The organism is Pseudoalteromonas sp. NC201, from assembly GCF_002850255.1.
Taxonomy (GTDB): domain Bacteria; phylum Pseudomonadota; class Gammaproteobacteria; order Enterobacterales; family Alteromonadaceae; genus Pseudoalteromonas.
Window position 1 is genome coordinate 3,995,514 of sequence record NZ_CP022522.1, and the last position, 57,671, is coordinate 4,053,184.

Consider the following 57,671-nt stretch of genomic DNA (forward strand, 5'->3'; position numbering starts at 1 on the left):
TGTGACTTTTCAATCCATGGGTTCCAAAGCACACAAGAAGTTGAGTTTTCACGTTTTACTTCAATAATGCCCGCAGGCGTGTTGATGGTTTGCACTGGGCTTGCTTGGGTGTACACCATATCGGTTTCGCGGGCAAAGCTAACCACTTCGGTTTGCTCAAATGGACCTTCACCAAATTCGATATATTTCGCGCCTTGTAACCCATCTACTGTGGTATTACTTACTTCTGGCGTTGGGAAATACGTGTGTAAGGCTTGCGTTAACGTAAATGGCGCATCACCAGTATTGATATTGGTCAGTCGCACTTCAAGCTTGTCTGATAACACAAACTCAACCTCTAATTGTGACGTGTGTGGCCAGTATTGCGCTTCAACTAAGGTCATCGGTAGTGTGAGTTTAACGGTAATTTCATCGCTTTTTTCTTCAACGCTGTGCGCACGCCAAAGTAGCTTGCGAGCAACCCCATGAATTGGCCAATCCGCTTTGCTATGTACGCCAAACCAAGGCCAACAGATTGGAATACCACCGCGTACTGGTTTACCTTCAAGGTAATCTTCCGCCTCAGAAACCCAAATTAAATTGCCTTTTCCTGCTGGTGTAAACTCGGTAAGTTGCGCGCCCTGTAAAAAGATCTTCGCTTGGCAAAATGCACTGTCGACCCAAATATACTCTAGTCCGGACTCAGTGCGCTCGATTGAAACTGAAGGTGATAATTCCATGGTGATTCCTACGTCAACTCAATGATATGCCTACCTTACCACTTAAATACTACGAGTAAACTGTTATCCATCCAATTTGAAAGTTATTCAATTATACCAATGCGGTAGCACCGTGAGAGCGTTGCTCTCACGATTTATGGAACTTGAGGATTGGGCTAAAGCTATACTTTAAATTTGCCCACCAGCTCTGTGAGTGTGCTCGACAATGAATGTAATCTCACGCCATTTTGATTGGTATTCACAGCGATATCACTCACGCTATCCGCAGCATTTTTAATTTCCACCACGTTGCGATTAATGTCTTCAGCAACATGTTGCTGCTCTTCAGCTGCGGTGGCGATTTGCGTGTTAAGGTCGCTAATATTGACAATCGCTTGGGTAATTTCACTAAATTGTTGTTGCGCTGAGTTTGTCAGTTCAACCGTTTGCTCCGTGCGCGTTAGGCTGCGCTTCATTTCTCCCGATACCATTTCTGTCATTTTTCTAAGCTTATCAAGCTGAGAAGCGATTTCTTCCGTCGATTCAGAGGTACGCTGCGACAACGCGCGTACTTCATCGGCCACAACGGCAAAGCCACGGCCATGTTCACCTGCGCGTGCCGCCTCTATTGCCGCATTTAACGCTAAAAGATTAGTTTGCTCCGCTATGCCTCGGATCACGCTGAGTATCGACATAATATTTTCGCTTTCGGTGTCAAGCTGCATGATGTCTGCGGTTGCCTTATTGATCACTTCAGATAATGTTGTGACGCTCTCGACAGACTCTGTTATCACCCTTTGGCCCAACTCAGATGCTTGCTGAGTTTGCCCTGCAAGCTCAGCCGCATTGGCACAGCTTGCCGCCACTTCGTTTGCGGTTGCCGCCATCTCATTAATAGCGGTAGCAGCCATTTCAAGCGCTTGCTGTTGTTGACTGGTAGCGCCGGTGAGCTGATCAGACTGCGAAGCGGTTTGTCGTGAGGTTTCATTAACTTGCTGTGCACACTCATTGATTTGCGTCACCAACTCAGCAATGAGATTTAAAAACAAATTAAAACTCGTCGCCAGTTTGCCCGTTTCATCCTGAGCTTTAATGTCTAAACGCTGCGTTAAATCACCACCGCCTTGCGAAATTTCAGTTAAACCGTCACTCACTTCTACAATGGGCGCTGAAATCAACTTAGAAATATAACTTGCTAGCAACAAAAATACGGTGATCAGGACAGCACTTAGAATCAATATCGTCAGCGTCATCGCATTGGCTGCAGCCATTACCTCACTTTTTTCAACTAAACCAATAAACTTCCAGCCTAATTTGGGTGCTGTATAGATGTTGGCAAAGTAGTCTTGCCCGTTAATTTCGAGCTCAAATAGCCCATCTTTATTTTGAGCCAATTCACGATAGCGGCCGTTCGCAATGTCTGCCAGCTTTTTAAATCTATGTTCGGAGAACTTGGCATCGACCAACACATTTCCAGTGTCTTCCACTAGCATTAAATAGCCGGTCTCGCCCAATTTGATATTGCGGATGATTTTGGTCAACCCTTGCAGTGACACATCCATACCTTGAACACCCACGGTTTGACCATTGGCAGTAACCGCTTTTACCGTCGACACAATCACCATATCATCCGGCGCCCAATAATAGGCGCTAGTGCGGATCGTCTCACCATTTCCCGATTGCCCTGTTTGATACCAAGGACGCTCCCTAGGGTCGTAGTTTGCATTTACTTCACCTAAAGGCCATTGAATATAACCACCTTGTTGATTTCCCATGTAGATATAGGCAATACCGGGGTGCGTGTTACCAAAGTGCTCAAACAGCGAATACGCTGCTTGCTCTGTTTTACTTCCTGCTTTCGAATTAAGTCGAGTGGTATTGGTTGAATCCATATAAGTTTTCACGTCTTGCTGCGCACTCAAGACCTGTGCATGGGTTGCTAAGTAGTCTACGTTTTTTGCAATTTCATCAAAAAACATCTGAATACCATTCTCAACTTGTAGTGCCTCTCGATCACTTAGCTCCGAGAAGGTCTCTATCCCCTGCTGCCGAGTTTGACTGATAATTAGCCCCGCGATGATTAACAAAGGAAGCGCGATTGCCGTTGCGAAAGACAGCTTTAATTTTTGCGATATATTCATGAATAAACACCATTTCACAGATAGTAAAAATATAGTGAGGGATAGGCTATTGGGCAAGAATTACATACAAATGTGATCACTTGTTCGTCTTACATTCATCTTAGGTATGGTTAAATGCTGGGTAACTTTGAGGTCAGATAGGCCGCAGTGTTACTATGGATAATTCAATCAAAGACCATAAATTTATTTGCTTTCTGCAAGGATAGCTTTGGTGGTCTACAATTTGTAAGAGGTTTTTGCGCTCAACCATTTAACAACGGGACAACTATGTTAAAACTTTCAACCATCTCACTCGGATTAGGTCTAGCACTTTGCTCTAATTCAGTGCTTGCCGAAAACTCAGAAATTGACGCGCTAAAGCGCCAATTGGCTGAACTTCAGAAGAAACTCACGCAGCTAGAACAAAAAGAGCAGGCGCGAGCACAACAGGAAAAAGTCGCTAAGGCTGAAAAAGCCGAAGCAAAAGCTGAAACTAAAACTCAAGTTGCAGCAGCTGAAACAAAACCGACCATCAAAGTCGGCGGCGCGATCAGAACAAACTACAGCCATACGTCTTATGACGATGACAACAAGAACCGTGGTGGCGATTTTGACTTCGATATTTTCAGATTGAACTTCTCTGGCAATGTCGGAGGCTTTGGCTTAAATGCTGAAATCCGCTTTTTCGACTATATGACTGCGGTAAAATACGCTTACCTAGACTATGACTTTGCCGACCATTGGCAAGCTCAGGTTGGTATGACTAAAGTACCTTTTGGTAACTCACCTTACAATTCACACAACTGGTTCTTTAACACTACCTATTATATTGGTCTTGAAGACGACCACGACATGGGGGTGGTATTTAAACGTAAAGTGGCGGACAACTGGCAGCTTGATCTTGGTTTTTTCAAAAACGATGAGCTAGGTGGTGTGGACGGTTACGTGGATGACCGCAGCGATCGCTACTCTTATGACGTGGTAGGTTTCCGTAAAGCGGGCGATGGCGTTTATGACGACCCAACGCAACCAATCGGCGAATATAACACCTTTGTTGGTCGTTACGCGTACCATATTGAACACAACGGTGGCACCACTGAAATCGGCGTCTCTGGCCTTGCCGGTGGCCTTCACGATGGTAATGACCGAGCAGGTGATTACAACGCGTGGGCACTACATTTAAATAGCAACATAGGCCCTTGGAACTTACAGTTACAACACGGTGAATACCATTACGATATTGATGATGTAAACCGTATGGCAGTAGGTGCTTATGCATTTTATGATTCCATCGCAGCAGAAGCCACCATGTCGAACTTTAATGTAGCGTACAACCTGCCAGTTGAGTTCGGTCCAATTACCGATCTGCAATTTTATAACGACTTCGGTATTATTTACGACAAATCCGATAACACTGAAGACACTTGGATGAATGTCACAGGTGTGTCACTCGCTGCGGGTGCATTCTTCACCTATGTTGATTTAGTTCACGCGAAAAACCAGCCGTTTATTGGTGGTTCAATCGCAGGCGATAGTGACGAAAGCGAGCGTCGCTTCAACATTAACTTCGGTTATTACTTTTAATCTTTGGGATTAATTTTAGATATTAAATGAAAAAGGCGATGCACTAGTTGGCGCATCGCCTTTTTATTTCCTTGTTTTCTGTCATACCAATAAGACCAACGTTAGTTTGCGGCTGCCCTCCAACCAAGGCGTTCCGCTTCAGCGGCGGCAAATTGAGGTAAGTCTGCGGCGATAAATTGTTTGTGCAGTATTTGTACACCAAGCAAGTGATTGATCACGGCATCTAGTTGCACTTTGAGTGAATCATCTGCGTCTGGCGATTCATGTAACTCAAATAGCGCATTTACCGCTTCAAAGTCTAATAAGCCAGCGGCTTCTACAGCTTGTCTAGATAAGTATTTATCGGCCAGCACGCGCATTGCCGCCCATTTTTTCTCATCCGAGTGCGCCGGTGGTGCCATAAAAGCAAACTTTTCTCGTTCATACAGTACTTCTGGCAGCAGCCCTTTCATCGCTTCACGTAACACATACTTTTCTTTACGATCTTTAATGCGATATTGCGGGGGAATGGTAAAGGCAAACTCAGCGAGGTGATGATCCAAAAAGGCAGGCCTTGCCTCCATCGAATTGGCCATATCGACCCTATCTCCACCCCAAGTTAATATTTGCCCCTCAAGCATGGTTTTAATCCACACATACTGGGCTTTGTCGAGTGGATGGCGGGACTCTAACATGGCATCATCTAAAGTCTCAGCGATTGCTTTGCCTGCGTCATAACCCGTGAGTATTTCTCTGTGTTCGGCGGCAACGAGTTGATGGGCAAAGTGACTGCATGACAGCCAAGGCTGCAAACAACTTGGTGTGAAACCAACCACCTCATCTAATGCTGCACTATCGTATTGCTCACGGGAAAGCATAGCCCCCTTAAACAACTTATTGCTGTCTTCCAGCATGGTTTGCCACTGGGCTTTTTCGGTGTCATCAAGTTCATCTAAGCCATATAAAAACAGGTCTTTTCTAAATGCTGGATAACCCGCAAAAAGCTCATCGGAGCCTTCTCCGGTCATCACAACTTTATAATTAGACTCGTTAACTTGCTGGCTCATCAAATACTTAGCAACACCAAGCGTGTTATAAATAGTTCGTTCGGTATGCCATAAGGTTCGCTCGAAATGGCCATATAGCTCGTCACCGCTTAACGACATAATATGATGATCGGCCTTGGTGGCTTGCGCCATTTGCTTTGCAATCGGCGTTTCGTCGTACTCAGCACTATCAAAGCCTATGGTAAAGGCCTTAATTGGTGCTTGTGCCGCAGCTGAAGACAAACCCAAAATAGCGCACGAGTCTATGCCACCACTTAAGTAACAACCTACCGGAACGTCCGCCGTGAGTCTCAACTGCACCGCCTCTAGCAGCTGTTTGCGCACGCCATCAATGTAATATTCTTCATCTTTGCTGTTCAAATACGATTGCGCCGTTGGAAAGTTAACATCCCAATAAGGTCTATCTTCAATGCTAAAACCTTGTTCGCTTCTGGTGATGCTAACAACATGTCCAGGTTTGATTTGATGTACATTCGCAAATGCCGTGCTGCCAGGCACCATGACTTGGATCAGTTGATGAAATAGACCTTCACTTGAGAATCGACGCTTAACTTTAGGATTGGCAAACAGCACTTTCAGTTCTGAGCCAAACACAATTTCGTCGTCTGCTTGAGTGTAGTACAAAGGTTTAATACCAAAGCGGTCTCTCACCAAGTGCAACGTATCGGTTTGCTGGTCATACAACGCAAACGCGAACTCACCGCGCAGATGCGTCAGCATCTCATCGAGACCAAGCTGCTGATATAAGTGCATAGCAATTTCTGAGTCGCTTTTACTTTGGAACCTTGCCCCTTTTGCTACCAGCTCAGCTCGGATCCGCGCGTAATCGTAAAACTCACCGTTGTGAGCCAACATTAGACGCTTATCAGAACTAATAAAGGGCTGCCGCCCTCGCTGCTCGTCGAGGTCGATTATCGACAGTCTGGCGTGACTAAATCCCACGCCAGCCATTTGTTTATAGCCAAAGCCGTCGGGGCCACGATGATGTTGAATGGCTGCCATGTTTACTAATAATTGATTATCTATTTGTGTTTGCGCTTGCGTTGAAAAAATACCAGCAATTCCGCACATAATATCTCCCTAAATCACATCCATCACAGTACTGGCGCGCTGCACCATACAGGTCAATAAGGCTTGGCGTAAAAAGACGGCACCACGTGCCTGACTAAAATACCAATTGTGTGGCGTGGCATCTAAACTGGTACACAGCTCTTCACCCCGAGCCAGAGGATGAAGCACTATCGCATCGGGCTTAAAGGGGGAATCTGCGCTCAATTTAAACGACTTTCCATAGGTTTCGAAGCTTTCACCAACCCATGCAATGGAATTGATATACACCACATCAAGCTCAGGTAAAACGGCGTTCAAGTCATGGCCGATAGACACTTTGACCCCCGCTTCCTCTAACTGGGCTAATTGGTCGCTCGACACCGCTTCCTCGACACTCTCGTCGTAGAGCAGGAATATTTCGTCCACAATGCGCGGAAAATGTGTAAACATTTTCAGCAGGCTACGCACCGTACGCATTTGACTCGGCACGCCAATCACACCAATTTTTATAGGACTAAAGGCTTCGCTGTCAGGGAGTAATAACGACGGCCGCCATTTGAAGATAGTGTATAGATCAGACATCGCTTGTGTTGGGTGCTCATCAATGCCATTACCTGCGTTGATAATTGGGATCCGTAGGCTGTGGATCATCTCTTCAATAGACTCCACAGAGGTGTCACGTAAAACGACACAATCGCCATAATTATTGAACATCTCGGCGACATCTTGCAGCGACTCCCCTTTCGCAATGCCTGTTGAGGAGCGATCAGTGATCGACATAATATCGCCCCCCAAGCGGTGCCATGCACTTTCAAACGACAGACGGGTGCGAGTGCTGGGTTCATAAAACGCACTGATCAAAATTTTGCCACTAAGCGGCGAGCTGAACCTTGCAGGGTTACTTTCATATTTCGCGGCGAGGCGGAATAACTGGATCAGCACGTCTCGGTCAAGGTGGTCGACACTGATAATGTGCTTATTCTCCAAACAATGCAGCCTGTCCCCGTCTTCTTGTATCGCTCTGAGTAATGCTTTGGGATGTGCATCCCCGTAAACATCCGGCTGCGCTCGATTAAACTCTACTTGCTGCGCACTTACCATAACTGCCTCTTTTTAAAATCAATAAGGAACATAACGACAAGGACAACAGGACATAAACAACTGAGCACTATGGCCAGCCAAATTAAACTAGAAAATGCGCCCAATGAGATCATACATCCTCCACTTTGCTTTGTGTGCCCAACGCTTGCCAATGGAATGATTGCTGACTAAAACGCCAAGCAATCACACAAACTAATAACGACACCGCACAAGAAACTAATGCAGCGACATAAAAGCCAATATAAAAATACCCAATCAAACCAGATAGCGTGCCAAGCAACATAGCCCAGCCAGCGCTATTTCCCGTCATTCGCGCAAAGTACAAACCAAATACGATAGGCCAAATGGTGCTGGCGACGAAGGCACCAGCGAAGTTCAACAAGGCACCCAGCGTGGCGATTTTTGGTAAACACAAAAGCCAAGTTACTACACCTAAGATGACAATAATCCACTTAGCACTTTTTAAGCGTTCGCTATCGCTCGCCTTTGGTTTGATGCATTGCAGGTAAATATCTTGATTGATGAGATCTGACGTTGCGGCGAGCAGAGAGTCCAAACTCGATGCTAGCGCTGAGAACACCACAATGAACAGAATGATCGAGCCGGTATAGCCGAGCACTTGGCTTGCAACCAAGGGTCCCACCATATCGGCGCTAGCGGGATACAAACCTAAACTCGGCGCTGCCAGCGCAATAAACCCAGTTACGATGGGGATCGGTAGCCACAGTAGTCCTGCGATAAAATACGCCTTTTTGCCCACCCCACCTTTAAATGCAAACGCCCTTGACCACCATACGTTGCTGTGAAAAATTTCTCCTAAACCAAAAAAGATATTATTGAACAAAAACATCACAGCGGCAGGAAAAAGCAGGTCGAGTAGCTTGGGGTGGTCGCTACTGAGTTTTTGGTGAATTGGTTCAAGCCCAACATTCATCGCCACGACAATGGCAATTCCGACGACACCTGCCAAAATAATAATGGCCTGTAGAAAGTCCGTGGCGATCACCGCTTTTAGACCGCCAAAGAGCGTGTAGACCACACACATCAGCAGAATAATCGACATACCAAGGTGATAATCTAAGCCACTTAGGGTGTGTAGCAAAATGCCACCGGCCATGCCTAGGCTAACGAGCCAGCTCATGGCATACACGAAAGAGATCAGCAAAAAGACCCACCAAGAGAAACGCCCAAACCGCAACCGCATGAAGTCGCCACTGGTGTAGCCGTGGGGTAGTAAAGTTTTGATGCGTTGGCTTAGCGGCGCAAATAGCAACAATCCGAATGCGGCACAGGCGTAGCCTATCATGCCCCAAATACCAAACTGATAAGTGAGCTGTGGCGCAACTAAAGTGGTATTACTGGTGACCCAAGTTGCCATCGCAGTGGCACAAGCAAAGGCCAACCCAACATTTCTACCGGCCAGCGCAAATTCATTATGTGACTGCACGCGCCTGCCAATCCACCAGCCAAAAAATACCCATAGCAAAGCAAACGCTAGGGCAAGACCGAGCGCCAATGAAGCATTTATCATACGCTTTCCTTATCGTGCGTTTGCTTATTACCCACCATAATCATCCCTACAAGTAGCACAAATAAGCACAAGCCCAGTACAAACAGCGCAAGCGCCAGCGTTAACTGATGATGTTTGACTGAAAATGAGACCGACGTTTGTGCCGAGTTAGCAGAGGGACTACCTAAGGTTGCGAGATAATCACCATCAGCCAAGCCACTAATGGTTACCGCTTGTTGAGTCGGCTGAAGCGAAAGGGAGAGGGAGTAAGGTTCCGAAAGATGTTGAATGGATAGCTGAGTTGATTGCTGTAGAGGGGGACCTGTACGCTCAATGTGTAGCGTAATAAACCCAGCAGTCACGACCTCATCGCTCACCCTCAGCGAGGCGGCAAGCCCATTAAAGCTCGCAGCAAGTAAGACCAAGGTTACTACTCGGGCGATCCACATCCTCATAATCCCTAACTGCGGTTATCCAAGTCCGAATTCGCCGCAAGTTTTGCTATCCACATTATTCTAGTAGTAACAAAGACTAGCCCAAGGATCAAATTTGTCTAGTAAAGCCTCACCCAATTTCACCCCAGCCTTACATTTATTCTTTTGTTTTTATTGCTCTTTTTTGAACACATTGCAGCAGTAAATTACTCCCAGCTTCAACATCATGCCAATGACTCCATTCGTCTGGCGCATGGCTAACGCCGTTGAGTGATGGAATAAATATCAGCCCCGTGGGACACACTTCTGAAAAAAACTGGCTATCGTGACCAGCACCACTTGGCATGATTTGATAATTCAGCGACAAGGTCTCTGCCTGTTGACTAATAAATTCCACCATCTCAGGTGTACACTTCATTGGAGACAACCAACTCACCTGCTCGTATTCAAACATTAAATGGTGTTTTCGAGCGATGGCTGAAAGCGCTTTACGACAGGCAATTTCAAGGTTCTCCATCACCGTTTCGTCCATATCACGCGCGACGATGGTGAAATCCACCTCTCCAGCAATCGTATGTGCAAAACCCGGCTTTAATTCTGCCTTACCGACGGTGATCCTCGTGGTATCTGTGCCGTCCTCTGCAATAATACGGTCTAACTGGTAGGCAAAGTCAGCCAACCCCATAAAGGCGTCGCTGCGCATCTCCATGGGGGCTGTGCCTGCGTGGTCGGCCTTTCCAATTAATTTAACCATCCATTTAAATACCCCCGAAATCCCTTCCACCACACCAATTTGAATGCCTTTTTGATCAAGCACGGGCCCTTGCTCTATATGTAATTCAAAAAAACTATTTATTTGCTCAGGTTCTAGCCTCGCATTCAGTGCATCCATAGGGTCTAACCCTTGCGCGCGCATGGCATCGCTAAGCATACAGCCATCCGCATCATGACTTGTGAGTAATTGGTGAGGCGTTAACTTCCCGGTGAGCGCTTGTGCCCCGATCATGCCGCCAAAGCGCCCTTCTTCTTCACTGGTACCGATGACCCAAATCGGCCTATCCAATTGCACATTGTGCTCTTTTAAAATACGAATACACTCAAACCCCGCAATGACGCCCAAAGTTCCATCAAACATGCCACCTGCTGGTACACTGTCGAGATGGGAGCCGATGATCACTGCGGGTTTCGCTGCGATATCCGGACTGGTCATTTCAATAATCACATTGCCAGCGCCATCCATACGACTCACAAATCCTTCGCTTTGTGCGCATTCCATCAGCCATTTACGCGCTGCAAAATCCTCATTGCTAAAACCTTGGCGATAAATTCCCTTATCTTCATGGTTATAGCCGAACTCCGCGAGCGCAAATAAGGTAGACTTTAGACGTTCTAAATTTACTTGCATACTTTGCTCCTCAACGTTTCAGTCGCACCACTTCCCTGTACTTAACCTGAGATCAGATTCGCTATTTCAAACACTGACGTCCGACTGATAATCTCTTTGCTTTAGCTTAGTTGAAAATTCGCGAATTTCAGCCGCTGTGATATGCTTTTAATAATTGGCTTCTGGTTAACAATGTTGGCTCAGGTCACCATGATGCGCTGCCAGTTCAGCACTCCCGAAATATGAGGATGCCTATGCGTAAAAAAATCCCCTTATTCAATCGTTGTTTTTGGCTGCATGTTGCTGGCATCGTCTTTGTTGGTCTCGGCTTTATCGGCATGGCACTGCCTGTTATGCCTACCACCATCTTTTTTATTCTTGCCCTTGCTTGCTTTACCCGCTCTTCTCCTAAGTTAGAAAACTGGCTGCTTACCCACCCCAAATTTGGCCCGAGTCTGCTTGCATGGCGACAACATCAGGTGATCCCCATAAAAGGCAAGATTGGCGCGGCGGTTGGCATGAGTGTTGGCTTACTGGCACTGAGCTTTAGTGGCGCACCTGTTTGGGTGGTGTGGTCTGTCGCTATAACCGAAGCCGGAGTGCTCAGCTATATTCTAACGCGTCCGTCCATAATTCCTGTAAGCACAAAGTAGCCCCACTTATAACAAACAAAATAAAAACAACAAAAATACATATATAACCCACTATTTACATTAAGTCCCTTTTTAGGGTATATAGTTTGTTCTTGTAAAAGAAACAATAAAAACTGAGATACCATGAAAATAAAAATAACTTATCTAGCTACTTTGCTAGGCATACTTCATGGCACTGCTAGTGCCCAACAAGAATACCCATTATTTCCAGGTGATCCCCTTGTCAACCAACAATGGCATTTGAAAAATACAGGGCAAAATGCTTTTTCTGAGCGAGGTGGTGTTGCAGGAGAAGATCTAAACCTTAGCCTTACTCATGCGCTTGGTATTATGGGAACAGGCGTAACCACCGCAGTCATCGACGGTGGTGTTGAGCTTACTCACCCTGATCTTATAAACAATGTAAAACCAGGCTCATGGGATTTCCTTACGAATTCTGCTGATTTAAAACCAGCCAACAGCGGCGATGGTCACGGTACAGGTGTCGCAGGTATCATTGCTGCCAGTGCATTTAATGGCATTGGCGGTCGTGGTGTCGCACCTAGAGCCGGGCTCGTTGGCTTTAACTATCTTAAAAACGGAAGTATGGAAAATTGGTTACAGTCTCACGGCATGTATTCTGATGGTTTCAACAAAGCTTCTTTTGATTTTCCTAGAGTATTTAACCAAAGCTATGGCCGAACCCTTTCATCACCGCAAACATTTAACTACGACTTCTCTCCATGGCTACAGACCTATGAAGATGCTCAAGAAGAGATCACGACTACAAGTCACAGCGGCCGCGGTGCAATTTTCGTAAAATCTGCAGGTAATGGTTACCAAGCTCAAAGCTTTAATGCCAGTGGTTTAGGGCCTGGGTATCTATGGTTTGCAAATCGTAACCATGGCTTACCAATGCAAGATGTTAACTTAGAGCGTATTGATACCAGCTATTGGAATTTGGTTGTGTCTGCTTATAATGCTGACGGTAAACGCTCGTCATACTCTACGGTTGGTTCAAGCGTCTTTATCAGTGCGCCTGGCGGTGAGTACGGCTCAACCACTCCCGCTATAATCTCTACGGACATCAGTGGCTGTGACTGGGGAAGCAACCCGACCAATCTGCGTAACACCTTACATGGAAGCCATCCACTGGATCCTAATTGTGATTATAATGCAACGATGAATGGCACTTCTTCCGCTGCACCAAACACAACAGGGGCAATTGCACTTATCATGTCAGCAAACCCGGCATTAACTTGGCGCGATGTGAGACATATCTTAGCCTCTACAGCGCGTAAAATTGATGCGGACAATCCTGGCGTTACATTGACCTTTAATAATGCGGCTGGAGAAGCACAACAATATGATGCGATCCCCGCATGGCAGCGCAATGCTGCAGGTTATAACTACCATGGCTTCTACGGCTTTGGTGCAATTGATGTTGATGCTGCAGTAAATATGGCTCGTTTCTATAATGAAGATAGAGGTAATTTCACTATCACACCTTGGCAGCAAGTTAATGCTAATGTCACCATTCCTGACGGTAGCCTTGCTGGCGCAGAAAGTTCGGTACAAATTGACAACGATGTCACCGTAGAAGCCGTACAGATCCGTGTAACCGGTGAGCATACCAGTACCCGTGACGTTGCAATTGAGCTTATTTCTCCATCAGGTACTCGCAGCGTATTAATGACGCCAAGAACAGGAACTATTTCTGGACGCAACGGCTTTAATGATATGCAAATGCTATCGCATCACTTCTATGGCGAACCTGCGCAAGGCCAATGGACCATTCGGTTAATTGATACACAAAGTGAGGACGAAGCCTTTATCTTTGATCCAGTAAGTGGCGCACCGGACATTCGTGCTGTACACAGAAATAATGCGCAAGATGGCCAGCTTACCTCTTGGCAAATTCGTTTTATTGGTCATAACTAAGGAGAACCATTATGAAAGCACTCTTTTTATCAGTCATACTACTTAGTGGCCAAGCTCTTGCGACCGACAATGTGTTGATAGAATTAACTGAGGCGCCACACGGTGCTGAAATAAGTATTAATAACCACGCTTTTGTTTCTCTTGAGGGAGATAACACCACGCTAGTTAAGGGATTGAAACTACAATCTCCTTCTACAGGAGAAATCTACACAGTAACGGGTGAAATCATTGTTGAACACTTGCCTCTCGTCAATGCACATTCTTTTGCTCGCGATAATAGCCTAGTTCTCAGCTATGTTCGTGGTAGTCGTGCTATCTACAGACACACAGACGCACAAACAGATCTCACAACCTTGAATGCACAATTGCGTACACAAGCGGGGGTTTTAAGCACTCAGATAGGCTTACAGCTTGAAGGATTAGAAAGCGAGTAATATTAACGAATGAGAGGCCTACCTCTCATTCTCCTCTAGACATATAATGCGATTCAAGTTGGTTTTGTTACGTCTACGCCAAACCCACTTTCGTTCTGCCCGCCCCAAACTAGCGCCATTTCTTTTATGATTTTATGTTTCTGATAAAGCAGTGGCAAAAAGGGATATTTAAAGCTTTCTACAGATACACACTTATACACTTTATGAATTCCTCCTATTTAAGGAACATATTACACTTAGATCCCGTGATTCGATAACGCGCGACGTCAACATGTTGCAACTGGAGTAATGAGGCTGAATACTATAAAATATTGGGTTTCGAATATTTACTTTATAGTCTTAATAAGAAACCTTCTTCATATGAACTGTTAAGTAGCTCAACTTTACTCACTTGGAATACCGCATACATCTGAAAGACTCATGTATGTTTCGAACTATTGGTAAACGAACTAGATGTTAGAGAAAAAGACGCTTTTTAGCGTGATTTATAGTTTTATTGAGCAACTTGCAAGACGAGGGATCACGGTATTAGTCACCTTAGTGTTGGCTTACTTCCTAACACCTGATGAATATGGCTTGGTTGCCATGATGGCATTGTTTTTAACTTTGGGTCAAACATTGATGGAATCGGGCTTTCGCTCTGCATTGATCCGAAAAGAAAATCTCTCTCAGGTAGATACCAATACTGCATTTTTTGCCAACATTGCCATCGCTGTTTTAGCCGTCGCTATACTATTTTTCAGTGCTCCTTTTGTCGCCGACTTTTACCAGCGCGCGGAACTCACACTGATGATTAGAGTGAGCGCTCTGTCTTTGATTTTTAACTCTCTACATGTCGTTCAAATGGCAATGCTATCACGTGAAATGCAGTTTAATCGGATTTTACGAGCGAACTTTCCAGCAGTTTTTATATCTGGTATCAGCGCGGTTTTTCTCGCCTATCTAGGATTTGGTGTATGGGCGTTAATTATCCAGATCCAGATTACAGCAATCCTAATTGCAGCATTTCTTTGGTGGCAAAGTGATTGGCGACCTACCCTCAGCGTTTCGATGGAATCTTTAAAAGAAATCTATAATTATGGCTATAAAATCCTACTTTCGAGTTTCCTAGATACCTTTTATAAAAACTTTACAGTTATGGTAGTCGCAAAAGTCTTAAGCGCGTCGGTTGCTGGGTTGTATTTTTTTGCGGATCGGATCCGCGAGTTATTGGTTTCACAACTCATAACTTCAATTCAAACGGTTACGTTCCCTGCACTTTCTTCTATTCAAAGTGATAGTGCGCGGCTTAAAAATGGCTACCAACGTGTGATGTCTATCATGACTTTTTTAGTCTTTCCTGTTCTGATTACACTTTGCGCGTTATCTAACCTTATTTTTCAAGCATTACTCCCTGAGAAATGGTTACCAGCGGTACCCTATTTGCAGATTATGTGTCTAACTAGCATGGCTATGCCTTTAGCTTCGATCAATATAAATATTATGAAAGTAAAAGGTCGTAGCGATTGGTTTTTGTATTTAGAGCTGTGCAAAGCAGCCTTGGGTCTAATCGCATTATTTTTTACCTATGAGCACGGCGTAACCGCAATCCTATTCGGGCAATTAGCCAGCCAATATTTAGTTTACTTTCCGAGTGTTATCTTTGCTAATCGACTCGTGGATTATCCACTTAAAGAACAACTTTCAGACTTCATACCGAGTCTACTTATCGCGGCATTCACTGGAATATCAGTGTGGTTGGCGCAACAATACTTAGCTTTAAATGTTTGGGTCGAGCTAATTTTACTCGGCAGTGTAGCTGTCGCCATGTACCTAGCTCTCGCTTTACTTCTAAAGCTAGAAGCAGGAAAACACACTCTTCAAATGCTCAAGAAAGCAAAAAAGAATTAATAGGGGTTATAGATTGAAAACGTTTCTGCTCGTTAATGAGAATGGCTCAGACAATATTGGCGATCATGCTATCAATGAAGGCTTAAAAGCACTATTGAGTGAGGCGGGTTGCAACTATGTCAGTGAACCCTACTCTACCACGCATACTGCCCCCGAAGGTAGTAATGCTGATGAAAGCGTGTCTCCAACATTAAGCCAAAAGTTGCGTAAAACTCTATTTAAATTCAAACCATTTTATCTGCTGATGTGGTTGCTAAAACATAAAGGCAGAATAAAACAAAGCTGCAGCGGTAATTACGATGGCATAATTATTGGTGGTGGACAGCTCATTTTATCTGGCGCTGCATTTCCGCCAGCGTTGTATGCCTGGGCACGTTATGCGAAAAAAAATAAAATCCCACTATATTTATTGGGTGTAGGATGCGGCGAGCATTTTCATCGCAGTGAAACTTGGCTGATCAGCAAAGCCTTAACAACAACCACCCGAATTTGTGTGAGAGAGCATGAGTCTGTCGTTAAGTTAGATAATTACTTTACCGCTAACGCTGAGTTTTGTCCTGATTTAGCATTCGGCTTACAGCCGATTGTAGGTCAAGAAACCCGCAAGGGACTCATGGTTGGAATGACAGATTACGCAGTATTTAAACGTTATCGTCATGAAGTGTCAGCGCCAAAGGTAGAAAGCTACCAAGAATATCTCACGGTCTGGTACGACAAAGTATTAGCAATGCACACGCCTGGTACTCCTATTGTGCTTGCCTCCACAACGCATACTGATGCGCAGTGTAACCGTGACTTATATCAGCGATTAAGTGCTAGTGCAGTGAGCGCTGACGTAAGGTTGATTGATGGCGTGTTACCACTAGAAGCGTACCGCCGCGAGTTATCGGTTATTGATACCGTTTTTTCGGGTCGAATGCACTCCCTCATACTTGGCAAAATAGAAGGCGCGGCCATACAACCATGGGTTATCTCTAAAAAGATTGAAAACTTTTTAGGATTATACGCAGATAAGGACATTATAGAGCTCAAAACGCAGCTACAAGGTATTGTTCGCGAGATTGGAGCACATGGTGAGTAAACCTAAAACGGTGTATTTACTCAGCCACGAACAGCCACCAATGCTTGGTGGCGCAGGCGTCGTTGCGCAAACGATATTTACGGGGTTGCGCGCATTGGGGTTGAACATCACCAAAAGCGTTGCCGCGACACACTTTGCATCCCCTTTTGCTCGCGTTGCTGGCTTCTTTTTTGCTTTTCGCGCTTTGCTATCAGATGTAATCATTATAAATGACCTGTATTACAAGAAGCTGTGGTTAACGCTTTTTCGCGGCTATTGTTGTAGCCGCTGCATCATCTATTTACATGGTTCAGAACCTGAATTTCTTATTCAGGATGCACGCTACCGAGATACCTTTCTAAATATGTGTATCAAGGCACAAAAAGTTGTTGCTGTGTCTGATTACATGAAGCAAAAATTATTAGACAGCATAGCTGATGAGAAAATAAAGACACTTGTTGCGCAGAATACTGTCGTAATACGCAATGGCATCGACACCGAGTGTTTTCAATTGCAGCCGGAAGTTGAGGTAGTCCGTCCTTTAACGCTCGTTACAGCTAGCCGCATTGTAAAAGAAAAAGGGTACATAGAGGTCGCTCAACAAATAGTGAAAATACGTGAGATATTGGATATACCTATTCGTTGGAATATCGTTGGTGATGGCCCATTTAGGGCTGAACTTGAGAGTTACATCAAAACGCTTGGGCTATCTGAGCAGGTTCACTTTCTCGGTCGCTTAAATCATCGCCAATTGGCCACAACATATAATCAAGCCGATATCTTTGTCTTACTCTCAAACTTGCAAGAGTCTCTTGGCTTAGTGTTTATGGAAGCAAGTAGTTGTGGTTGTTGGTCCATTGGCTACAACCGATTCGGTGCCAAAGAAGCCATTATTGCAGGGCAAACAGGCAATTTCATTGATTCGCCAGAAGCACTACCAAACGCTATCGCGAATTACTATCATGATTCGACTGTCACTAGGACACAAATCAGTGTTTGCGCACGTAGTCACTTTTCTGCTGTTCATGCCACTACGCAACTTAAGAACACCATTTTAGGAATAGAATAAATGAACGTAGTTTTTTACCTTGATGATTTATTTGGTGGTGGCGTGCAAAGGCGTACTATGCGCTTATTGCAAGGCATCAAAGATAACGATACAGAAAACGCGCTTAATGTTCACCTCATTGTCAATCAACCTGGAGGTGAAAATAAAGCCATGGTGCCAAAGCAAGTCACTTATCATACTTTGGGTGGCGTGTCAGGCAAACAACTTAAGAGCGAGTTAGGTGCACAGCTGATATCTTTAAATCCAGATATTGTCGTATGTTGTATGGGTCAGCAGTTTATTCAAGCACTAAAACACAGAGCACGTTTACCTAAAGATTGCAGATGGTATGTTATTCAAGCAGTGCCAGTAAAGCTTATTGCCTATAGCTGGCTCAAGAACAAGATAAGAACACTGGCTATCAAACTATTCTACCCACAAGCAGATAAAGTTCTTTGTGTGTCAGATGACGTACGTATCACCGTTGCAAATCTAAGCTCCGCGCTGCAAAAAAAGGCTCATACCATATATAATCCAGTGGTCTCAGAGAACCTCTTAACTCTTGCACAAGAGCATGTAGAACACCCATTCTTTGATTCCAATAACATTGTGTTAGTAGCAGCAGGTCGCCTAAATGTGCAAAAAGACTACGGTACGATGTTGCAAGCATTCGCTTTACTAACACAACAGCATCCCGATAAGCCTTTTAAACTGCTTATTTTAGGAAATGGTGAACTTGAAGAACAATTAAAGACCCATATTGATGCACTAGGGATCGCAGATAAAGTAGACTTGTATGGCTTTACTGACAACCCATATAAATTTATTCGTAAAGCAGATCTGTTTGTAATGTCATCTTTGTGGGAAGGACTACCAAATGCAATGGTAGAGTCGCTAGCCATAGGTAAACCTGTCGTTTCCTGTGACTGTGTTGCAGGTCCTCGGGAAATTCTAAAAGATGGTCAATTGGGTACACTTGTACCTATGCAAAACCCACAAGCATTTGCTGACGGGATCATCGCTGAACTACAACAAAACCGAGACACTCAAGCGTTGCAAGCTCGAGGTTGGGAATTCAGCGTAAATAATGCGGCGAAAAAGTATATTGCACTCTTTAAAAATGCTGAGTTATAAATTTTTGAGGCAATCAAAGTCACAACCGTCTCATATCAAAAGGTAGAGATATAGATTATGAAAATAACAGTAGTAGGGGCAGGATACGTAGGTATCTCAAATGCTGTGTTACTCGCTCAACACAATGATGTTATCGCTTTTGATGTGGATGAGCACAAAGTATCAATGCTTAACCAGCGCCAGTCACCAATTGAAGATGATTGCGTAACTCAGTTTCTACAAGAGAGGGAGCTGAGTCTAATCGCGACATCTGATAAGCAAATAGCTTATGAACATGCAGACTACGTAATTATCGCCACTCCCACGGATTACGATCCTCAAACTAACTACTTTAATACTCAGACCGTAGAAAGCGTGATTCGCGAGGTTAAAGCCATTAACCCTACAGCAGTCATGGTGATAAAATCAACTGTCCCTGTGGGTTATACAACTCGAATTTCAGAGCAGCTAGATACTAGTAATCTTATATTTTCACCAGAGTTTTTAAGAGAGGGTAAAGCGCTTTATGACAACCTTCACCCCTCTCGCATTATTGTTGGTGAGCGCAGTGAACGAGCTGAAAAGTTTGCCCAACTATTAGCAAACGGCGCCGAAAAGCGCGATATTGCAGTACTTTTCACCGATGCAACCGAAGCCGAAGCTATCAAGCTATTTTCTAACACCTATTTAGCAATGCGTGTTGCCTATTTCAATGAGCTCGATTCTTATGCTGAAATCCATGGCCTAAACACCAGACAAATCATTGAAGGCGTGGGACTAGATCCTCGTATCGGCGCGCATTACAATAATCCATCCTTTGGTTACGGTGGCTACTGTTTACCGAAAGACACTAAGCAGCTATTAGCCAACTACAAAGATGTACCAAACAACCTTATCCGAGCCATTGTTGATGCAAATACCACAAGAAAAGACTTTATTTCTGATGCGATCTTAAGTCGAAATCCTAAAACAGTGGGGATCTATCGTTTAATCATGAAATCAGGATCTGATAACTTTCGAGCATCCTCTATTCAGGGCATCATGAAACGCCTCAAAGCGAAAGGCATCACAGTGATAGTTTACGAACCGGTGCTAGAGGAAGCTGAGTTTTTTGGTTCAACGGTTTACCGTGATTTAGGTGAATTCAAAGCACATAGTGATGTTGTTGTTGCCAACCGAGTTGTTGATGAGATCAGGGACGTCGCTGAAAAAATTTACACTCGGGATCTATTCGGTTCTGATTGAGGAGAACAACAATGAACTATTTAGTAACTGGTGCGGCTGGTTTTATCGGTAGTGCAGTGGTGAAAAAGCTAACAAACCAAGGGCACCGAGTTGTTGGCATTGATAACCTCAATGACTATTACGAAGTTAGTCTTAAAGAAGCGCGTCTTGCACGTATAGAACACCCATTATTTCAGTTTATCAAACTCGATATTAGTGATCGTGAGCAAACATTAGCGCTCTTTGAAAGCCACCAGTTTCACCGCGTTATTCATCTAGCTGCTCAAGCCGGTGTACGCTATTCGATTGAAAATCCTCATGCTTACGCCGACTCAAACTTGGTGGGCCACTTAAACATTTTAGAAGGATGCAGAGCAACTAATGTAGGCCATCTTATCTATGCATCTTCAAGCTCTGTTTATGGTCTCAACCAGAAAGTGCCTTTTTCGACCTCAGACTCAGTAGATCATCCCATATCGCTTTACGCAGCAACTAAGAAATCTAACGAGTTAATGGCGCATAGTTACTCTCATCTGTATCAAATTCCCACCACCGGTTTACGCTTTTTTACTGTTTATGGCTCCTGGGGTCGACCGGATATGGCACCGCATATATTCACCAAGAAGATTCTCTCAGGTGAGACTATCGACATTAACAATCATGGTGATATGTGGCGAGACTTTACCCATGTTGATGATATAGTCGAAGGGGTCGTTAGGATTGCCGATGTTTTGCCATCTGCGAATAGCGAATGGACTGTAGAGCAAGGCTCACCAGCTTCCAGCTCAGCGCCTTACGCTGTTTATAACATTGGTCACGGACACCCAATTAACTTGATGGAATTTGTACAAGCCATTGAATCTGAATTAGGTATCGAAGCGAAAAAGAATTTCCGTGGCATGCAACCTGGAGATGTCTATCGTACATATGCAGACACTGCTGATTTATTTGAAGCCACAGGCTATAAACCGAAAGTATCGGTGGCTGAAGGTGTAAGCGAGCTTGTGAGTTGGTTCAAGGAATACTACAAGAGGTAACAACCCACTAGTACCGAGAATTGCTTAAGTCATTAGACCAGTTCTTTGTAAAATGCGCCTGACGTTTTTATCTGCTATGCTAAAGGACGTCTAAAGACACTTTTTTCAGTTTCCAATGCCCGATAACCATTATCGGGCATTTCGTATCAATAACTTATATTCGCGTGATAACTTATCTGGATCATTTAAACGCTTTAAAAGCATCATCCAGTGGAGTATGTGCGATATGATTCACGTAGTTACTCATCACTTTTTGACTTAGTGCTAAGATGATTTCCAGCAAATTTTGTTTAGTATAACCTGCTGCAAAAAACGCTTTCGTTTGTGCATCACTCAGTTTGCCACGCTCACGCAGCATTTCAAGTGTAGTGGCACGCAGCACTTCTAGTTTCTCATCGCCCAGCGGTGCTTGCTCACGCAGTGCTTTGACCAATTCATCACTTACTTTCATTGATTTTGCGATAGCAGAATGAGCCGGTACACAGTAGTGACATTCATGTTCTACATTAATCGCTTGCCACACCACAGTTTTTTCATCGTTATTGAACGAGCTATTTAAAAAAGCCTCATGTAACACTTGATAGCCATGCAGATGCTCTGGTGATTCCGCCATTACACCATGAAGGTTCGGAATACGTCCAAACGCTTGCTGGGACTTCTCAAGTAATGGTTTACCTTTTTGCGGTGCAGATTCTACGGTATGGATTGTAAAGTCAGTCATCAGTTGCTCCTCTTGGTGCATTTTGTATTGGTATAACCTGAGATCTAACTAACCTCAGGTTAACTACTCATTGGGTGCTAGACTAACTTTACTTGAATGATCATTCAAATAACTATTCGCTATAGTAAACACCATAACTGTCTAAATTAATATGAAATTTAATTAGCTACTGACTGGTCGAGCGTCAAGCCAGCAGCGTTGGGATCAAAAGTAAATTTTGTTCTCAGCGTAGTCGATAACTAGCTTATCGTCGTTGAAATTACTTAAACCCAGCAGGATAAACGGCTCATCTTTATATCCAAGCACCTCAAACACAGGCATATCCGATAAGTGACTTTCGGTATTGATGATTTCCTTGTCACCTAAGCTAAAACGCAGTGATTCTATGGCCACCTTTTTGGTCGCTAGGTCGTTTAACCCTCGGCTGATGTCTTCTTCGCCCAGCGTTAATGTTAGTTTATTGGCCAGGTGTGAGTTGATGTAGTTGGTTGGAGCGCCGGTATCAAGCACGGCGTCCACCTCTTCGCCATTAAAACTTGCAGTTAGCTTGATGAAATTGTTATCTATTTTAAAACTTTCACTCTCCAAGCCCTGTGTCACGCTACTTGGGCAAGCCCCTTGATACAAACTCAGCTCATTATTTTTAAAATCAAACACATTACAATATTGCGACATGTATCCATGCCCCAAAATTCCAGGCAAGATGCCTTCCACATCTAAGCGGGTCATATCTTTAAATACATAAGGAAGCGACTCTGCTGCTAAGTGGCCGACGCTGGTGTGGTCTATCGTTGCCAATACTAGCTCTGAGCTGCCACTTGCGCCTTGCACGTCCATTTTGCTTAGCTTGTCTTCAGGCAAGGCAAGTGCTGCTTTCAGATTAACCGGTAAAATACCAACATTCGCAGCACTGTCTAAAATCATAGGATGGGTAACCGTATGGTTAAGCGTTGCCATCACATAGGCATGACCTTTCTCGGTGTACTTCATCGGTAAAGTGAGCGATTGTGGCGCGGTAGACGCGGTGATCCCACAACCAACGGTGGTACATGCTAATGCTGATAAAATAATTGCTCTCATAATCTTGCTCTCAAACTGTTGATGTTTTTGTTGAGCTAACTATGCCGAGCAATTGTCAAGCAATTATCAAGTTAGTTGAGAAAATCTGAGCGAAAAGCTCGCCCCTTGATTTTCAGTACTGGTCGCGGTCAATGTCGCGCCCATCAGCTCGGCAAGTTGACGGCAAATTGGCAAGCCGAGTCCTAAACTGGATGTATCGTGGCGCGACCCCTGCGCGCGGTAAAAGCGCTCAAACACCTGATCGAGTTGATTAGGCGACATACCTTGGCCACAGTCAGCAACCGTAATCACCAGTTCATTATCTTGATAACTGAGCTTTAACGTCACAACGCCACCATCAGCGCCATATTTAAAGGCATTATCTAATAAGTTCACCACTATCTGTCTGACTCTTCCGGCATCAAGCGTCACGCTCACACCTTCTTGAATATCTGCGTTCAATTTCACGCCTCGCGCTTCGGCCTGTGCTTGGTAACGCACTAAGGTCGATGTTAACAGCTCAGAGAGATTTACTCGTGTTGATGACAAGGTCAGCTGCTTTGACTCGGTTAATGACAACAAACACAGGTCGTCGATAATACGGTTAACGTTGTGAAGGTCTTGGGTTATCACCGCTAACTGAGCCTTATCCATTGGCACTATACCGTCTTCCATCGCCTCCAAGCGCGAACGAATGCCGTTAAGTGGTGTTCTAAGTTCATGAGATAAGTCGGAATTCATTTGTTTATACTGCTGATGCAAACCTTGTAGCCAAGCCGCAAGATTATTAAAACTATTGATGATTTCACCTACTTCATCATGGCGTTTTAGCGCTAAGCGGGTGTCTAACTCGCCCGACTCTATCGCCTTGAAGCTACGTTTGAGCTGTTTAAGTGGCGACAAAAAGTACCACGACCCCAACCAAGCAAGTAATGCAGCAATAATCGATAAGATGACCAAAGTAAGCATAAAATCATCCAGCATAGCTTGCTGCAGCGCTTCCTTTTCAAACGACCTATCTAGCAATACCTCAGGTAACCAAAACAACTCACCCTGTGGTGATAACACATATTGCGCCTCATTAAATTGCACCACAAACGCCGCGACACCGGGGTGATGGATAGAAAATTGATGACCGGATTTGACCTGCTCATAGTCTATGGTGAGATCGGGGTTGAGGATCTTTACATCCGCTGTTGAGTTAGCATCTCGCCAAATAAATAGCTGCTCAGGAAAGGTTGATGCTAAAAACGTTAACGTCGCTTCTGGGCTCGCAAAGGTTTTACCAGTCAATGCTTCTTCCACTAAGTCATCATCAAGCAATGAATGACCAAACGTTACCGCACTTTGCTTATTAAATGCTAAAAAAGTGCGCTCGGCTGAGTTTTTAGATAGTTGATAAAAGCTTCCGAGTAGCGCAAAGGTACAAAGCGCCACGAGTAAGGTAAATTTGGTTTTTAGCTTCATGAAGACACCTTACGCGCGATAAATTGATAGCCTTGCCCGTAACGAGTGGCGATAAACTTGGGCTCAGCCTTACTGTCACCTAGTTTTTTACGCAAGTTAGCCAAATGAGTATCGACTGCCCGATCCGTAATAGGCGCATCACTTCCCCATACTTGTTCAATTAATTGCGCGCGGCTAAATACTTGTTGCGGCTGCTTGGCCATGGTCAGTAATAACTCGAACTCCACCGCCGTTAACGCTGGTGTTTGTTGTGTTACCGTTACGGATTTGCTCTCAAGATTGATACTTAAGCCATCAAACAACAAAGCGGCACTCTGCTGACCACGATAGCTACGTTTACATAGTGCTTTTGCTCGTGAGATCACTTCTCGTGGGCTGTAAGGCTTGCACACATAATCGTCCGCACCTAGCTCAAACCCCTCAAGACGGTCGGTTTCAGACACTTTGGCGGTCACCATAATGGTAGGAATGTTGCGTGCAACGGCTTCTTTAAGTAACTCACGGCCATCACCACCGGGTAGCATGACATCTAAAATAGCGAGTTGAAATGTTAGGTTTTGTAGGGCTCGGTGGGCATCTGGGGCGTTATCGAAATGGACAACCTGCATATCCGCTTGTGCCAGATATAAATTTAATATCTCAGCACTACTTGGGTCATCTTCTACATATAAAACAGTATATTGGTCAGACATTGTTGAGATTAATTTAACGAGTTAATGCTGAGATTCTTAAAGCCGCTTTATAACCACAGCACCTCCGCATGACGAGGGATATTTGTAGCCACGTTGCAGGGTGATCTTTCAGCTAATAATTTAAGTGACTTTACTATGCCACAGCCTTACTCGTTAAGGAACGTCATACTTACCTCTACTGATACCGCTTTTAACTATCGCATAATAAAACAACATCCGCTTCCATCCCTTCCAGCTACTATAACCATTTAAAATAAAAGGACTTTTACATTACTTACAAGCTCAAAATAGCAACCTTTGCAACTCAAAATTGATAGTGTCATAAAGACACAAACTCACAACAACACAAATTTTGATCAAACGCCAAGATAGAGTCACAGGGACAATATACTCCGCTTATTAACATTGAAACCTTTGTTTTGCTTTAACCTAAACAATCGTTTATTGTGTCCAAAAGACATTAACTAAAAAATCAATGAGCTCAGAACACAATTTATCCCAGTTTCACCCGCCTCTTTTTTCAGTAGACAGTGTGTTATTTACAATTTGGCAAGGTAGCTTAAAAGTCCTCCTCACCAAACGCCCCCATGCGCCGTTCAAAGGCCGCTGGGGATTACCTGGAGGGTTTGTTGATGTTGAGCTGGATGACAACACGGATATGAGCGCGCTGCGTAAGATCAAAGAGAAAACCAGTGTTGCCCCACAATACCTTGAACAACTTCAGGCGTTTTCTGGGATCAACCGTGATCCGCGAGGCTTTAGTGTCACCTTGGTTTATTACGCATTGATTTCACCTCAGCAAGTGGCAACCCAAATTGACTCGGTAGATGATGTGAGATGGGTGGATCTTAGCGAGATCCCAGATCTTGCTGTGGCTTTTGATCATAAGCATATTATTGAAAAGGCCAAGGCAAGGCTGCAGCAAAAGGCGTTATATTCCATGATCCCGGTTTATTGTTTGGCAGATCAATTTACCATTGGACAACTCAAAACCGCCATCGAAGCCATTATCGCCAAACCCATTCAGCGCAAGAGCTTGGTAAGACGAATTGAAGCCTCAAACATGTTTGAAGCACTGGATGAAAAGGTCAAGTCAGGCGGACGTTTAGCACAGCTCTATAAACTAAAGCCTGATGTCGATATCGTGCATTTTGAGCGCAATCTGAGCTTAGGATAAAATGCGATTGTGCGGTGTTTATTACAGAGCTATCACTGCCCCTTGCAGATAATCAAGCTCCTGACACCGCATTTGCAGTAACTCAATAAAATTTCTGGTGTAAGTCGGTGGAGTTCGTTGATTTGGCCAAAGTGCGTAGATGCTGCGAATAAATTGGTAGTCACCGATATAGCTAAATGCGGTTTGAGATTGCGCTGCCAACGCTGCAATTTCTGTCATCGGCAATACGCCAGCACCGTTAGCCGAGCCTACTAATTTACGCACTAAGGTAATATCACCCACATAAGAGACGTGACTAAACTGCGCCAGCAGTGCTCGCCATGCATCGGTTGCGGGCAGTTGCGATGCTTTAAAGGGCAAAAACAGGGTTTGTGTAGTCGCAATTTCCTTGGCGACCACCACCCTTACCGCGATTTGCCCCAGCCGTTTTTGATAGACGCTTGAATCATCCAGCTCCCCGACTCGCACGGTTAAATCAAACCGCTTTTGGCTGAGTAAGGCCACACTATTGGCAGGCTCCACATGCAATTGGATCTCTGGATACTGGGCCTGAAACGATTGCAGCGCATTATACAAAGGACCAATCATTAGGTTTTGCGGGCATAACAGGTGGAAAGTGGACGCTTCTAGTGTTGATAGCGCCTCACTTTGCGCTTGCAAGGCGAGCAAAGACTCCGCCATTTTATCCACCACCGCCTGACCATGATTCGTTAATGTAAGTCCTCTGGCGCTACGCAGTAAGAGCGGATAACCAAGTTTGTCTTCCAGCGCTAACATCCGCTTAGATAAGGTCGGCGCGCCTATGCTAAGGTCTTCTGCCGCCTTGGCAAAACTTCCTCGGCGGCTTACCTCAACAAAGAGTCGTAAGTCATCTAGCATGGTTATCTCCGCAATCTTAGCTTTCCATTTTTGCCATTCTGATCGGCTGGCAACTCCCTACAATCATACCAACAGCCAGAGGAGGAAACATGCAAAAACTCATTTTTACATTACTGCTGTCATTGTGTCTGTCGTTTATGGTGTCTGGATGGGTTACATACATCAATTTGGGATTAGTGGCAGACTTTACCACGCGATGGGCGCATGCCTTTGCTAATGCTTGGCCGGCCTCGTTCATCGCCGCCTATGTTTTATCAGCCCCAGTTACCGCCGTTACTAAACGCATTATGGAGAAATACCATGGCCAACAGCCACAATAACGTCAACTTTATCGCCCATATCACACCTAAAACCGAGCACTATCAAAATTGTATTAACGCAATCCAAGAGATCTTGCCAGCCACTCGAGCAGAAGTCGGATGTTTACGCTTTGAACTTTATGAAAGTGAAGACCGCACCCAGCTTACCTTAGTCGAACGCTTTGTCGACCATGCCGCGTTTGATTTTCATCACCAGCAAGCCTACACCAAACAGGTATTTACACTGTATCAAGGATGGCTGGCAAAAGCGGTTGATATTATTGCCATCAAACCGCTTTAATTTGCACTTTTAACAAGTTAAGCGCTTCTTCACAAGCAATGATAGAAGCGCTCAGCGTTAACTATGTATTTGACGCCAACTTAAACCAAATTTAGCGAGATATTTTTGCAGTCTTGTGGAGTCATTCACCTGTGACTTTTTGGTGCGGCTCACGTTAAACAACTCTCTGCCCGCAGCCGCCATACTTGAGTGGCGAACACAGATAGTAAGTACATAATTTAACTGGTTTATATCAAACGTATCCAAATCGGCAAGTAAACGAATCCACAACAGAATGGCAAGAATCGGGGGAGTATTTTCTTATCACCTATCAATTTAAGTCCATTTTCGGTGAAGCCAATGCATATTGTGGCGGTTGGGAAGAATATAAAGACAGTTTTACCGATGCCTTTATCGAACTAAAGCGCAGTAACTTAGTTACTCAAGTAGAACAACAAGTTATCGATTGCTTAGAAAGAGATGGTCACCATGATCTTGCCCAAGCTTTTATCACTGCGTAGTCAAGCTAGCTAAATAGAAGTACTTAAAGCAATGGAAGGTGCGCACACTTTCCATTGCGAAATAGCAAAGCTTAGAAGCTTAGCATTTTTTTAACATGACAAACTTGAGGTAATACATTTTTTTGCACCTCAAATTGTACTCTGTCGCCTTCAGAGATTGTCGCTGCGATGTTCGTTACTCTTTCAAGAATAGTAGGATCGCTGTAGCTTACAGTGCCATTCATTACGCAGCGGAACTTACGTCCATTAGAGTCTTGAGCATTTACAGTTAAATGGTTTTCGCTCACATTCATAGAGAAAGTGCCTGCTTGGCTGTGGTTTAACACAACATCAGCAGTTTGGATGATCACACTACCATAATCTACTTCTGTGATTTTTACTTCAGCAGCAGAAGCCGACCCTGCAGATACACCTAACGCTAAAACGGTTGCACCAAAAACTTTGTTCAATACTTTCATTGTATATTATTCCTTTATACATTTATTAAGTTCATTTATTAGAAAAGCCCTTGAAATTTAAGGCATTGCAAACCTAACACATAACAAATTTAAATAAAACAAAACAAGTTTAAATATTTTTTAACACTCCACGTAGTTAGTTTAAGATTCAATTTGAACAAGCACATGCAGACACCATTACCGCATTAATAGCCTAGGGCGCAGTATTCCCCGTTGCCGTGCGCGATACACTAGTTTTAGTGTCGAGAAATACGTAAACACCAACAGCTACCTTATTTTAGAAGCGCTTTTTATACGAATAATGAACAATTTTGTGCAATGCTAAGTCGAAACTGTCATAACCATGGTGAGCAGATAACTGTGGATGTCAGTGCTGCTCCTCTGTTGATACTCAGTGAATATGTTACCAAATACAGACAAAGACTGGCTGATATTAGTTGGTTTATGCGGGTACTCACGAGGATATTGCCCGTAGAGCAAATAAAGAGGATGAGTGTACAGGCCGGTTCTGGGAAGGACGATTTAAATCTCAGCCCTTGTTGGACGAAGCAGCATTAACCGCTTGTATGGCATACGTTGACTTAAACCCTATTCGAGCTAAATTAGCCCCAACACCTGAAACCTCTGACTTTACCAGTATCAAAAAGCGTATCGACCATGCAAGGCAAGGGAAACAACCAAAAAGCCTATTACGGTTTGCAGGAAGCCCCCGAAAACATATGCCAAAAGGGCTGCCTTTTGAACTCAAGTTTTATATAGAATTAGTTGAGCTTACCGGTCAATGTATTCGCACCGACAAAAGCGGTGCCATCTTTGAGTCTCAACCTATTCTGTCTCGACTAAACATCGAACCTGATAACTGGATGAAGCTCACTACACAATTTTCTCGGGTTTTCCACGGCGCGGTGGGTCGAGAACAAGTACTCACAGCTTATTGTGGAACCCTTAAAAAACGACGGCGCACAAATCTAGCAAATTGTGCACGTTTGCTGGCTTAACCAAATAACGCCTTTAGCGATACCCCCTCAAGCTGTGCAAATTACAGCGCCCTTGTCGTGCGTGATACACTAGTTTTAGTGTCGAAAAATGAGCAAACACCAACAACTACCTTATTTTAGAAGCGCTTTTGATACGAATAATGAACAACCTTGTACAAAGCTAAGTCGAAACTGCCATAACCATGGTAAGCAAATAGTAGTGGCTGTCAGTATTGTTTGCTGGACAGAAATCATTTTCGTTTTTCGGTTAAGCCAATGCAAATCGTATTAGGTTGTGTATGGATAGTGCAGCTTTGATGACAAATAATTATGGGTGTCTTTATAACCCCCTTTAAAGAGGATTCATCAAGAATTTGTCTCGATGGTGCGGTGGAAAATATGGCCCTATTCAGGCGCTTTGTAATGAATATGCTCAAGCAGTGTGAATGCGGCTTACCGAGTCAACGCAGCAAATTGAAAACAGCTGGCTGGAACGACAAATTTAGGGCACAGGTGTTCTTTGGCTTATAAGTAATCAAAGTATGCTCCGCCCCTGACATAGAAGCCACCCCACCGATTTCATCGATCTCTGTAAACAAACAAAATGTTGTTTATAAAGATCATGCTGATTTCAGAAAAGTAAGCCTTAGCAATGCTGTTGAAGCAAAACAGTTTGTAGCTTGGTTGCTTACCATGTAACTCGTAAATAAGCATACTCGTTGAACAGTTACGTGTCCTATAGATATTAGTCAAAAGACGCCAAACGCGCCTTTGTTTGTAAACATAAGATAATTAAGTAAACTCACTTTTTAGTTTTAAGTTTTTTATCAGTTGAATATCAACCCAATGCTGTTTTCCTTCATAAATACGTTTGCCGCTTCCATTCACACGCCAATCACCCCGATTAAAAAAGAAGTATTTTCCATCCGGCGATAATTGAGGAGAGCTTTCTTGTTTTTCTGTATTAATCGTTACTCCCATGTTTATAACCTTCGACCAAGTGCCATCTTGCTTTTTAAAACTAATGTAGAGATCAGATTGGCCAAAACCCTCAGCTCGTTGCACACTCCAAATCAAGTAAGATTCGTCAGGCGCTATCATAGAACCTGCTATGTACTCTCCTTGATTCATATCGTCTCTTAGTTTTATAGGCTCTTCATACTGCCCGTTAATAAGACGCGAATAATACAAAGCGCCGACAACACCCCGCTCTTTGTATCCGGTAAAGTAATAAGTGCCGCTCGCAGACACCGACCTGCCATGCGCCATATGTTTTATGAACGCACCTGGGCTTTTAGGCTCTGACCAACCATCACCTTGGCGCTCTCGATACATTTTGCCGATGAACATTTTGCTGCCATCGTAAGAAAACTGCGGCCAACGTAGATCTGTTTCTGACGCCTTTCCCCACTGATTATTTTCTTTATGGATGACAAAAAAGCCTCGCTTTTTGTCTTCGCCTATCGCTTTTGTGAAGTAAAAAGACTGCATATCTGGCGTGAATGTACCGCTTTCAAATTCTCCATTTGGTGAAACAATCTTGGGCTCAAAGATCTTAGGCACTAAACCCGGAGGCTGCTCTCCAAAATACGCACTTCTTTTTACATTCGGTTTGTCTTCAGTATGACTCATAGAGCAACCACTGAGGCTAAAAAATAATAGGGTAAGTAAAGTTAAATTCGGCTTCATGATTTGTCCTTAATGGTGATTTAAGAACCACTGACATTAACAGTTCAAACACAAAAAACCTGATGTCTTGATGAATTGTGCCTGATTGCTGTTAATGAAGCCTTTGTAAGTGCACAGCACCATAAGTTTACAACTCAAGAAAATAGAAAAATAACCGGTAAAAATTTGTATTTATTGAATAAGTTTTTACTTTTGGTTTTAAGAATGCAAACTTCAGAGTCCATGAGCTGAAGTAGGTTATAAGCTGTTTTAAAAGAAATTATTTTGGAATAGTCATAAAAAAGGCGCTGAATGCGCCTTTAGTGTCTTGATTTTTGAGGGGACGAGTTGTGGCCCCGCACTTTATAAGTACATATTCCTAAGTAACAAAAAAAGCGCTTGCGCGCCTTTTTCTTATTCCACCGTTACACTCTTTGCGAGATTTCTCGGTTGGTCAACATCGGTGCCTTTGATCACGGCTACATAGTATGAAAGTAGCTGTAGTGGGATGGTGTAAACCACTGGGGCGATGATGTTTTCTACGTGATTGACGTTCATTACTCGCATGGTGTCGTCTGAGGCAAAGTTTGAGTCTTTGTCCGCGAATACATAGATGATACCGCCGCGTGCACGCACTTCTTCAACGTTTGATTTGAGCTTTTCAAGCAGCTCGTTGTTTGGTGCAACGACGATGATAGGCATGTCTGCGTCGATAAGCGCTAGCGGGCCGTGTTTTAGCTCGCCTGCCGCATAAGCTTCGGCGTGGATGTAGGAGATTTCTTTAAGCTTAAGTGCACCTTCCATTGCGATTGGGTATTGTGAACCACGACCTAAGAACAATGAGTGATGTTTGTCGGCAAATTCTTCTGCAAGAAGCTCGATGCCATCGGCCATCGTTAGCGTTTCTTCAAGCTTGGTTGGCAGAGTTTTAATGGCGTTGACGATTGCACTTTGGTCACGGCCTTTTTCCTGCGCGATCGATGCCGTTAGCATCAATAAGCCAACTAATTGGGTCGTAAAGGCTTTTGTTGATGCCACACCGATTTCTGCGCCAGCTTTGGTCATAAAGGCAAGATCTGACTCACGTACAAGTGATGAGCCAGGTACGTTACAGATGGTCATCGACGCCATATAGCCTTGCTCTTTGGCCAAGCGAAGTGCTGCGAGAGTGTCTGCGGTTTCGCCCGATTGTGAAATGGTTACCAGTAGGCTGTTTTCGTGAACGAATGAGTCGCGGTAGCGAAACTCTGAGGCGATTTCAACGTTACAGCTTACGCCTGCAAATTGCTCCAGCCAGTAGCGTGCCACCATGCCTGAGTGGTAAGACGTACCACATGCGATGATCTGTACGTGTTTTACATCTTTAAAGATTTCATTGGCTTTGTCGCCAAATGCGTCGATACTGACGCGATCGTTGTCTAAACGGCCTTCAAGTGTGTTACGTACGGCCATTGGCTGCTCGTAGATTTCTTTTAGCATGTAGTGGCGGTATTCGCCTTTGCCAGACGCATCTTGCGTGATGTTAGACTCAACCACTTCGCGCTCTACAGGATTGCCGTTTATGTCGAAGATTTCTACCGTTTCGCGAGTAATGCGTGCTACATCGCCTTCTTCTAGGAAGATAAAGCTGCGGGTTACAGGTAATAGCGCGAGTTGATCAGAGGCAATAAAGTTTTCACCAAGACCAAGACCGATAACCAATGGGCTGCCTGAGCGTGCCACAATGATTTCATCTTGATTGGCTTTATCAAATAATACCGTACCGTATGCACCTTCGAGCTGTTTTACCGCTGCTTGCACGGCCGCGAGTAATGTAGTGTGTTGCTGTCTGAGTTGATGGATCAGGTGCACCATCACTTCGGTGTCGGTGTCAGATAAAAACTCGTAGCCGTCTTCTTTTAATGCCGCGCGCAAGCCTTCGTGGTTTTCAATAATACCGTTGTGTACCAGCGCAATTTCGCTGTTAGAAATATGCGGGTGCGCGTTAGCTTCTGTTACGCCGCCGTGTGTTGCCCAGCGCGTGTGCGCGATACCGGTAGTACCTTTTACTTCGGCATTTTCAAGCGCAGATTCTAGGTTTACCACTTTACCCACGGCTTTCACGCTGTTGAGTGCACCGCCTTCGCAAAGTGCGACACCCGCAGAGTCATAACCACGGTATTCAAGGCGTTTTAGGCCTTCGATAAGAATTTTGTTTACTGGACGCTCAGCAACAGCGCCTACGATTCCACACATAATCTCTCCATTATTTGCACGTTGTGTGTAGTTCAGCACAGATAAGTTGTATACCACGCGCTTCGATCGCTTGGCGGAGGTCATCGGCCAAGTTGTTGTCGGTGATCAAAGTGGTGATCTGTGCCCAAGGTATTTCTAAATTTGGAATTTTACGGCCAATCTTGTCGGATTCGACCATCACAATCACTTCACGGGCTGACTTTGCCATCACACGGCTCAGCCCAATTAATTCGTTGAATGTGGTTGTGCCGCGCTCTACATCAATGCCATCGGCACCAATAAAAAGCTGATCAAAGTCATAGGATTGCAGTACTTGCTCTGCTACTTGCCCTTGAAAGGATTCTGAGTGCGGATCCCATGTCCCGCCGGTCATCAATAAGGTTGGCTCATTCTCCAGTGATAACAATCGATTAGCGATATTCATCGCATTGGTCATCACGACTAAGCCGCGCTTTTGTGCAAGCTCCGGAATTAGGGTTTCAGTGGTTCTGCCGCTATCGATAATGATGCGATTGTGATCTTTAATCAGCTCGGCGGCCGCTTTGGCAATGGCCGTTTTACGTACCGAGTCTTGCTCGTCTTTACCTGATGCGGTGATCTCTTTAGGAAGGGCTATCGCACCGCCATAGCGGCGTAGTAACAGGCCGCTTTTTTCTAGTGCCGTTAAATCCTTACGAATCGTAACTTCTGACGTTTCAAACTCAGCGGCGAGTGATTCTACGCTTACTTCACCGTATTCATTCACCCATGAAAGAATGGTATGTCTGCGCTGTTGAGTGTTTCGTTTAGTCATAAAGTAAGTTTCGTTTCGAAATTTAAGGCGATTATAGTCGAAACTTCAAAACCTAAACAAGTTAAATTTTGCACTGAACAAATTTTAACTGGAAATATTATGAACATCAGGATACATTTCCGGATTGAGGTACTTAAAAGGATAATTAAATGAACAAAAACTTAATAACATCAATACTTTGTTGTTCACTATTACTAGCAGGATGCGGCGGTTCAGGCGGTGACACTACACCAGTCAATCAAGATAGCGGCAAAAATGGAAATAATGGCAACACGGATTCAAATAACGGCAGCACAGATTCAAATAACAGCAACACAGACTCAAATAACGATAATACAGATTCTGGAACGGATACCACGACTAAGCCAGTCGCTAAAATTCAGGCAAGTGCCTTTGGGGAGACTGGCAACGTCATTCAGCTTAGCACTACGGGAAGTACGATCCCTGAAAATGCCGAAATAACATGGCAGTGGCAAGCCAAACCCCAAGGCAGTAACGCTCAGTTTTCTAACCCCAACGCTAAGCAAACGCACTTTACCGCTGACGTTGCAGGTATTTACATTCTAGGGCTAACAATCAAGTCAGGTAGTAACGAATCGACAACACAGTTTGAGATCCGTATAAAAGAAAAAACTACACCAAGTGTGAACACACCTCCTGTCGCCGACTTCACACTCACCAAACAGGCAATTGCCATCAACGAGCATCTACAGTTAGATGCGAGCAACAGCTCAGACTCAGACGGCGATAATCTCAGTTATAAATGGCAAGTTACTGCACCTGCTAATGTTGATGAATACACATTGGTAAGCCCTAACAATAACGTTGCCTCTTTCGCCTCTAAATTTGCGGGTGAATACACCATTACTTTAACCGTTTATGATGGTAAATCGTCACATAGCAAATCAGAAAAAGTCATCGTTATAGATAACCAGCCAGCTCTTAAAGCGGTTATTTCTGCGCCTTCAGAGGTTACATTAAGCTCCATGACTTTTGTTGAGCTGAAAAGCGATGGTAGTCAGTATCAAGGCGCTGTAACACCGCTTTGGAGTTTTGACAGCAAACCGAGCGGCAGCCAAGCCGCAATGGCAACACCAAATGGATTTCTCACCTCGCTTCAATTAGATAAGGCAGGGCAATATAAAATCCGCTTTAGCCTTAAAGACAGACAAGGTCGTTTAAGTGAGGCAACCCATACCTTAACGGCCAAATTAGGCGAAGCAAACAAACCGCTTGTATTCGTCGACGTGCCAGAGTCAACCAAAATCAATGAAGCCATCAAGCTTAGTGCCAAGCGAAGTAAAGATACAAGCGGAAGACCACTCTCCTTTAGTTGGACGTTTGAGCCATTTGAAGCCGGTTTGACCTATTCCGTTACGAATGAAGATACCGATACGGTGATTTTTACGCCTCACGGAGAGGGAAGTTACCGTTATTTTGTGGAGGTAAGTAACGGTGAGCTAAGCCAAACCGCCAGTGGCGTGATAAAGAGCCACCCTGAAAATTATGGACCCACAGCGTCTATGAGTCCACAAATGTCTACAGCTACGGAAGGGGAAACCAAAGTCTTTGTGGTATCCGCAGAAGATAAAGACGGCGATCCGCTCACTTATCGCTGGTCACTTGAAACGAAGCCTGAGAATAGCACTGCAGTGGTCAACAATGCTGATAATCGCGCGTCTATTACCTTCGATGAAGCTGGTAACTATGTGCTGAAATGCATCGTGTCTGATGGCAAGGTTGAACTAGTCGTCGCGGCATTCATCAAAGTAAGTGCTGCTCAAAATAGCGCTCCAGTAATTACGGCGCTGGACTATCAAGGAGTACTGAAAACAGATGCAGCGCTTTGGATAACTCCAACGGTTATAGATAGCGACAGCAATGCAGGCAATTTGACCTATTTTTGGAAGGTGGTTGCTCCAACAGGCGAAGTGATTGACAGTACCACAGCTCATGACTCGAACCTACAATTCACTCCTATAGCATCAGGCGACTATCAGGTAAGTTTAAGTGTTGTAGATGAAAAGTCCGCTTCCGTTGCAACTAAAACGATAACACTTTCAGTAGAATAAGAGATCTCTACTCGTTGACTTTTAAGGCTTAAGCGCTCACTTGTGGGCGCTTAAGCCTTTTTGTTTAAACGGTTATGTCGGATGGAGTTAAGTGACGGATCTCCATATTGCTGATATGCGTTCCCGAAGAGTCCTCTGGGCCAATTTCATCATAGGCGGACTCAACTCTGAGGTAGGCTTGAGTTGCGCCGAGTTCCGCCAGCTTTGTCTCGGCCTCTCGCAGCGAGTTAAACGGCGTTAGTTTACCCTCGGCATGCATTAAGATATGCAAGTTCCCATCACTATCTTGACCACCCGCAAGATAGTGATTTGAATCCGCGTAGCTAAGCACGATGGCATGGAGTTCTTTATTAGCGATTTTTTCTTTGAGTGTGGCAGCAAGCATAATGCTCTCCTCGTTTAACCGATTAATAATTAAACGACCCTTGTGCGTGTTTGGTTCACCTTGATAGTCATGAATGTTTTGTCGCAAACCTATTGTCGTGATAAATCACGACCTACCATCCATCACGTAGGTCGAGGTGTACCTCGATAGATTTAATCGAAGGACTTATCTTTAAAACTTATCTCTCAATTGCAAGGCATGCACATGAGCTGGAATAACCTGAGAAAAGGCAGGATATCAATCCCGTACGCAGAATACTTCATTACGTTTAACTGCCATAAACGCACGCTCTATTTTACGGATTATCAGCTGGCACGATTGTTTTGCCAATCTATCTCACATAATGAAAAAAGTTTGAGTGCCGCTGGCAAACATGGGTGTTATACCAGTTGTATTAAGTAAATGATCTATCTTGAAGCGGGGAAATAGCTTTAGTAGCAAGGCAAAAATTTTGCTATTTAGTTGTTCTAAATGAGAAATTTTTAACGAAGCTAATATGCTATTTCACCCTTCAAATTGATTAGAGAATTAATTCAATTGGTATTAATGCCTGATCACTTTCATGGCTTACTGACGCTTGGCAATACACAACTTGGTAAGATTGTTGGAGAATTAAAAGGCGGAACAGCTTAACTGCTAAACACAGAATTTGGCAAAGCGCGTATTACTATCATCAGCTCAGATCCACAGAAGATAGGCATACCATTGCCCAGCATATTGCTGTAAACCCACTAAGAACCAAGCTAGTAAGCCGCATTGGTGATTACCTTTATTGGAACTCACACTTTCTGTGATTGGCTAGTTAAAGGGTCTCTTCCCAACTCAGTTAACACGCTTAGATACACCGACAAGTTACCTTCCGCCATCACCTCAATGGCAAATTCACTGCACATTTTAGCGCGACCTTTACGGCCCATTTGCTCTCGTAAAATCGGGTCCTGCAATAAGCGATTAAGATCTTGAGTAAACTGAGCTTGATTACCAATCGGAGCAAGTAGTCCGGTTTCATTGTGCGCAACCGCTTCGGGAATGCCACCGGCAGCAAAGCCCACGACAGGCACGCCAGATGCGCTACTTTGTAATAACGCTACGCCTAGCCCTTCCATCGATGCTGGATGTGCAACAATATCAACCGCCGGTAAAATACGCGCTACGTCTTGTCGAAATCCCACCAGCTGGACAATTTTTTGCAGCCCCAGCTCATCTATACGCGCTTGATACTGTTGCAGCTTTGGCCCTCGGCCAAACAGTAATACACGTAAATTAGGATGCTCAGCAATGAGTTGTTTGGCTGCACGCATGATCACATCCTGCCCTTTGCGCTCTATCAGTTGCGCAAAATTAGCCACAACCAAGGCATTTTGTGGCAGCTCAAACTCATCAAGCAACCATTGCCGCTCCGCGCTACTTGGTGCAAAGCGCTGGGTATCGACTGCACTGTGGACTAACTTTACTTGCTCAGAGGCAACACCTTGTGAGAGTAATACTTGGCGGATCCCCTCTGAGATAGCGATAACTTTATCGTAGGCTGGGTATTTTAATTTTGACCACCAGCGTGGCTCGGTGTTGTCGACTCGTCTCGATAAAATAACAGGAACATTAAGCGACTTCGCGGCAAGTAATCCCCAAGTATCAACCCCTCGGCGGCTGTGAATATGAACACAATCAGGCCGATGATGGGCAATAGCCTTTCGTAAACGCAAACATTGCATGACATCGAGATCGCCTGTCATTTTCACAGGATCCACAACAACTTGCTTATCAACGGCTGCAATCATTTCACTATTAGGCGGGCAAACCAGTACGTTCTCAATGCCCTTTTGCTGTAACGCTTGGGTTAAATACACCACTTGCTGTGCGCCGCCATATAAGTGACGACCCGCTTCAATATGCAGAACTTTCATAGCACTTCTCCTAGTGCGCTCGACACTCTTTGTGGCGTGAGCCCCACCATACAATCAAAACGAGCCTCACAGGTTGGCCGGCGTTTGCATGGTGAGCAAGCAAGTTTATCGCTCAACACGCGACCATTTGGATTAAAGGTGTTTTCATACGGTAAGGTTGAACCAAACAATGCAATAACCGGGGTATGATGCGCCATCGCCATGTGAGTTAGCCCTGTATCAACGCCAATCACACCTTTTGCCCCCCGAATGATCTCGCTGCACTCAAGTAATGTCGTTTTCCCAGTTAGATTAATGATCCCCGGCATCTGTTTTTCTAAGCGCTCGCTATGAGCGATATCACTTGGTCCACCCAATATAATAATATGCGCACAAATAGACTGATTTACTTGTTTATACAACTCACGCCAATGCCCATCTACCCAGTGTTTCTGTGCTCTCGTTGTAAACGGGCAAAACACCACATAAGGTTGGCCTTGAGTATGCTCCAATAGCAGTGCCTCTGTATGTTGTTGTGTCTCATTCGAGGCAATGAGCGAGTATTGAAACGCCGCTTCAGGCGCACCAAAAAATTTTGCTGCAGCTCTGTATTCCGAGCTGATATCAGCAGACCAAGGCGAGGTCACTACCTTATTCATAAGCCACTGACTGCCCTCGCGACTATTGATCCCAACCTTATATTGAGCGCCACTTAGCCAAGCTAGCACGCCACTTTTAAGGAGTCCTTGGGCGTCGAGCACTAAGTCAAATTGTCGACTAGCCAACTGCTTTTTAAAGCTATTAACTAGCTTCAGTAGCGCTATGATCCCTTTTGCTTTTCGCACTTTTTGCCACTCATTGCGAGGCCACAGGATCACCTCATCTAGCAATGGATTTTGTTGCAGCAAGGTCGCGCCAGCAGGCTCTGCTAACCAGCTCAGTTTTGCTTCTGGATAACGTGCCTTTAGTGCAGAAATAAGGCCTGACGCCATCACGATATCACCAATGGCACTGAGCCGGACAATAAGGATATTGTTGTATTGCATTGTTATCTGATCACCATTGGATGTAATCGGGTACTATGAACTGGCCGTTGCGCTTGTTTTAACTGATATAAAACTTGCAATGTGGTTGTGTGTAGTGCGCCATTATGCTTTGCGATTGCAGCTTGCCCAGCCTGTATTTGTTGTGTTGTTGCAGCACTATTTTGCCAAAAGCCGATGACTTCTCTGGCTATTTGCTGTGGCTCGTTACCCTCAACAAGTGCGCCAGCTTGACTCAGCGGCGCACATATATCTTCACAATTTCGTCGACTACTTCCCATTACGACGGCAGCCCCTTGGACAATGGCTTCGGCAGGGTTGTGACCACCGAGCTTAACTAACGAGCCACCGATAAAGGCAACATGGGCATCACGATAAAACGCAAATAGTTTGCCCATCGTATCGAGCAGATACACTTGCGTATTTGCCGTTAGTGTTGGCGCGTGCGAGTAACGCTGACAGCTCAGCCCGCTTGCTTGCAGCAGCTGCCATACCTCATCAAATCTTTCAGGATGACGCGGTGCGATAATTAGCTGAGCTGCTGGATTTTGCTGTAACAACTGTTTGTGCGCTGCGACCACCGCTATTTCTTCAGTGTCATGCGTGCTCCCCGCAATCCATGTCAACTGAGAGGGTTTTTGCGTTGGGTCGGCATGTTTAAGCTCTGGCCAATCGTACTTGATATTACCGCACATCATCAGTTTTTCTGGTGGTACACCCAACTCGCGAAAAGCTTGATAACTTAGCTCACTTTGCGGCAGAATTTTATGCACCTTGGACACCATAAAGGTAAAAAGACCTAACATGTTGGCATAACGATTTTTTGATCTGTCGGTCATGCGAGCATTTACCAGCATCACTCGACTGCCTTGGTTGCGCGACTGGCGAATAAGGTTCGGCCACCACTCCATCTCAACCGACATGGTCAATACCGGATTAAAATGCGTCAAGAACGCACCAACCGTCAATTGAAAGTCCAGTGGCAAATAAGTATGAATGACTTGCTCCCCCCAGTTGCGCTCAATATAGTTGGAACCCGCAACCGTGGTACAAGTAAAAACAATGGGTAAATGAGGATGCTGTTTACGCAGCTCAGGAATAAGTTTAGCAATGGCGGCACATTCACCAACGGAGACGCCATGTAAATGAATACAGGCGGGTAAACGCTTACAATCGTAGACACCTAAGCGCTGTAAAAAGTGCCTTTTATAACCCGGTTTACGTAGCCATTTTTTTAATAAGATCAGCGCAATCAAAGGTAAACACAACAACAGGATACTGTTATAAACACCAATCCAAAGTGAATTAGCTGATCTTCTACGAAGACGAGAGGTTGTCTTAACCTTAGCCATAGCTACACCTTGTTATTCAAGCCTGAATTAACCCCAGTGTAACTATGGTTTTTGACACTAAATTGACAGCGAGTCATACCAACTTGCTTTATTAAGTGGTCTATTTTAAAAATTGCTATCAGCTACTCGTAGCGCAGCGCTGATGAGGGGCGCCGGCTTGCAACCTTGTAGGTAACGAGCACAACGGTAAGCCAAGTAAGCAAGATCACAAGTAGGCCTGCGACTCCATAAATCCATATAGATTGATTTATCCGCTCATTAAAGCGACTAAGCCACTCACCAACTAGCCAATACGTCAGCGGGACTGCAAGTACCATACTCAATGCAGATAACCACAAATACTCTTTAGCAACCAAGCTAATTAATCCAAGACGTGAAGCGCCTAACACTTTGCGAATAGCTAATTCCTTTTCTTTACGCAAGGTAGTAAATGACGCTAACCCAAATGTTCCGAGTAAGGTCAGGAATATAGCTAAAGGACTAAAGATAGATAGCATGGTAAGCGTATAGAGTTCATTCTTGTGGGCCGCCAAGAACTCATCATTGAGAGACTGAACTTCTATATCACGACGATTGAGATGTGCAGCAAGAACTTGTTCAATTTCAGTGATCACGTTATCTGGATCAAAGCCTTCAGCGATCTTTAATACCACATTTGCAGTTTCACCATCAACATGACCAAGCATCAATGAAGTAGGTTGTACTGCATTATTCACAGAGCCAATTCTGATATCCTCAACTACGCCCACAACCTTGGCTGTCAACTTTCGCCTTGGTACGGTAACAGTGACGCCGATTACCTCATCAAGCTTCTCATATCCCGCTAAATGAGCCATTTTTTTGGTTATCAGGATAGCGACATGCGCTTCTCCATTTTGCTGTTCACGATACCAATCTCCAGTGTAATCGCGACTAAAGCCTCGCCCAGTAATCAACTTTAACCCGAGTACATCAATCACGTCATAACCCGTATTGATTACTGCTAACATGCCGTCATAGGTTTCGCCATTTGGCCAAGTGTAATGCATCCCACCGTTAATGGCGGTTGCATAATTGGTATCGCTCAATGTCCAACCAGCCACACCTGAGATCTGGCCTAACTCATCAAGCAATGCGTTTCCTTGTTGCTGATAGATCAGCTCTGAGGGCAATTCTCGAATGATAATTCGCTGTGCTTTTTCGTAACCTACATCCAACTGTTTTACCAGCATCATTTGTTGATAGAGCATGCTGATAGCTGCTATCAGCCCTACGCCAATCGCACCTTGTAAGCATAAGGTTATTTTGCGGATCCTTGCTGATGAACGCCCTCGACTAAAATCGCCACTTAACACTTTTTTCGCGCCAAATGACGAGATAAATAAAGCTGGATATAGCCCAGAAAATAAACCAACCACTGTCAATGTAATTACAAGACCGAGCATAAATAGAGAGTTGTATACCAATGTCAGGGGCTGCGCGATTAACTGATTAAAGTGCGGCAATGCCAACTCAACGATTACAACCCCTAAAAACCCTGAAAACAGCACAATCAGTAACGATTCTGACAGGAATTGTGTGACGAGTTGCGACTTACTGGCACCTAGCGCTTTACGTATGCCGACTTCTTTAGCACGCTTTGCAGCACTGGCAATATTGAAGTTAATAAAATTAGCGCTGGCTATGATCACAAGTAAAGTACTCAGCACAACGCTCACTTGCAGTGCCAAATAAGACCCGCCTTGCTTCATCTCTACGGTGCCATTGGTGTGAAAATGCAACTGGGTCAATGGAATAAACTGAAACTGGATGTCTTTGAAGTTCGGGTTTTTAGCTCTTTTTTGCATCTCGCGCGTCATCTCTTGCGCTAACGCGTTGAAGTCAGCTTCTGGCTGCAACTTTAAATACACATGACTACTAAAAGGACCGCGCTGCAATTTGGGTAAGTACATCAGCACATCAAAATCAAAGTGTGTATTTGCTTCTAAATCCGCAAAAACAGCAGCCACTTCATAGCTTCCCCCATCGTATTCAAGTTGCCTGCCGATAACATCTGTGTCGCCAAACAAGCGCTTTGATTCTGTCTGACTAAGGGCGATAAGATTGGGCTGAGAAAGGGCCTGAGTTAAGTCTCCATGTAATACTGAGATATTCACAAACTCAGCCAAATTTGGCGTCGCAACATACGCCTTTTTGAGCTTAAAGCGCTGATCTTTAACCTTCACGATATCCGCCATTGGTTCGCCACTATATTGTAACGATTCAATCCGACTAATAATCAACAGTTCCTTTATTTGACTGTGCTTTTGCATCAGCAGCGGCATTCTAGGGTCAATCGCACCGCGCACGCCCACACCGACAGAACGCAAATCTAAATGTACTCGATAAACATTATTTGCATCAGGCTGATGTTTATCAACAATCAACTGACTTTGGGCAAATAAAGCCACGATAATTGCAGCAGCAATTCCAATGCTGAAACCGATGACATTGAGCAGTGTGTGTAGCTTTTGTTTTTTACTTACCCGAATTGCCGTACTCAAATATGAAGTGAGCATAGAAGATCCTTTTTAGTTATTTTTTATAAAGATATCCAGTACGAAGTCACTTGATTTTTTAACTCGCGATTGTGACTCACTTTTAAAAATGACTGCTTGTAGCAACATATTCACACCATTCAAAAGCAGAAATGGTCGTGCCGATATTGGCGATGAAAACACCAAAGAACAAATGATAAAAGCGGCCTAAATTAGGCCGCAATTTCTTGAGTGATTACCAATTTAATTTACTCATATCGCAAGATCAGCGACGGACGCGTACTCGCGGCTTTAAAGGCAAGGGTCGCCACAGTCAACCAAGTGATACCGGCAACCACCAAGGCTGCTGCGCCATAAACCCACATTGCTTGCTCAATGCGGTCATTAAAGTTTGCAAGCCAATCACCAACGAGCCAATAAGTTACCGGATAAGCAATGGCGATACTGACTCCCACCAAAATCAGGAACTCTTTTGCTAAGATATTCACAATGCTTAGCCGTGATGCCCCCAAGACTTTGCGTACAGCTACTTCTTTTTGACGGCGAACCGTTGCAAAGGATGCCAATCCAAAAGTGCCTAAACAGGTTAAGAATACAGCTAGCGCGGTGAAGATAAGTACTACCTTAGAGATACGCTCATCACCACTAAGTACCGCCCTATAACTGTCTGAAAGTAGATTTATCTCTGGTTCATACACGTTTGCGGTTTTTGCCAACACACTAATCAAGTCTTGTCGAATCTGTGCTAAATACTGCGGGTTAATCGTTAAGATCACTTCAGATGTTGGATTAAAATAAGTAAACCCTAATAAAAACATAATATTAGAACTTGCTTCTTGTGCATTCCCCACTTTGACGTCAGCGACGACGCCAACCACTCGCATCTCTACGTTGCGGCCAGTATCTTTGATAGTTTTGCCAATAATATCTGCAACATTACTGTAGCCAGCTTGCTTAGCGACCGACTCGGTAATAATGGTGCCTATTGTGGTTACGCCGTTAACTCGATTTGACCAATCACCGGCAAACTCTCGGCTAAAGTCTCGACCTGCAAGTAGCGTTAACCCCAACCCTTTGACTACCTCGTAGCTTGTGCCAATAACTGGCGTTAAGGATTGCGACTGTTCACCATTTGGCCACGTTGGTACTAGGGTGTTATTAATCGAGCGAGTCAGCTGCGTATCTATCACACTGATATGTTCAACGCCCTCAATAGCCGCGAACTGTTTAACTAATGACGTTGGCGCTTTTGTAAAAGCCGCTTTAACGGGCACTTCTGAGACCACCAAACGCTGTGTGGTTTCGTAACCAAGCGGTAAATTTTGCAAATGTGCCAACTGGTACTGTAGCGTTATCGAAGCAATAATTAACCCAACCGCAAGTGCTGCTTGTACAGTTAAAAGACTTTTGCGCACCCAAATCGCGGTACTCCCACGCTGTAAATCTCCGCTTAGTACGCGTTTAGCACTAAAAGATGAGATAAAAAATGCAGGATAGAGACCCGCCAACAAACCCACGATGACGGCAACCGCGACTACTACGACACTAAACATAGATGCATAATCAATACTTAATTCACGGCCAACTAGATTGTTGAAACTTGGCAATAGTAGCTCGACCAAAACACAGGCTATTGTCATTGCAAGCAATGACACGAGTACAGACTCAGATAAAAACTGTGCAACTAATTGCGACTTGCTGGCACCAAGTGCCTTGCGTACACCCACTTCTTTTGCACGTTTGGTCGACTGTGCAACCGTCATATTAATAAAGTTAAAGCCAGCGATAAGGATCAGCAGCACGCTTAAACCAACACAGATCATCACCACTTGTTTCGCACCACCCACTTTCATTTCAAACGGCGACTTTGCAGTAAAGTGAAGCTCCGTTAAGGGGTGTAATTGCAGCGATAAGCGACCCTTAAAATCACCGAAATAATATTTCTCAGTCAGTATGCTTTCCAAAGCAATAACATCTGTTTGCGGCGCCAATCTTAAATAAACATAGCTAGAAGTTATATCCGTATTGACTGGATCATGCTCTACAGACACTAGGTTTTTAAAGCCAAAATGCGTGTTTTCAGGTAAATCTGTAAATACTGCACCTACCGTATATTGGCCGTTTTTATGCTGTAGAGTCTCGCCAACCACGTTTGTGCGACCAAAAATACGCTGAGCTTCTGAACTACTCAATGCAATGCTATTCGGTACACTCATGGCGCGACTTAGACTACCTGCCACCGTTTCCATATCGATAAAATTCTCGATATTTGCAGTTGCGCCATAAAGGTCATTCAGTTTAAAACCTTGATTTTTTACTGTCACATCTACTTCAGCTTCGCGAGTAAACTCCACCATCGTCAGCGCAAAAACCTCTTCAACTTGGCTATATTCAAGTGCTCGAGTGCCATTGATGTAATTAAAAATAGGAACGACCCCAAGCCCTAATTGCGAATAGTCTTGTGCAATTCGATACACACGCTCAGCATGAGGTTGCTGGCTATCGTAAGATAGTTCATTTTTTGCAAACAGTGCGACCAAAATTGCCGCGGCTAAGCCCACACTAAGCCCAAGTACATTTAAAATAAAATGCTGTTTTTGCTGCTTAAAAGCACGCAATGCTGTTATTAGATAATTCACTATCATCGTTATGCCACCTCTGATTTTTGTGGTTGCACCACCGTGTTGGCTTTGTCTAACATCACTTGGCCATCGAGAAGGCGTACAAGTCTATCCGCGTATGACCCCTCTTTTTCTGAGTGCGTTACCATGATCACGGTTGTGCCTTCGCGGTTTAGCTCGCGTAACATCGCCATGACTTCTTCACCGTTTTTGGAGTCCAAGTTACCCGTTGGCTCATCCGCTAAGATAAGTTTAGGGTTAATAACCAGCGCTCTTGCAACCGCCACACGCTGCTGCTGACCACCAGAAAGTTGCTGTGGTAGGTGATCAGCGCGGTGGTCGATGGCAACGCGTTTTAAAATCTGCTCTACACGCTGCTTACGTTCACTTTTTGAGATATTTTGGTATTGCAGCGGTAGCTCGACATTTTCAAACACAGTCAGCTCATCAATCAGGTTAAAGCTTTGAAATACAAAACCAATAGACGCTTTACGTAGCTGTGAGAGCTGCTTTTCGCTATAGCCCGCAATGTCCGTACCCGCAAACTCAAATTGCCCAGATGACGGTGAATCCAACATCCCTAGGATGGACAATAAAGTAGACTTACCACACCCAGACGGGCCCATGATGGCGACAAACTCACCTTCATTAACAGTTAGGTTAATATCGTTTAGCGCAGTCGTTTCAACGTCTTGAGTACAAAATACACGGTTTAGGTTAGTTAGTTTTATCATTGTTATATCCTTAGAAATTGAGTTGTTGCGCTTTGTCGAAGTTGCTATAGCTTGAGGTGATCACTTGCTCACCTTGTGATAAGCCATCTAACACTTCGTAATAATCTTGATTCTTTTTACCTAAGCGAATGTCACGACGCTCGGCGGTTTTGCCATCACTTGCCAACACGTATACCCAATTACCGCCAGAGCTTGTAAAGAAGGCACCGCGTTTTAGCAATAAGGCATTTTCTTTGTTACCGCCAAGCATCAGTTCTACATCTATGCTTTGGCCGCGTTTAATGTCGCTTTGGCCGCTTGGTAATGCCACTTCAACCTGAAATTGTGATTGCGTTACACGGCTATCAATTTTGCTCACCTTGGCACTGACTAAGCCACTGTCTAACATCACATTCACTGCCATATCCGGTTGTACTTGATTTAAATAAAACTCATCAAGGCGGACAACCAACTTGTATTCATTCGGAATGTCAATTTGGCCTAACCTTGCCCCTTTACTCTTTGACTCACCGATTTCAACATCCAGCTCACTCAAGTAACCTGATACCGGCGCTTTGATCAGTAGGTTTTCGAGATTTTGACGGGCAAATTGCAAATTCTTCTGTAACATCTCAGCACTGTCTTCTAGCTGTTCGACTTGTACTTTACGAATGGAATTTTCCTGCGTTTGGCGCTCTAACGTCAGCTCCTTTCGGGCCTTGTAATACTGTAAATCGTCCTCAATTTCAGACAATCTGTCGGTTGCCAGCACGCCTTTTTCAACGAGTGGCTTGGATTGCTTATAACGGCGTTCTAAATGGCTAATTTGTAAGTCAATTTCCAGCAAGTCACGGCGTAAATTAAGGCGACTGGTTTCCATGGTCATTTGGGTGTTTCTTAGGAAGTTAAGCTGCTCTGTTACTTGTGCTTCGCGACTCATCACGTCTAGCTGTAAACTGGTATTGCTCAATCTCACTAATGGCTGACCCGCCTCAACAAACTCACCCTGCTCCACCAAACGCTCTTCTACTTGACCACCCGCGATGGTATCTAAGTAAATCGTGGTTTTTGGTACGACTTGACCACGTAAGCTTAGCGCGTCCACAAACGCCCCTTTGCTTACGGTACTCACCGTAAGGCTACTCAGTGCGAGATTTTGACTACGACCTGAAGAGGCTGTGTTATTGAATGCCAGTGCCGCTGCTGCAATGCTCAGTAGTACACCACCTGCCACCGCTTTCTTAAGATGTTTTTGCAATCCTGAACGCTCTATTTTCTTATCCATAATCACGCCTCTTGTTCTTAGTCGGTTAAATCGTTTTATCGAATATGTATGACTAATATCAAGCACCGTGCCAAGCTTGATTTTATTATAAATTACAAAATGTTAGGCATTTACCCTTATATTCTAAGAATAATAAGTGTCCGGAAATAGAACACATCAAAAATAACAAAGTGTCCATAAATGAACACTTTTCGTAGACGAGATCTAAATGATTGCGGTACGCTAAAAGAAAAATAAAGCGATCAGGATATGAAGCAGGAAGGCACCATATTAATTGTCGACGACAACAGCGATATATTAATTGCAGCAAAGCTTTTGCTAAAAAAGCATTACCAAACCATCATCACCACAGATAGCCCCTTTGATATAGAAGCGCAAATTGCATCACAGCAAATAGATGTGATCTTGCTCGACATGAACTTTAGCCAAGATGCCATTAGTGGCAAAGAGGGCTTCTATTGGTTAAAGAAAATTGTCGAGCAAGACCCAAGCATCGTGGTGTTGTTAATGACCGCCTATGGTGACATTCAACTTGCCGTCGATGCGATAAAAGCAGGTGCCGCCGATTTTATCGCTAAGCCTTGGCAAAACGACCAACTATTGGGTGCGGTTGCCGCCGCATTTGCGCATGCCAAAGACAAACAGCAGGTTGGTAAGCTCACTCGTCAGACGCAAGGGTTAAATCAGGCACTCAATCAATCCAGTGGTAGCCATCAATTTGCTTTTTTAGGCCAAAGCTCGGCCATGCAAAAGGTATTTAGTACCATCGAACGCGCGGCACTCACCGATGCCAACATTTTGATCACCGGCGAAAGTGGCACGGGCAAAGAGCTTGCCGCCCACGCCATTCATCAGGCGAGTATGCGTCGCGACAATACCTTTATCAGCCTAGACATGGGTGCTATCTCCGAAAGTTTGTTTGAAAGCGAATTGTTTGGTCATAAAAAAGGGGCGTTTACCGATGCGAAAAGCGATAAGGTCGGTCGCTTTGAACTCGCACACGAGGGGAGCTTGTTTTTGGACGAATTGGGCAACCTGCCGATGGGCCAACAAACAACGCTACTTGCAGCGCTACAAAATCGACAAGTCACTCCTGTAGGCGGCAATAAGCCTATTTCAGTGGACATACGGCTTATCTGTGCCACCAACGATAATCTGCAACAAGCGGTTGATGAAGGTCGTTTTAGGCAAGATTTATTATATCGGATCAATACCATAGAGATCCGTCTGCCACCGCTTCGCGAGCGTGTCGATGATATTCCACTGCTCGTAAACTACTACCTTGAACACTTTTGCCACAAGTATAAAAGGCAGCTTGAGGTAAATAGCAGCGACATGCAATGTCTACAAACCTACCCGTGGCCCGGTAATGTCAGAGAGCTCGCACATGCTATCGAACGTGCGGTGATCTTAAGTGAAACCGAGTTTTTGGATATCAGTACCGTGATTGGCACTAATCCCACGGCGGCACAAGCAAGTATGGAAGATACCTCGGACACCAATACACTCACTTTTGAAGGCACTTTCAACCTTGAAGAAATTGAACAACGTACGGTGCGTGCAGCGCTCAAGCATTATCAAGGCAATGTCTCAAACGCAGCCAAAGCGCTCGGGTTAACCCGAGGGGCAATGTATCGTCGCTTAGAAAAGTACGATTTGTAGGAAGAAAAGAAATGACACGCGTTGCTCACCATCCCATCCTTGTTTTTTTCTTTACTATCATTGGTCTAGTAATTTCCAGTGGGCTCTCGCTATATTTGTATATACAAGGTGGCTTTTCGGCAACTTGGCTGTTGATCACCCTTATTACCATCACGTTTATTTCAACCTTATACTTTCAATTTAACAAGCAAAACAAGCACATGGGTTTTGTACTTAAGTCTTTAGCCAATGGCGATAGCTCCTTGGGATTAAGCCAACATCACCCAATGCGGCAACACTTAGAAGAGATCAAGACACGGATCCAAAGCGCGCGGTTGAGCGCCGAGCAGCAAGCTCACTTTTTACAAACCTTGCTAGTGCATATCGACTTAGCGGTTTTGGTGTTCGACAGCGAGGGGAAGGTTATTGAATCAAACCCAGCGGTAACCCGCCTACTCGGTAAACCCATTAATCACAGCAAAGATTTAGAAGATATCGCACCACTGGTTAATGAATGCGATAAGAGCTTGAAAACGATAGCAAATTGGCAATATGGCGAGCAACAAGATAACTTGTCTATACAAATAACATCAGCGCAGATCCAAGGGCAAATTCGTAAAATTGTCACCTTACAATCCATTCGTGATGCATTACAAAACAAAGAGCAGCAAGCCTATAAACGCCTCACCAAAGTGCTTACGCACGAGGTAGCTAACTCTATTACACCTCTGGCATCCATTGCACAAACCTGTGGGGGACTCTTGCCCGACACATTGAGTTTTGACGATGAAGAAGATAAACAAGACCTCGCCTTAGCGTTGCAAACACTGGCAAAACGCACTGAGTATCTGGGCGCTTTTATCGCCCGTTTTAGAACGGTGAGTAATTTACCCAGCCCAGCGCTGCAACCTGCCCAGCTAGCGCCGCTGGTAGAGGGCATCTATCAGTTACATCAACAAAGCTGTCATCAAGCGAACATAGACTTACAGCTTGATGTTAGCCACTCCCAACTGGTGATGTTAGACACAGCTCAAATTGAGCAAGTACTTATTAACTTAACCAAAAATGCCATAGACGCGGTGCAGCAGCGCAATGAAGAAGACCTGCGAAACACCCGCCAAGTGGTATTAAAGACCGGAGCAAATAACGCAGGTCAGCACTATATAGAAATAAGCGATAATGGGCCCGGCATCGCAGAGCATGTCATTGACATGATTTTCGTGCCGTTTTTTACCACTAAACAACAAGGCTCGGGGATCGGCTTAAGCCTCTCAAGACAAATTATGATTAATCATGGCGGCGACTTAATTTATCTTAGGCGCGAACAAGGCGCATGCTTCAGATGCGTATTTGGTTAGTAATCAACGCAATCTAGGTGAAGCAAAACATATTCGTTTGGTAATATGGGAGCCCTTGTTATTTGAGATCCTTCGTTGTCATTTAGTGCTACATTAAAGCTAAGGTAAAACTATCCAAAAGTGTGTAGTACTTAAATTGGCAGTCATAGTTGGCCGCAATCGTAAAACCACGGCTAATATCGCTCTAAATGATTGAGAATATGAGGAAAAACATCTACATCAGCCTGACGCCCAAAGATACAATCTATATGCGCGTAATTGGGGATCACTTTACGCGTAAACTTAGCCTCACCAAAGGCAAGACAAAGACGTTCATAGGTTTTTTTCGTGCTCTCGGGTAAATAACATTCGTTATCTGCCCCGCTAATAAATAGCGTCGGTACGTTTAACCGGTTGATGTGTGGCATGTAAACGTCCTTGCCATCTGCATCGACCAGTTTTCCTGCGCGACAAATTGCAGCAAGGTGCTCAAGGGTTTGAATATTGGCTTCGGCAAATAGTTCATCAATATGCTCATGCAGCAAATCGGTTAACTGGTCATGACGGTATAAGGAGGCGTACATAAAAGTCACGCGATGGCAGCTGTCATTGTTGCATCGCCCCTGTGCTTCAGCAAGCGCGTACAAGCCTAACGCCTTATCATACAAAGAGGCAAGCCCATTGCTCTGCTGTGGTACTCGCGCCGTTAGCGAGTCTACGCCCAGCCTTTCTAAAAATGAGGGGAGATGTAAACCTGTCTTCATTTTCGTTGCCATCGGCACCACCACGTCCGCCGCAATTTGTGATGCAACAACACTTCGAACCCCTGAAAGGCCGCTAAGCATAGACATAAAGAAGGTCGTAGCACCATAACAATGCACCACCGCCTGGATACTATCTGCTCCCGTGATGGTTCGGATCTTGTTCACTGCAGCAGGGTAATCGTATTTCGCTACCTGATCGCCATTTGATTGCTTTGCGGCAGCAGGCAACAAAATACTGACTCGATAATCCAATAGCCACACGTCATATTGGTTAGCGACTAGGTACTCGACTAAGTTGGTATCTATCATATCGGTGGAAAAGATACTCGAAGCAACTCCCAGTCCATGCACTAACATAACCGGGCCCTTGTCACCGCCACGATAACGAGTCAGCGATAGCTGCACATGATCAGCTGTATCAAACAAGTATACTTCAGGTGTTGGAGCCCTTAGCGGCCGTTTTTTGCGCACCAATTCACCACTGTGCGTTTTTTCTTGGTAAAAAATACTGCCGTAACTTTGATATAGAGTGCCCGCAAAAAATTGCCCAAAGCGTGCGATGGCTTTTAAGCGAGCCGCTTTACTCTCGGCATGACTTACACGAATAGTGGCAAGCTGCGTCACAAAATCAATCGGCGCTATCTTCATAATACCGTGACCACATACGGCCCCTTGAGTATCTTCTCCTTCATGAATATCAACAAATAAGGTTGTAGTATCATCCCAAAGATCGAGAGAGTGAGGGTCGTCTTTGATTAACTTAAAGGCATTAAAGAAGTACTGCTTGCCATCCTCCGCCATTAAATTCATTTTATAGATCATCTTCCGAGTATTTGGAGGAAAGGCCTGACGCTCAAACAAACGAAACTCACCATTGCGAACGATCAGTGGTTTATCAGAAAGCACATTACACTCAACGCGACCCGAAATATGCGCTTTATGTTGTGGGTCGGTCAACATCACCTCTAGATCCATCGAGGTGACCGTCAATACAAAAGACAGCGTTTGGTTTGTTTCTTGGCCCAGCTGATAGGCAGCCAAGTAGGTTTGTAAAGAGGTAGTACTTGGCTCTACCACGCGGCTAAAATAGCCCTGCATTCGCTCTGTAAACGCCAACCCTGTTGTAGTCGGCTCAGCGGTACGGGAGCGGCTTGACGGCAATTGATAGTCAATTTGCCAATCACGGTCCTTGGCGATAAGCGCACAGCAGCGCTCTGTCAATGCACTTATCGTAAGCAGCGGATTGACCGCAAGCGACGTTGGAATGATGGCACCATCTGACACATAGAGCGAGTCGTAACAGGCATCACTCTCTCCCGTAAACACTTGCCCTTTATGATTCACCACCCCTTCGGAACCCGTCTCAGCAAGCCGACAGCCACCTAAAGGATGAACTGTAACCAAGCGATTATTCAACCACGGTGACCAAATTGGGTTTTTAACATAGGTGCCACCGAGCGCTGCTGTCGCTTGAAGCAGCTTTTCACTCGCATGATGAAAATTAGGCTGAGCTCCTAACTCAGGCCAACGGATGTTCAACTTGTCTTGCTCTAAAGTTATGACACCTTGGCTATCGTCATGGCTCATTACTAAGTAGGTCTGAGTATGTTTTACCGCACCATGATAAGCGCCTCGCCATTGGCTTTGCCATACTCTCGCTTGCTCCTCCAAAGCGTCATAAAAACCATGATCCGTGTCGAGTCCAACTACACCCGCTGCACTTGCAAGCGCAGTTGGTAACACTCCTGCCATGGCGCCAGGTAAACTACCCTCTTCAATAATCATTTGTTGTGCGCGTTCGCTCGCTTCACGGAGATCGATTGCACTGGTGATACAAGGTCCTGTAGGCGCTTTGCCTTCTGGTTCTAGATTGCCAACCCCAACACCACCGATTTCGCTGTCGCAGTTATAGCCAAAACCCAACATATCGCCATTACCGGTAAAATGCTGACCAAGTTGCGAAGAGATAGCCAAACCGCGACTTTGGCTACGCAATAGAATTTCATTACTACCCAGCGTGCCAGCGGCCAAGATCACAATATCCGCCTCAACAAATAACGGGGCTGCAGAAAAGCATTCTGCGCCGGTTCCCATGTCTTGGTAAAACACCCGCCAACCAGAGTCGATTTTCTCAAGGTAGCGTACACTGGCCTGACAATAAATTTCTGCGCCATGATTCCAAGCATCCGGTAAGTAATTCATTCGGGTGGTATTTTTGGCATTGAAATTACAGCCAGACACACAGTCTCCGCAGTTATTACATGCTTGCTGCTCAACACCCACATGGTTAATGCCATCTTCTGGGGTCGCAAAACATACATTGATTGGTACTTTATTAAAGGGAGCTTCTAATGCATTTGCCGACTGCTGGTGAGCCTTAAGTTTATTCAAAGTTGGGTAATGTTCAGGGTATAAGGCAGGCTTCAGCATCTCTCGAGCCCGCGAGAATCCCTCTTCCAACAAACCATCCTCATCATCTCGGATCGCGTGTGGCCATACTGGATCTCTCAGTACTGCATCTACTGGGGGCAAAGCAACATTGGCATTGATAAGAGAAGTACCACCTAAGCCACAACCGACGACGACATTCTGTTCACGGTGCATATGAATATCAAATAATCCCAAATGAGAGCCCTTGTGCCCTGTTTGGCTATTAAACTGCAACTCACCAGCGGCCTCCAACTCGGTATCCGGAAATTCTCCCGTTAAAAACTCGCGCCCTCGCTCAAGTAGGCAGACTGATTTTCCGGCTCTCGCCATGCGTGACGCAGCGATAGAGCCACCATAACCACTACCAATAACAAGTACATCGTAATGCGGCTGAATTGCCGCCAGAGGTGAAGAAATTGGTTTCATTTGCTTGATTCCCTCTTCTTATTTTCGCTCACCACCTTGCCCGTGGCGATGCTATCCGTGAAGTATCCTCCATCGGAGGCATACTGACCCTAGCAATAAGAGTAGAGCATTTATTGCACAATGGTGCAGTACACTGGTTAAATAATCCGGAGGATCAGCGGCAACAATAACAAACACCCCACCCCCCAAAGAATTTTATTGTTTGTCAGCAAGGCTGCGCGATACCCCACCATCAACCCAAGGGAGCCCAGCTTTGGCACCAGCCAAAACAACAATCCAGAAAATAGCAGTGTTCCTGTGATCACCAACAGGCCCTCAAGCACACCACCGAGTTGATAACGGCTCAGCCAAAGCGCCAAGGCAATAATCACGCTTTGATGCCAGAGATAGATGGGAAACACCACTTTATTGAGCCTCGTAAGCAGCGGATGAGGACGGTTAAGATAACGCGCTGCTAATGCCAATATCAACAACACTGCGCACACACGCTGCAACACCAACACAAGACTCCCACCCCAAGTAATGAAGGTAGTGCGCGTGTCTTGCTGCAACCAGTAAAAATGATATAAAAGCAAAATAATCATGGCGTTGACGGCACAAACCCACAGCAGCACTTTACCTTGTCGAGCAAGCCAAGCCCAAAACCGATTATGCTTAGCAAGCAGATAACCTGCGAGCAGAAAAACAAACCCCTGAAATTCTCTTTTGCTATCACCTTCCAATGCCAACTGAGCCCAGAGTAAGCTTGCAAAAGCCAGCACGCTTAGTAGATAAGTTAACCAGCGCAAAGTGATACAATGCCGGAGCATTACTTGAAGCTTAGAATTAAAGACGATATGCAGTACAGCAAGGAGCAAAGTAAAACGCCATAATTCTCGCAAATACCACAAGTGATTGACATCGACATGGGGCCAAATACCGCTTTGATATTGACTAAATAAAGGACTGTTAAAATCAATAAACTGTTTGTAAAAATCAACATACCCGAGCGTTAATCCAGCATTTTGCTGCATTTCTGCGTACAGTTGCACTGGCACAACAACCCATATGCCAAATAATAGTGGGAGCAATAACAAAGGAGTACGAAAGAGCATGGCTGTGCATGCTCCTTGTTTATCAAAAATATATCTAAGCGCAACTCCCGAGATAAACCAGATAAGCAACATGCGCCATGGTGAGATCACTAACATCAGATATTCTAGCCAAACCGAAGTATAAGCACTTTTGTAGTGAAAACCCCAGTTAGGTACATATAACATAGCGGTGTGATAAAAAATGAGTATTGTAAATGCAATAACACGCAGCCAGTCTAGCTCTACTCGCCGATTTAAATGATCCATGTTATTTTCTTTTTGAAAGTAAACTTACCCCTACAGTGCGCCAATACAGCGTACAAACAAACGAAATTTGCTTAAATAACAATAGCTAGGGATAAACCGTGGAATAGAGGGATAAAATAAGTGACCGCTTTGCGTCCAGTTGCTAGAGTAAAAGAAAAACTCAAACCATGATGTTTTCACGTACCTTTATTCAGCAATACCACCCTTTGATGGCAATGGCATTACTCGCCCTCTTTCTGGCGATTAATAGCACCTTAAATGCCATTACTCTGATCATGGATGCCAACCGAGATGCGCAGCTCGATTTTGCGCTGTGGGAACCTTTCGTGTGGGAATATACCAGTGCAGCTGCCAGCTTAGCCTTAATTCCCGTCATATCTTGGTATTTAAACGCATTTCCTTGGCAGTGGCATAAACCTGTTAACGTCGCTTTTAGCTTTTTTATGGCCTCACTGTTATTTTGTTTTGGCCATGTTGGCATCATGGTGTTATTACGTGAAACGATTTATTTTAGTTTGCAACTAGATTACAACTTTCACCTTTCTTGGTTTGAGCTTATCTATGAATATCAAAAAGATGCATGGAGTTTGGTGTTCTTTATTGCACTCATAAAAGGTTATCAATTTAGTGTCTCCCATATGCTTGGTGAAGCATCTCCGATAAAACAAGAAAGCGATGAAGGTGAAACACTCCACAAACCTATTCATCACTTATTGGTACGTAAGCTTGGTAAAGAATTTATCGTTAAAGTTGAAGAGGTTGAGTGGTTACAGTCGTCTGGAAATTACGTCAATCTACACGTAAATGGCCGCATTTATCCGCTACGCTCGACGCTTGCTACTTTATGTCAGCGCTTAGACCCCGTTGGCTTCGTGCGTATTCATCGCTCTTTTGCTATTAATGTGTCTAAAGTGGTAAGTATTACGCCGCTTGCCAGCGGTGACAGTGAAATCGCATTGCAAAGTGGGAAAGTATTAACGCTCTCGCGAACCTATAAAACACAATTTAAGCACCAACTACGCATTGAATAAATGGGCAATACACGATCAGTGAGCAATCGCGTGTTATTGCGTTAATTCCATTAATCAATGATAAATGCTGTAACGCTAAAGTTCATTTTGTATCCATTTCATCGCTCTACACTACACAGCCGCAACAGGTAAGGTGCCTATTTTTGCATTTGCACCGAATTTATATACAATCTTATGCGGTTCAGATGCCTCATTGGACTGCATAATAAAAGGATAATAAAAAAGGCTCTATGAAAAACCTCATCACTCCATTACTCGCAGCAATCCTGCTCCTAAATGGCTGTAGCCAAATACAGCAAC

Annotated in this window: 44 protein-coding genes and 2 pseudogenes (2 of these 46 cut by a window edge); 20 read left to right on the plus strand and 26 right to left on the minus strand. The window is 44.5% G+C overall.

The window, feature by feature from the left end:
- Both PNC201_RS17460 and PNC201_RS17465 read right to left on the minus strand, forming a co-directional pair.
- Positions 1-719 carry the 5' portion of a D-hexose-6-phosphate mutarotase gene (locus tag PNC201_RS17460; RefSeq protein WP_010606928.1) on the minus strand. It extends 133 nt beyond the left edge of the window, so the window shows 719 of its 852 coding nt (coding positions 1-719); it begins with the start codon at positions 717-719; its stop codon lies beyond the left edge, outside the window.
- Positions 720-880: 161 nt separating this feature from the next.
- On the minus strand, positions 881-2,839 hold the full coding sequence (locus tag PNC201_RS17465; RefSeq protein WP_102057763.1) for a methyl-accepting chemotaxis protein: 1,959 nt from the start codon (positions 2,837-2,839) through the stop codon (positions 881-883).
- A 267-nt stretch (positions 2,840-3,106) separates the two neighbouring features.
- Between PNC201_RS17465 and PNC201_RS17470 the strand changes: the two genes are divergently transcribed.
- Positions 3,107-4,402, plus strand: a complete 1,296-nt coding sequence (locus tag PNC201_RS17470; protein WP_102057764.1) for a porin — start codon at positions 3,107-3,109, stop codon at positions 4,400-4,402.
- A 101-nt stretch (positions 4,403-4,503) separates the two neighbouring features.
- Here the strand turns inward: PNC201_RS17470 and asnB are convergent, their stop codons facing one another.
- The 5 genes from asnB to PNC201_RS17495 all read right to left on the minus strand — a co-directional run bounded on the left by asnB (position 4,504) and on the right by PNC201_RS17495 (position 10,948).
- A complete protein-coding gene (gene asnB / locus PNC201_RS17475) occupies positions 4,504-6,519 on the minus strand; it encodes an asparagine synthase (glutamine-hydrolyzing) (protein WP_102057765.1) in 2,016 nt (671 codons plus the stop codon).
- Between the two features lie 9 nt (positions 6,520-6,528).
- Positions 6,529-7,599, minus strand: coding sequence for an aspartate/ornithine carbamoyltransferase family protein (locus PNC201_RS17480; protein ID WP_010606932.1), 1,071 nt, complete (start codon positions 7,597-7,599; stop codon positions 6,529-6,531).
- Positions 7,600-7,708: 109 nt separating this feature from the next.
- Positions 7,709-9,130: a sodium:solute symporter family protein gene (locus PNC201_RS17485; RefSeq protein ID WP_102057766.1), complete on the minus strand. Its 1,422-nt coding sequence runs from the start codon at positions 9,128-9,130 to the stop codon at positions 7,709-7,711.
- Positions 9,127-9,558 (minus strand): hypothetical protein, encoded by a 432-nt coding sequence (locus tag PNC201_RS17490; RefSeq protein ID WP_102057767.1) that lies wholly within the window; start codon positions 9,556-9,558, stop codon positions 9,127-9,129. The genes PNC201_RS17485 and PNC201_RS17490 overlap by 4 nt, the downstream gene beginning before the upstream one ends.
- Positions 9,559-9,700: 142 nt before the next feature.
- Positions 9,701-10,948 (minus strand): Zn-dependent hydrolase, encoded by a 1,248-nt coding sequence (locus tag PNC201_RS17495; protein ID WP_102057768.1) that lies wholly within the window; start codon positions 10,946-10,948, stop codon positions 9,701-9,703.
- A 233-nt stretch (positions 10,949-11,181) separates the two neighbouring features.
- On the opposite strand from PNC201_RS17495, the gene PNC201_RS17500 reads away from it, so the two are divergent.
- The 9 genes from PNC201_RS17500 to PNC201_RS17540 all read left to right on the plus strand — a co-directional run bounded on the left by PNC201_RS17500 (position 11,182) and on the right by PNC201_RS17540 (position 21,306).
- A complete protein-coding gene (locus tag PNC201_RS17500; RefSeq protein WP_010606936.1) occupies positions 11,182-11,580 on the plus strand; it encodes a YbaN family protein in 399 nt (132 codons plus the stop codon).
- A 123-nt stretch (positions 11,581-11,703) separates the two neighbouring features.
- Positions 11,704-13,500: a S8 family serine peptidase gene (locus PNC201_RS17505; protein ID WP_102057769.1), complete on the plus strand. Its 1,797-nt coding sequence runs from the start codon at positions 11,704-11,706 to the stop codon at positions 13,498-13,500.
- An 11-nt stretch (positions 13,501-13,511) separates the two neighbouring features.
- Positions 13,512-13,934: a hypothetical protein gene (locus tag PNC201_RS17510; RefSeq protein WP_010606938.1), complete on the plus strand. Its 423-nt coding sequence runs from the start codon at positions 13,512-13,514 to the stop codon at positions 13,932-13,934.
- A gap of 453 nt (positions 13,935-14,387) precedes the next feature.
- Complete coding sequence (locus PNC201_RS17515; RefSeq protein WP_010606939.1) at positions 14,388-15,824, plus strand: lipopolysaccharide biosynthesis protein; 1,437 nt, start codon at positions 14,388-14,390, stop codon at positions 15,822-15,824.
- A 13-nt stretch (positions 15,825-15,837) separates the two neighbouring features.
- Positions 15,838-16,905, plus strand: coding sequence for a polysaccharide pyruvyl transferase family protein (locus PNC201_RS17520; protein WP_010606940.1), 1,068 nt, complete (start codon positions 15,838-15,840; stop codon positions 16,903-16,905).
- Complete coding sequence (locus PNC201_RS17525) at positions 16,895-17,953, plus strand: glycosyltransferase family 4 protein (protein WP_102057770.1); 1,059 nt, start codon at positions 16,895-16,897, stop codon at positions 17,951-17,953. Before PNC201_RS17520 ends, PNC201_RS17525 begins: the two co-directional genes overlap by 11 nt.
- Positions 17,954-19,066 (plus strand): glycosyltransferase, encoded by a 1,113-nt coding sequence (locus PNC201_RS17530; RefSeq protein ID WP_102057771.1) that lies wholly within the window; start codon positions 17,954-17,956, stop codon positions 19,064-19,066. It begins immediately after the preceding gene.
- A gap of 57 nt (positions 19,067-19,123) precedes the next feature.
- The gene (locus PNC201_RS17535; protein ID WP_010606943.1) at positions 19,124-20,290 is read left to right on the plus strand and encodes a nucleotide sugar dehydrogenase; all 1,167 of its coding nucleotides are present in this window, start codon (positions 19,124-19,126) and stop codon (positions 20,288-20,290) included.
- An 11-nt stretch (positions 20,291-20,301) separates the two neighbouring features.
- Positions 20,302-21,306: an NAD-dependent epimerase gene (locus PNC201_RS17540; RefSeq protein WP_102057772.1), complete on the plus strand. Its 1,005-nt coding sequence runs from the start codon at positions 20,302-20,304 to the stop codon at positions 21,304-21,306.
- 181 nt (positions 21,307-21,487) lie between these two features.
- On the opposite strand, the gene PNC201_RS17545 is transcribed toward PNC201_RS17540, so the two are convergent.
- The 4 genes from PNC201_RS17545 to PNC201_RS17560 form a co-directional block, all read right to left on the minus strand.
- Positions 21,488-22,027, minus strand: coding sequence for a carboxymuconolactone decarboxylase family protein (locus tag PNC201_RS17545; protein WP_102057773.1), 540 nt, complete (start codon positions 22,025-22,027; stop codon positions 21,488-21,490).
- A 204-nt stretch (positions 22,028-22,231) separates the two neighbouring features.
- Positions 22,232-23,107 (minus strand): pepsin/retropepsin-like aspartic protease family protein, encoded by an 876-nt coding sequence (locus PNC201_RS17550; protein ID WP_102057774.1) that lies wholly within the window; start codon positions 23,105-23,107, stop codon positions 22,232-22,234.
- A gap of 66 nt (positions 23,108-23,173) precedes the next feature.
- A complete protein-coding gene (locus tag PNC201_RS17555; protein WP_102057775.1) occupies positions 23,174-24,553 on the minus strand; it encodes a sensor histidine kinase in 1,380 nt (459 codons plus the stop codon).
- Positions 24,550-25,245 carry a response regulator transcription factor gene (locus tag PNC201_RS17560; protein WP_102057776.1) on the minus strand — a complete coding sequence of 232 codons (696 nt, stop codon included), beginning with the start codon at positions 25,243-25,245 and terminating at the stop codon, positions 24,550-24,552. The genes PNC201_RS17555 and PNC201_RS17560 overlap by 4 nt, the downstream gene beginning before the upstream one ends.
- Positions 25,246-25,777: 532 nt before the next feature.
- On the opposite strand from PNC201_RS17560, the gene PNC201_RS17565 reads away from it, so the two are divergent.
- The gene (locus tag PNC201_RS17565) at positions 25,778-26,422 is read left to right on the plus strand and encodes an NUDIX hydrolase (protein WP_233525190.1); all 645 of its coding nucleotides are present in this window, start codon (positions 25,778-25,780) and stop codon (positions 26,420-26,422) included.
- A gap of 21 nt (positions 26,423-26,443) precedes the next feature.
- On the opposite strand, the gene PNC201_RS17570 is transcribed toward PNC201_RS17565, so the two are convergent.
- Positions 26,444-27,301, minus strand: coding sequence for a LysR family transcriptional regulator (locus tag PNC201_RS17570; protein WP_102057778.1), 858 nt, complete (start codon positions 27,299-27,301; stop codon positions 26,444-26,446).
- A gap of 89 nt (positions 27,302-27,390) precedes the next feature.
- Here PNC201_RS17570 and PNC201_RS17575 point away from each other — a divergent pair, with 89 nt between their 5' ends.
- Positions 27,391-27,621 carry a DUF2798 domain-containing protein gene (locus PNC201_RS17575; protein WP_010606951.1) on the plus strand — a complete coding sequence of 77 codons (231 nt, stop codon included), beginning with the start codon at positions 27,391-27,393 and terminating at the stop codon, positions 27,619-27,621.
- Entirely contained in the window at positions 27,602-27,901 is a 300-nt protein-coding gene (locus tag PNC201_RS17580) for a putative quinol monooxygenase (RefSeq protein WP_010606952.1), read from the plus strand. Before PNC201_RS17575 ends, PNC201_RS17580 begins: the two co-directional genes overlap by 20 nt.
- A 571-nt stretch (positions 27,902-28,472) precedes the next feature.
- Here the strand turns inward: PNC201_RS17580 and PNC201_RS17590 are convergent.
- Complete coding sequence (locus tag PNC201_RS17590) at positions 28,473-28,859, minus strand: hypothetical protein (protein ID WP_010606954.1); 387 nt, start codon at positions 28,857-28,859, stop codon at positions 28,473-28,475.
- A gap of 402 nt (positions 28,860-29,261) precedes the next feature.
- On the opposite strand from PNC201_RS17590, the pseudogene PNC201_RS17595 reads away from it, so the two are divergent.
- Both PNC201_RS17595 and PNC201_RS17600 read left to right on the plus strand, forming a co-directional pair.
- A pseudogene (locus tag PNC201_RS17595) lies at positions 29,262-29,857 on the plus strand (transposase); the annotation flags it as partial.
- A gap of 330 nt (positions 29,858-30,187) precedes the next feature.
- Positions 30,188-30,367 (plus strand): annotated as a pseudogene (locus tag PNC201_RS17600) (transposase); the annotation flags it as partial.
- Positions 30,368-30,628: 261 nt separating this feature from the next.
- Here the strand turns inward: PNC201_RS17600 and PNC201_RS17605 are convergent.
- The 3 genes from PNC201_RS17605 to PNC201_RS17615 all read right to left on the minus strand — a co-directional run bounded on the left by PNC201_RS17605 (position 30,629) and on the right by PNC201_RS17615 (position 34,532).
- On the minus strand, positions 30,629-31,525 hold the full coding sequence (locus tag PNC201_RS17605) for a PD40 domain-containing protein (protein WP_102057779.1): 897 nt from the start codon (positions 31,523-31,525) through the stop codon (positions 30,629-30,631).
- A gap of 393 nt (positions 31,526-31,918) precedes the next feature.
- Positions 31,919-33,739: a glutamine--fructose-6-phosphate transaminase (isomerizing) gene (glmS, locus tag PNC201_RS17610; protein ID WP_102057780.1), complete on the minus strand. Its 1,821-nt coding sequence runs from the start codon at positions 33,737-33,739 to the stop codon at positions 31,919-31,921.
- A 10-nt stretch (positions 33,740-33,749) separates the two neighbouring features.
- Entirely contained in the window at positions 33,750-34,532 is a 783-nt protein-coding gene (locus PNC201_RS17615) for a DeoR/GlpR family DNA-binding transcription regulator (protein ID WP_010377680.1), read from the minus strand.
- A 149-nt stretch (positions 34,533-34,681) separates the two neighbouring features.
- On the opposite strand from PNC201_RS17615, the gene PNC201_RS17620 reads away from it, so the two are divergent.
- Positions 34,682-36,604: a PKD domain-containing protein gene (locus PNC201_RS17620; protein ID WP_102057781.1), complete on the plus strand. Its 1,923-nt coding sequence runs from the start codon at positions 34,682-34,684 to the stop codon at positions 36,602-36,604.
- Positions 36,605-36,668: 64 nt separating this feature from the next.
- Here the strand turns inward: PNC201_RS17620 and PNC201_RS17625 are convergent, their stop codons facing one another.
- The 8 genes from PNC201_RS17625 to PNC201_RS17665 all read right to left on the minus strand — a co-directional run bounded on the left by PNC201_RS17625 (position 36,669) and on the right by PNC201_RS17665 (position 48,402).
- Positions 36,669-36,989: a DUF6482 family protein gene (locus PNC201_RS17625; RefSeq protein ID WP_102057782.1), complete on the minus strand. Its 321-nt coding sequence runs from the start codon at positions 36,987-36,989 to the stop codon at positions 36,669-36,671.
- Positions 36,990-37,768: 779 nt separating this feature from the next.
- Positions 37,769-38,893, minus strand: coding sequence for a glycosyltransferase (locus tag PNC201_RS17635; RefSeq protein ID WP_102057783.1), 1,125 nt, complete (start codon positions 38,891-38,893; stop codon positions 37,769-37,771).
- Entirely contained in the window at positions 38,890-39,918 is a 1,029-nt protein-coding gene (locus tag PNC201_RS17640) for a glycosyltransferase family 9 protein (protein WP_102057784.1), read from the minus strand. Before PNC201_RS17640 ends, PNC201_RS17635 begins: the two co-directional genes overlap by 4 nt.
- A 2-nt stretch (positions 39,919-39,920) precedes the next feature.
- Complete coding sequence (locus PNC201_RS17645; protein ID WP_102057785.1) at positions 39,921-41,267, minus strand: 3-deoxy-D-manno-octulosonic acid transferase; 1,347 nt, start codon at positions 41,265-41,267, stop codon at positions 39,921-39,923.
- A 122-nt stretch (positions 41,268-41,389) separates the two neighbouring features.
- The gene (locus tag PNC201_RS17650; RefSeq protein WP_102057786.1) at positions 41,390-43,804 is read right to left on the minus strand and encodes an FtsX-like permease family protein; all 2,415 of its coding nucleotides are present in this window, start codon (positions 43,802-43,804) and stop codon (positions 41,390-41,392) included.
- A gap of 227 nt (positions 43,805-44,031) precedes the next feature.
- On the minus strand, positions 44,032-46,428 hold the full coding sequence (locus PNC201_RS17655) for an ABC transporter permease (protein ID WP_102057787.1): 2,397 nt from the start codon (positions 46,426-46,428) through the stop codon (positions 44,032-44,034).
- A gap of 2 nt (positions 46,429-46,430) precedes the next feature.
- On the minus strand, positions 46,431-47,138 hold the full coding sequence (locus PNC201_RS17660) for an ABC transporter ATP-binding protein (RefSeq protein WP_102057788.1): 708 nt from the start codon (positions 47,136-47,138) through the stop codon (positions 46,431-46,433).
- Positions 47,139-47,148: 10 nt separating this feature from the next.
- Positions 47,149-48,402 (minus strand): efflux RND transporter periplasmic adaptor subunit, encoded by a 1,254-nt coding sequence (locus tag PNC201_RS17665; RefSeq protein WP_102057789.1) that lies wholly within the window; start codon positions 48,400-48,402, stop codon positions 47,149-47,151.
- A 249-nt stretch (positions 48,403-48,651) separates the two neighbouring features.
- Between PNC201_RS17665 and PNC201_RS17670 the strand changes: the two genes are divergently transcribed.
- Both PNC201_RS17670 and PNC201_RS17675 read left to right on the plus strand, forming a co-directional pair.
- On the plus strand, positions 48,652-50,064 hold the full coding sequence (locus PNC201_RS17670) for a sigma-54-dependent transcriptional regulator (RefSeq protein WP_102057790.1): 1,413 nt from the start codon (positions 48,652-48,654) through the stop codon (positions 50,062-50,064).
- A gap of 11 nt (positions 50,065-50,075) precedes the next feature.
- On the plus strand, positions 50,076-51,401 hold the full coding sequence (locus PNC201_RS17675; protein WP_102057791.1) for a sensor histidine kinase: 1,326 nt from the start codon (positions 50,076-50,078) through the stop codon (positions 51,399-51,401).
- 173 nt (positions 51,402-51,574) lie between these two features.
- Here PNC201_RS17675 and PNC201_RS17680 read toward each other — a convergent pair whose 3' ends face one another.
- Together PNC201_RS17680 and PNC201_RS17685 are read right to left on the minus strand one after the other, a co-directional pair.
- Positions 51,575-55,000, minus strand: a complete 3,426-nt coding sequence (locus PNC201_RS17680) for a GMC family oxidoreductase N-terminal domain-containing protein (RefSeq protein WP_102057792.1) — start codon at positions 54,998-55,000, stop codon at positions 51,575-51,577.
- Positions 55,001-55,137: 137 nt separating this feature from the next.
- On the minus strand, positions 55,138-56,340 hold the full coding sequence (locus PNC201_RS17685) for an acyltransferase family protein (protein ID WP_102057793.1): 1,203 nt from the start codon (positions 56,338-56,340) through the stop codon (positions 55,138-55,140).
- Positions 56,341-56,507: 167 nt separating this feature from the next.
- Here PNC201_RS17685 and PNC201_RS17690 point away from each other — a divergent pair, with 167 nt between their 5' ends.
- On the plus strand, positions 56,508-57,371 hold the full coding sequence (locus PNC201_RS17690) for a LytTR family DNA-binding domain-containing protein (RefSeq protein ID WP_102057794.1): 864 nt from the start codon (positions 56,508-56,510) through the stop codon (positions 57,369-57,371).
- A gap of 230 nt (positions 57,372-57,601) precedes the next feature.
- On the plus strand, positions 57,602-57,671 hold the 5' end (the start) of the coding sequence (locus PNC201_RS17695; RefSeq protein WP_102057795.1) for a LysM peptidoglycan-binding domain-containing protein. The gene runs 1,217 nt beyond the window's last position; 70 of the gene's 1,287 nt are visible here — the first part of the coding sequence; it begins with the start codon at positions 57,602-57,604; its stop codon lies beyond the right edge, outside the window.

What these genes read in the sequence shown, in the direction of transcription:
- PNC201_RS17465 (WP_102057763.1), bottom strand. Translation starts at nt 2,839, where the DNA reads ATGAATATATCGCAAAAATTAAAGCTGTCTTTCGCAACGGCAATCGCG.
- PNC201_RS17470 (WP_102057764.1), top strand. Translation starts at nt 3,107, where the DNA reads ATGTTAAAACTTTCAACCATCTCACTCGGATTAGGTCTAGCACTTTGC.
- asnB (WP_102057765.1), bottom strand. Translation starts at nt 6,519, where the DNA reads ATGTGCGGAATTGCTGGTATTTTTTCAACGCAAGCGCAAACACAAATA.
- PNC201_RS17480 (WP_010606932.1), bottom strand. Translation starts at nt 7,599, where the DNA reads ATGGTAAGTGCGCAGCAAGTAGAGTTTAATCGAGCGCAGCCGGATGTT.
- PNC201_RS17485 (WP_102057766.1), bottom strand. Translation starts at nt 9,130, where the DNA reads ATGATAAATGCTTCATTGGCGCTCGGTCTTGCCCTAGCGTTTGCTTTG.
- PNC201_RS17490 (WP_102057767.1), bottom strand. Translation starts at nt 9,558, where the DNA reads ATGTGGATCGCCCGAGTAGTAACCTTGGTCTTACTTGCTGCGAGCTTT.
- PNC201_RS17495 (WP_102057768.1), bottom strand. Translation starts at nt 10,948, where the DNA reads ATGCAAGTAAATTTAGAACGTCTAAAGTCTACCTTATTTGCGCTCGCG.
- PNC201_RS17500 (WP_010606936.1), top strand. Translation starts at nt 11,182, where the DNA reads ATGCGTAAAAAAATCCCCTTATTCAATCGTTGTTTTTGGCTGCATGTT.
- PNC201_RS17505 (WP_102057769.1), top strand. Translation starts at nt 11,704, where the DNA reads ATGAAAATAAAAATAACTTATCTAGCTACTTTGCTAGGCATACTTCAT.
- PNC201_RS17510 (WP_010606938.1), top strand. Translation starts at nt 13,512, where the DNA reads ATGAAAGCACTCTTTTTATCAGTCATACTACTTAGTGGCCAAGCTCTT.
- PNC201_RS17515 (WP_010606939.1), top strand. Translation starts at nt 14,388, where the DNA reads ATGTTAGAGAAAAAGACGCTTTTTAGCGTGATTTATAGTTTTATTGAG.
- PNC201_RS17525 (WP_102057770.1), top strand. Translation starts at nt 16,895, where the DNA reads ATGGTGAGTAAACCTAAAACGGTGTATTTACTCAGCCACGAACAGCCA.
- PNC201_RS17530 (WP_102057771.1), top strand. Translation starts at nt 17,954, where the DNA reads ATGAACGTAGTTTTTTACCTTGATGATTTATTTGGTGGTGGCGTGCAA.
- PNC201_RS17535 (WP_010606943.1), top strand. Translation starts at nt 19,124, where the DNA reads ATGAAAATAACAGTAGTAGGGGCAGGATACGTAGGTATCTCAAATGCT.
- PNC201_RS17540 (WP_102057772.1), top strand. Translation starts at nt 20,302, where the DNA reads ATGAACTATTTAGTAACTGGTGCGGCTGGTTTTATCGGTAGTGCAGTG.
- PNC201_RS17545 (WP_102057773.1), bottom strand. Translation starts at nt 22,027, where the DNA reads ATGACTGACTTTACAATCCATACCGTAGAATCTGCACCGCAAAAAGGT.
- PNC201_RS17550 (WP_102057774.1), bottom strand. Translation starts at nt 23,107, where the DNA reads ATGAGAGCAATTATTTTATCAGCATTAGCATGTACCACCGTTGGTTGT.
- PNC201_RS17555 (WP_102057775.1), bottom strand. Translation starts at nt 24,553, where the DNA reads ATGAAGCTAAAAACCAAATTTACCTTACTCGTGGCGCTTTGTACCTTT.
- PNC201_RS17560 (WP_102057776.1), bottom strand. Translation starts at nt 25,245, where the DNA reads ATGTCTGACCAATATACTGTTTTATATGTAGAAGATGACCCAAGTAGT.
- PNC201_RS17570 (WP_102057778.1), bottom strand. Translation starts at nt 27,301, where the DNA reads ATGCTAGATGACTTACGACTCTTTGTTGAGGTAAGCCGCCGAGGAAGT.
- PNC201_RS17575 (WP_010606951.1), top strand. Translation starts at nt 27,391, where the DNA reads ATGCAAAAACTCATTTTTACATTACTGCTGTCATTGTGTCTGTCGTTT.
- PNC201_RS17580 (WP_010606952.1), top strand. Translation starts at nt 27,602, where the DNA reads ATGGCCAACAGCCACAATAACGTCAACTTTATCGCCCATATCACACCT.
- PNC201_RS17590 (WP_010606954.1), bottom strand. Translation starts at nt 28,859, where the DNA reads ATGAAAGTATTGAACAAAGTTTTTGGTGCAACCGTTTTAGCGTTAGGT.
- PNC201_RS17605 (WP_102057779.1), bottom strand. Translation starts at nt 31,525, where the DNA reads ATGAAGCCGAATTTAACTTTACTTACCCTATTATTTTTTAGCCTCAGT.
- glmS (WP_102057780.1), bottom strand. Translation starts at nt 33,739, where the DNA reads ATGTGTGGAATCGTAGGCGCTGTTGCTGAGCGTCCAGTAAACAAAATT.
- PNC201_RS17615 (WP_010377680.1), bottom strand. Translation starts at nt 34,532, where the DNA reads ATGACTAAACGAAACACTCAACAGCGCAGACATACCATTCTTTCATGG.
- PNC201_RS17620 (WP_102057781.1), top strand. Translation starts at nt 34,682, where the DNA reads ATGAACAAAAACTTAATAACATCAATACTTTGTTGTTCACTATTACTA.
- PNC201_RS17625 (WP_102057782.1), bottom strand. Translation starts at nt 36,989, where the DNA reads ATGCTTGCTGCCACACTCAAAGAAAAAATCGCTAATAAAGAACTCCAT.
- PNC201_RS17635 (WP_102057783.1), bottom strand. Translation starts at nt 38,893, where the DNA reads ATGAAAGTTCTGCATATTGAAGCGGGTCGTCACTTATATGGCGGCGCA.
- PNC201_RS17640 (WP_102057784.1), bottom strand. Translation starts at nt 39,918, where the DNA reads ATGCAATACAACAATATCCTTATTGTCCGGCTCAGTGCCATTGGTGAT.
- PNC201_RS17645 (WP_102057785.1), bottom strand. Translation starts at nt 41,267, where the DNA reads ATGGCTAAGGTTAAGACAACCTCTCGTCTTCGTAGAAGATCAGCTAAT.
- PNC201_RS17650 (WP_102057786.1), bottom strand. Translation starts at nt 43,804, where the DNA reads ATGCTCACTTCATATTTGAGTACGGCAATTCGGGTAAGTAAAAAACAA.
- PNC201_RS17655 (WP_102057787.1), bottom strand. Translation starts at nt 46,428, where the DNA reads ATGATAGTGAATTATCTAATAACAGCATTGCGTGCTTTTAAGCAGCAA.
- PNC201_RS17660 (WP_102057788.1), bottom strand. Translation starts at nt 47,138, where the DNA reads ATGATAAAACTAACTAACCTAAACCGTGTATTTTGTACTCAAGACGTT.
- PNC201_RS17665 (WP_102057789.1), bottom strand. Translation starts at nt 48,402, where the DNA reads ATGGATAAGAAAATAGAGCGTTCAGGATTGCAAAAACATCTTAAGAAA.
- PNC201_RS17670 (WP_102057790.1), top strand. Translation starts at nt 48,652, where the DNA reads ATGAAGCAGGAAGGCACCATATTAATTGTCGACGACAACAGCGATATA.
- PNC201_RS17675 (WP_102057791.1), top strand. Translation starts at nt 50,076, where the DNA reads ATGACACGCGTTGCTCACCATCCCATCCTTGTTTTTTTCTTTACTATC.
- PNC201_RS17680 (WP_102057792.1), bottom strand. Translation starts at nt 55,000, where the DNA reads ATGAAACCAATTTCTTCACCTCTGGCGGCAATTCAGCCGCATTACGAT.
- PNC201_RS17685 (WP_102057793.1), bottom strand. Translation starts at nt 56,340, where the DNA reads ATGGATCATTTAAATCGGCGAGTAGAGCTAGACTGGCTGCGTGTTATT.
- PNC201_RS17690 (WP_102057794.1), top strand. Translation starts at nt 56,508, where the DNA reads ATGATGTTTTCACGTACCTTTATTCAGCAATACCACCCTTTGATGGCA.